Consider the following 57,671-nt stretch of genomic DNA (forward strand, 5'->3'; position numbering starts at 1 on the left):
TTATTCCGGCATAGCTCAGTTGGTAGAGCACCTGACTGTTAATCAGGTTGTCGACGGTTCGAGCCCGCCTGCCGGAGCTATGTCTGAGTGCTAACAACAATTGCCGTTAGCACTTTTAATTTATCGTCATTTTGCCGGCTTAGCTCAGCTGGTAGAGCATCGGTATCGTAAACCGAGGGTCACAGGTTCAAGTCCTGCAGCCGGCATAAATTTTTTATTCATTCTTAATGATGATTAAATCTTTGGCATAGCAAATAACGGGTGAATAGAATCTAATGGTGTGCTTGAATATGCACATACATACATGAAGACACAAGAATTTATTTCTTGTGTCTTTTTTTATATTGCAAGTTTTATGTTAAACTTGGATCAGTGTTACATTTCATAACATAGGTTATTGACGCTTATATCAATAACGAATAGAATGGTGTCATATCAAGGAGATATGCGTATGAGTGAAAAAGTACTGAGGAAATCTTTAGCGGTTCTGCCAATGGGAACGGTTATGAAGCTTACTTCCTTATCATCCAGACAAATAAGGTATTACGATGATCATGGTCTTGTTCATTCTAAACGAACATCAGGAAACCGACGTTTGTATTCATTAGATAATGTGGACCAAATTCTTGAGATTCACAACTATCTTATTGAAGGAATGACAATTGCTCAGGTTAAAAGAGTATTTGAGAAACAACGTCGTCGAAAACTTTTACATAGTGGTGATAAATCACTTAGTGATGAAGATGTCCGCGAATACTTGAAAGACGATATTTTAAAAGCTGGACGCTTGTATGATGATTCTGATTTAAAGCAACAGGGTAAGTATTTAAAATAAGGAGACTACTTATGGTACATGATTATACAAAAGACGACATTCGCCAAATGGTAAAAGATGAAGACGTCCGATTTATTCGACTAATGTTTACTGACTTGATGGGCAGCATCAAAAATGTTGAGGTACCCGTTAACCAACTAAACAAGGTTTTAGATGGTAAGATTATGTTTGATGGATCTTCAATTGATGGTTTCGTACGCATTGAGGAAAGTGATATGTACCTGATCCCTGATCTTTCAACGTGGATGGTCTTCCCATGGGGTGACGAACACGGTAAGGTTGCTCGTCTGACATGTAGCGTTCATACATCAGATGGCGAGGTGTTCGTTGGTGATCCAAGAAATAATTTAATGCGTGTTCTGGATGAAATGAAAGAAATGGGCTTTTCTAACTTTAACATTGGCCCAGAACCTGAATTCTTCTTGTTCAAAATGGACGATAAGGGTAATCCAACCACTGAATTGAATGATCACGGAAGTTACTTTGATTTGGCACCAATGGATTTGGCAGCCAATATTCGTCGTGATATGGTTCTTGAATTAGAAAATATGGGCTTTCGAGTTGAGGCTTCTCACCATGAAGTAGCATCTGGACAACATGAAATTGATTTTCAGTACGACAACGCCGTGGTTACGGCAGATCATATTCAAACCTTTAAGTTAGTTGTAAAAACAGTTGCTAGAAAGTACGGATTATACGCCACTTTCATGCCAAAGCCACTGAATGGTATCAATGGATCTGGGATGCACATCAACATGTCATTGTTTGATAAAGATGGTGACAACGTCTTTTATGATAAAGATGGTGACCTGGAATTATCACAAACGGCATACTACTTCTTAGGTGGACTTTTGAAGCACGCTAAAGCATTAACTGCTGTATGTAACCCAATCGTTAACTCCTACAAGCGACTAGTTCCTGGCTTTGAAGCACCGGTCTATGTGGCATGGTCGGCATCTAACCGTTCACCATTAGTTAGAGTTCCAGCTAGTCGTGGTCTTAGCACCCGCCTTGAACTACGAAGTGTTGATCCTTCAGCTAACCCATACTTAGCAATTGCATCAATTCTTGAAGCTGGTTTAGATGGTATTAAAAACAAAATCGAACCAGGTGAACCAATTGACCGTAATATCTATCATATGGATGGCAAGGAACGAAAATTAGATCATATTGAAAACTTACCTTCCACCCTTCATAATGCGCTTAAAGCATATGAAGCTGATCCACTTATGAAGAAAGCCATGGGACCTCACATGTATCAAAATTACTTGGATGCAAAGAACATGGAATGGAATGCTTACAGACAAAACGTTTCTCAATGGGAACGCGACAGATACCTAGATATGCTATAAAAAAACACCAACAGAGCGTTGGTGTGATTAAGGAAATTACTTTTTAAGCAGTTTAACAATTTCAGCTAGATATTGATCAGTAAGGCTCGGTTCTTGAGCCTTCTTTTCTTGCTTTTTTTGATTTTTATTAGTTAATTTGTTGATAAATTTGACCAATAAAAAGACGATGAAAGCAATCAGCAGGAAATTGATGACTGAGTTTAGAAATAAGCCATATTTTATCTTTGCTTTTCCAACGGTGATGGCAAGTGATGAGAGATCGATTTTTCCTAAAAACAGTCCAATAAACGGGTTGAAAATGTTATTAACCAATGAAGTCACGATCGAAGTGAATGCAGACCCGATGATAATTCCAACGGCCATGTCAACCACATTCCCTCGTGATATAAATTCTTTAAATTCCTTGAACAATGTATTATTCACTTCCTTTTCCTTGATAATCACTATTCTAACAAATTTTTTGTCGAGATATGATTGTAAATGAAAATCAAGAATGGTATTATTTCTGATAATTGTTAAAAGATTGACAGGAGGAGATTTTATGAACGGACAAGGCGAGAAGAGTCTCGACCATGCGTTCTTTGGGCAGCCAAAAGGGTTGCAAACACTGTTCTTCACTGAAATGTGGGAACGATTCAGTTACTACGGGATGCGTGCAATTCTTTTATACTACATGTATTTCTCAGTCGCCAAGGGTGGATTAGGATTTTCTCCAACCACAGCAGCTTCAGTTATGGCAATTTACGGTTCACTGGTATTTCTAACTTCAGTGTTAGGTGGTTATTTAAGTGACCGAGTTTGGGGGAGTCGAAAGACCGTTCTGTATGGTGGAATTTTAATTATGTTTGGGCACGTGGTACTTTCATTACCATTTGGTGCCGGAGCGTTGTTTATTTCCATTGTCTTAATCACTGTTGGTACTGGACTGTTGAAGCCAAATGTTTCAGAAATGGTTGGTGCCTTATATGGTGAAAATGATCCAAGACGTGATACTGGATTTACCATTTTTGTTTTTGGGATTAACTTAGGTTCGTTCATCGCACCAATCTTAGTTGGGACCGTCGGAATGGACTTTAATTTCCATGCTGGATTCTCACTAGCTGCGATCGGAATGTTCTTTGCTTTAATTTACTACTACTTTAGTGGTAAAAAGACTTTGAGTATCGATGGTCTCTATCCAAGTGATCCCTTAGAACCAGATGATTTGAATCGTTTAGTTCTTGAAATTATTGGTGGCTTAGCTGTATTTGCCGTTATTATCGCGGGGATGTGGTACTTTAAAGTTTTGAGTATTGATAACTTTGTTTTGTTATTGAGTATCATCGCAATTTTAACCCCAATTATTTACTTCGTTGTTATTTTGAGAAGTAAGAAGGTTACTAAGACAGAACATTCACGGGTTCTTGCCTATATTCCATTATTTATCGCTGCTGCGGTATTCTGGGCCATTGAGGAACAAGGATCCGTTGTTTTGGCTTTGTTTGCTGAAAATCAAACTAACAATAACCTTGGATTTTTGCACATTAATGCTACTTGGTATCAGTCACTTAACCCATTGTTCATTATGCTGTACACACCACTGTTCGCATTCTTATGGACATATCTGGCTAAAAGAAAAGAAGAGCCCAGCTCCCCAGTTAAGTTTACGTGGGGAATGTTTTTCGCTGGATTTTCGTACTTATTTATGATGATTCCAATTTTCCTATTTGGTTCATCAGCTAAAGTTAGCCCATTATGGCTAATTGGTAGTTGGGCCATTGTTGAAATTGCCGAAATGTTGATTTCACCAATTGGGCTTTCCGTTACCACCAAACTTGCTCCGAAAGCATTTGAATCACAGATGATGAGTATGTGGTTCTTAGCGGATGCTGCTGGTCAGGCGGTTAACTCACAAATCGTTAAGTTCTACACCCCGGGACACGAAATCGCGTACTTTGGAATCGTTGGACTTGTAGCCATCTTGTTTGGAATTGTCTTATTATTGATGATCAAACCAGTGAAAAAACTGATGGATGGAGTAAATTAAAATCACTATAATGAAAGGCGCTGTAAAGTTAGCGCCTTTTATTTTTTGAAAAAAAGTATTGACTAACATCATGATCCCGTGTAATATAATAAACGTTGATTCGTTACTACGAATTACTCATTTATTATGGAGGGGTAGCGAAGTCTGGCTAAACGCGGCGGACTGTAAATCCGCTCCTTCGGGTTCGGTGGTTCGAATCCACTCCCCTCCATTGATTCTTGGGCTATAGCCAAGTGGTAAGGCAACAGGTTTTGATCCTGTGATGCGCTGGTTCGAACCCAGCTAGCCCAATACTAATTATTGGTGTAAAATCGACTAACAAATGTTAGTCGATTTTTTTATGCCAAGGTAGGAGTAATTATGACAGTACCTGTTTATATTAAAATTCATGATGATATTAAGAGTAAGATCGAAGACGGAAGCTGGAAAGTGGGAACCCGGATTCCATCTGAAAGAAAACTATCCGAACAGTACGGAGTAAGTCGGATGACGTTCAGGCAAGCTGTTCAAGCGCTCGTTGAGGATGGAATATTAAAACGGATTGCCGGCTCAGGAACGTACGTTACTAACCAAAAGGTTCAAGAAAAGATGTCCGGAGTAACCAGCTTTACTAACATTATGCTGGCTCAAGGAAAAAAGCCATCCACCAAAACCTTGTCATATAAGATTGTTGAGCCCACCTTTAAGGAAGCCTCCGTCTTGGGGCTGAGTCAGGATGATCGGGTTTTGCGGATGAATCGGATTCGCTATGGGGACGACATTCCAATTTGCTATGAAGTGGCAGCTGTTAATGCATCGATGGTCGAAGGGTTAAGTGAAGAAGACGTTTCTAGCTCCCTGTATCGTTCTTTAGAGGACAAGAAGGGACTTCGTCCAAGAAGCGCGAAGCAATTTATTTCGGCGATTTTAGCGACTGATCGGATTGCTGATTTACTGGATATTGAGGTTAAGGCACCCATTCTTAAGCTAAAACAGATATCTTATCTTCAAAATCAGCAACCATTTGAGTTTGTTCAGGCTCAGTACGCTGCTGAGCGATTTGAGTTTTACCTAAATAAATAAAAAAGAGCCCTACTAACGAGGGCTCGTAAAGTTGGATGAGATCACTTCTCATCCTTTTTTTGTTTTCTAACTAAATTTAAAAATTCAGGAATGGCTAGCATTCGTTTAAAACGGGTGGGTTCTTTAAAAAGGCGATAGAGCCATTCGATGTGATGATTAATCCAGAACTTAGGAGCTCTCTTGACGTGTCCAGCTAAAACGTCAAAGCTGCCTCCAACCCCAATCCACAGCCCGTTATTTTTATTGCGATATTTTGCGATAAATTCTTCTTGCATAGGGAAACCGGTCGCAACAAAAATCATGTCAATGTCGTTGTTTTCAATGTTGTTAATGATGGGAGTATCGTTTTTAAAATAACCGTCCTGCATCCCCACAATTTTTAAATGTGGATAGTTAACGGTTAAGACTTTTCGTAAATCAAATACGACATCGGGTTTGGCTCCCAGAAAATAAGCTGACTTGTTATTTTGGTTTCCCCAAGTTAACAGTGCTTTAAAAATGTCATAACCGGTGATTCGTTCTGGCATTGGGTCATTTAGCATTTTGGCACCCTTGATAATGCCAATCCCATCTGGCACGACGTAAGTGGCGTCTTTTAAAACTTTTTGGTAGTGAGGATGACGATCAGCATAAACGACGATTTCTGGATTGGCGGTTACCACAAACGTGTTTTGGTGGTCGTCTATTTGGGATTCAATCACCTGCATAAATTCGGTGAAAGTCGTGTTAACAAAGGGGATGGAAGCGATGTCGGTGGTCGGAAATTTGTGCGTCATTTGTTAGCCTTCTTTTTGGTTATTATGTGATATAATGTGCAACGAGTAACAACAATAGTTTAGCCTGAAAGGGCTAGAGGAGATTAAAGATGTCAACATTACAAAGTCCTGATAATTTAACTTTACACACTGACTATTATGAAATCAATATGATGGCAACTTATTTTGAAAAACATATGCAAAATCGTCATGCTGTATTTGAAGTTTTTTTTAGAGACATGCCCTTTGGAAATGGATATGCCGTCTTTGCAGGATTAAAACACATTATTGAATATATCAACAACCTTCACTTCACTGATGAGGACATTAAGTATTTAAAGTCAATTAGCGATTATTCCGATGAATTTTTAGATTATCTTCGTAACTTCAAGTTTACTGGAACAATTCGTTCTGCTGTTGAGGGTGATTTAGTTTATAACAACGAGCCCATTGTTCAAGTTGAAGGAACGATTGCGGAATGTCAATTAGTTGAGACCGCTATTTTGAACATGGTGAACTATCAGACTTTAATCGCTACTAAAGCGGCTCGAATTCGAATGGTGGCTGGAAATAATCCTTTAATGGAGTTTGGTAGTCGTCGAGCCCAAGAAGTTGATGCAGCACTGTGGGGAACCAGAGCGGCATACATTGGTGGGTTTAACGTGACTTCCAATGTGTTAGCCGGTAAGGAATTTGGTATTCCTGTCAGCGGAACGATGGCGCACTCTTTGATTGAATCATTTGGGAATGACTATGATGCATTTATGGCATACGCCCAAACCCATAAGAACTGTACTTTTCTGTTAGACACCTTTGATACCATTAAAAGTGGGGTCCCAAATGCAATTCGAGTTGCAAAAGAAATGGGCGACAAGATTAACTTTCAAGGTGTCAGAATTGATTCCGGTGATATGGCGTACTTATCAAAAAGAGTTAGAGAAATGCTGGATGAAGCTGGCTTTAAGGATGTTCAAATTGTGGCTTCCAACGACCTTGATGAATACACCATTAGTAGTTTGAAGATGCAAAATGCCAAAATCGACTCTTGGGGAGTTGGGACCAAGCTAATTACGGCTTTTGACCAACCCGCACTTGGTGCGGTTTACAAGTTGGTCTCGGTTGAAGATGAACAGGGTCACATGGTCGATACCATTAAACTTTCAAATAACGCCGAAAAGGTTTCCACTCCGGGTAAGAAGCAAGTTTGGCGGATTACTGAAAAAGACGACGGTAAGTCTGAGGGAGATTACATCACACTTGATGGTGAAGATCCACGTGAACAGTCTTCCGTGTACATGTTCCATCCGCATTTCACTTACATTAACAAGACTATTACCAATTTTAATGCTCAACCGCTCTTACAGGATATCTTTAAAGATGGAAAGCAGGTATATCAAATGCCGACGTTAGAGGCTACTAAACAGCATGCGACCGATTCTTTGAAAGCACTCTGGCCAGAGTACAAGCGTCAGTTAAATCCACAAGATTACCCAGTTGATCTTTCTAAGAAATTATGGGACCACAAGATGAGTTTGATTAATGAAATTCATAATGGGGTTGAGCAAAAATTAGAGTAGGTGATAGTAATGGATGAGAAACAAAAACGACTGCAAAAACAGATTATTAGTGCTTTAAGGGTTCAACCAAAGATTGATTCTGAAACAGAAATTAGACGTAGTGTTGATTTTATTAAGGATTACGTTAAAAAGAATTCGTTTATTAAATCAGTAGTACTGGGAATTTCTGGTGGTCAAGATTCCACTTTGACGGGAAAATTAGCATCGATGGCAATGAATGAATTAAGGGAAGAAACGGGCGATACTGAATATCAGTTTATTGCGGTTCGTCTTCCTTATGGTGAACAAGCTGATGAATCGGACGCCATGGAAGCCATTGATTTTATGGATGCTGATCGGGTTGAACGCGTCAATATCAAGGATTCAGTCGATGCGATGGTAAAAGCGGTTGAAGCTAACGGTGATTCTGTCTCTGATTTTAATAAGGGCAACATCAAAGCTCGGACGCGGATGATTGCGCAGTTTACCATCGCTGGTGCCAACCAGGGAATTGTACTTGGCACTGATCATGCCGCCGAGGCGGTGACTGGTTTTTATACTAAATTTGGTGACGGTGCTTCTGATATTGTTCCAATTTGGCGACTGGATAAACGACAAGGTCGTGCGCTTCTTGAGTACCTTGACGCACCTAAAAACCTTTACGAGAAAACCCCAACGGCGGATCTTGAAGATGATCGTCCAGCTCTTCCAGATGAAAAAGCACTTGGGGTTAGTTATAAAAATATTGATGACTTTTTAGAAGACCAGGACATTAGTTCTAGTGCAGCTGATGTGATTGAAAATTGGTATTTGAAAACTCAACATAAGCGACACCTTCCCATTAATGTTTATGATACGTTTTGGAAATAAATTTGATTACAATAACTCCGTTAATTATTTAATGGAGTTTTTATTTGAAAGATTATGGTGAAAAAATGGAAAAAACTTTAATTGATCAAACTGCAAAAGCGTTACCACACATTTCGAAACGACAAATTCAACAAACCTTAGAAATGCTTGAGGATGGTAATACCGTTCCGTTTATTGCACGATACCGCAAAGAGAGAACCGGTAATTTGGATGAGGTTTCTATTCGGGAACTTGAGGATACTTACCAGCGTCTAGCAAAGCTGAGCCACCGAAAGGAAGAAGTGGTAAAAAAGATTGACGAAGAAGGCCAATTAACCAAGCAGTTAAAACAAGACATCTTAAATGCTGACAGTATTCAGATTGTGGAAGACTTGTATCTGCCATATAAGCAAAAACGAAAAACAAAGGCGATGGTTGCAAGGGAACGGGGATTAGAGCCACTTGCAACTGCAATTTTAAAGTTTCAAAATGAGCCATTAAAACAACTGGCAAAATCCTTTATAGATGAGGATCACGACGTTAGTTCCGTTGATGACGCTTTAGATGGAGCCCGTGAAATCATTACGGATGCCATTGGAAACAACGCTAAGTTTCGGGAATGGATTCGAAACTATACCTTAAAAAACGCTATGCTGGCGGCAAAGGTTAAGCCTAAGGGAAAGGTCAATGACGAAGGTGGCGTTTATGGTGATTACTACGATTTTAGTGAGCAAGCCAAAACGGTTCCGAGTTATCGGGTTTTAGCAATCAATCGTGGTGAAAAAGCAAAGGTATTGACCGTGAAACTAGATGTTGATGTTAATGCCATTATGCATTACATTGATTTTCATGTGGTTAGTAATCATAATGGTCCCGCAGTTGACTTTGTTAAAGACGCTTCAAAAGATGCTTATAAGCGCTTCATCGGTCCTGCCATCGAACGTGAAATTCGTTCCACTATGACTGAAGCCGCAGAAAATCATGCCATTGAAGTGTTTGGAAGAAATCTGTATCACCTGTTAATGCAGGCGCCAATCAAGGGTAAGGTGGTTCTTGGTTTTGACCCAGCGTACCGAACGGGATGCAAACTAGCGGTCATTGATGCAAACGGTAAATTCTTGGCAAAGGAAATTATTAAAGCCACTAAACCAGCGACAGAAGCACAGCAAGCGCGAGCTAAAGAACAATTGATTGACCTGATTAAGAAGTATCACGTTCAAATGATTGCGATTGGTAACGGAACCGCGTCACGCGAATCGGAACAATTTGTAGCTGATGCAATTAAATCCATTGATTATCCGGTTCACTACGTAATTGTTAGTGAAGCTGGAGCATCGGTATATTCTGCTAGTAACAATGCGCGAAAAGAGTTTCCTAACCTTCACGTTGAGGAACGTTCAGCCATTAGTATTGGAAGACGACTACAGGATCCACTTTCTGAGTTGATTAAGATTGACCCCAAAGCGGTTGGGGTTGGTCAGTACCAGCATGATGTCTCTGAAAGTAACCTTGATGCACAGTTGGATCGGGTGATTGAGACCGCCGTTAACCAAGTCGGGGTCAACTTGAACACCGCTAGTCCAAATCTACTTGAACACATCTCGGGATTAACTAAATCCACTTCACAAAATATTGTTGAATATCGAGATGAAAACGGTGCTTTTTCTAACCGTAATCAATTAAAAAAAGTTAAACGATTAGGACCAAAGGCTTTTGAACAATCAGTTGGATTTTTACGTATCATTAATGGCAAGAATCCATTGGACAATACTGATATTCACCCAGAAAGTTATCGGCAAGCTAAACAAATCTTGTCAGCATTGAGACTTACAATTGATAATTTTAGTTCTGATGAAGGTCGAAAAAAACTTGAAAAAGCAAATGAAGTTGATTTATCACAATCACTATCAATTGATCAGCAGTTGGTCAAAGATATTTTAGCTAGTTTGAAAAATCCCGGACGTGACCAACGTGATACGATGGCGAAGCCGTTGCTTAAATCGGACGTCATGAAGATTGAAAACTTGAAATCGGGAATGAAATTACAGGGAACCGTTCGCAATGTTACGGATTTTGGTGCGTTTGTCGACATTGGGGTAAAACAGGATGGTCTCGTTCATATTTCAAAAATGAGTGATCGGTTTATATCGGATCCAGCAAAGCTTGTTTCTGTTGGTGACATTGTCGACGTGTGGGTGTTAAGTGTTGATTTAGATCGAAAACGAATTAAACTTTCCATGGTTGGTCCAGAATAGGAGCGAACTTATTTGCATGACGATGAATTACAGAAACTGGTCGAACAAATTTCATTGGAGTCATTTGGGAAACCATTTAAGCACCGCGCATATTTTAATGGTCGATTGAAAACCACGGGTGGTCGGTACCACCTTAAAGATCATGATATTGATATTAATCAAACGATGGCGAAGGGGATCTCTAGAGAAGAACTTGTGGGAATCATTAAACACGAACTCGTTCATTATCATCTTCATTTAGCAGGGTATTCCGCTAATCATCGTTCAAAAGAATTTAAGCAGTTATTAAGAGCTGTGGGTGGTAGTCGTTATGCTCCCATTTTAAAAGCACAATCAGCTTATTATTACCTTTATGAGTGTACTAAGTGTGGCCAATTATATCGGCGAAAGCGACGGGTTAATATCTCACGTTTTGTATGTAGTAAGTGTCGTGGTAAGCTAAAACTAGTTAAGAAGGAGTGAAGTATCATGGAAAAAATTATTGTTAGGGTCCCAGCAACTTCTGGTAATGTTGGTAATGGCTATAATTCGGTTGGGCTCGCTCTTCACATGTATTACACGGTGATCGTTGAAGAAGAAACTGAGAAGTGGCGGGTCAATCATGCGTTTGGCGATTCAGTTCCTCACGATGACAAAAATTTGGTGGTTCAAACGATTTTAAAGGTTAACCCTAAAATCATGCCCCATCAACTAACGGTAATGTCAGATGTTCCACTGGAAAAGGGGCTTGGGTCTAGTACCACGGCGATTGCTGCGGGAATTAAAATTGCTAACAAGCTTGAAAATATGAACTTATCAGTTAATGACCAAATTAACATTGGTAGTCGAATGGAAGGACATCCTGACAACATTGCCTCAGCCATTCTGGGAGATATAACAATTTCTCACTATGAGGATGGAAAGACTGACGTTGTCAAAGCTCATATGCCCGATGAAATGCAAGCCTTGGTTTTCATTCGAAATGAGAAAATTACCCAACAGAGGGGAATGGAACGTTTCCCAAAGGAAATTACGTTTGGTCAAGAGGTACAGACTAGTAGCGCTTCGAACGTTTTTGTCGCTGCATTAATGCAAAATGATTGGAATAAAGCGGCCCGAATGATTGAAGCTGATAGTCTGGTTCGCACTGGACAGGGTAATGATTTTAAAGACTTCAAAGTAATTAAACAGACTGCTCATGAACTAGGAATCTACGGAACTTACATTAGTGGAGTGGGTTCATCGATTGTCACGCTAGGAGATTATGACCAACTCACCAAGTTACAACAGAAGATTGAAAGTAACGATCAATTGGATGGAGTATGTAAGTTAGTTGACCTTGATAGGGATGGTGCCACGATTCGTGGTGAAGAATAATTAAAAAATTCATTGCGCTATCTCGTTAAATTTGCTATGATGTTTATTGTAGCAATGCGGCCATGGCGGAATTGGCAGACGCGCAAGATTAAGGATCTTGTCGGGATTTATCCCGGTGGAAGTTCGAGTCTTCTTGGCCGCATCATTTAATTCAAGAACACCATATCATTTTAAGATATGGTGTTCTTTTTAATTCTAAGTCTCTTTTGTTGACATTAAGTTGTGCACGATTAATCTAAGAAGTGAACGATTAATTAACAAGGATGGTGTGATAATTATGTCAGATAAATTAACAACCGAAGCTGGTCAACCGTGGGCTAACAACGAACATTCTCAAACAGCTGGTGTTCGTGGTCCTGTTTTGATGCAGGATTATCAATTACTAGAAAAGTTAGCTCATTTTAATCGTGAGAGGATTCCAGAGCGAGTCGTTCATGCTAAAGGTGCTGGTGCCAAGGGCGTTTTTAAACTTACACATGACATGAGTAAGTACACTAAAGCTGATTTATTCAATGGTGTGGGCAAAGAAACCCCAATGACCATTAGAATCTCGCAGGTTGCGGGTGAAGCTGGTTATCCTGACACCGTTCGTGATGTTCGTGGATTTGCGTTGAAATTCTACACGCAAGAGGGCAATTACGACATTGTTGGTAATAATACTCCGGTGTTCTTTGTTAACGATCCGCTTAAGTTTCCTGACTTTATTCATTCCCAGAAGCGTGATCCTAAGACTCATTTACGTTCACAAGAGATGCAGTGGGATTTCTGGTCTCATTCACCAGAATCAGTTCACCAGGTCACCTACCTGATGGGTGATCGTGGTAATCCGGCTAGTTATCGAACAATGAATGGTTATGGAAGTCACACGTATAAGTGGGTTAATAAAGAAGGAATTCCATTTTGGGTTAAGTATCACTTCATTAGCCAACAAGGGGTTAAGAACATGACTAATGAACAAGCTTCAAAAGCAGCAACTGAAGATACCGATTATTTAATTCATGATTTATACGATGCAATTGAACAAAAGAACTATCCAACATGGAAAGTTTACGTTCAGATTATCCCTTATCAAGCGGGAATTGATTACAAACCAGATATTTTTGATGTAACCAAGGTGGTTTCTCATAAGGATTACCCACTACAAGAAGTTGGGGAATTTACCTTAAACCAAAATCCAACTAACTATTTTGACGATGTGGAAGAATTAGCCTTCTCACCCGCTAACCTAGTTCCTGGGATTGAAGCAAGTCCCGATAAGTTACTTCAAGGACGGTTGTTTGCGTATAAGGATGCGGAAAGATATCGTCTAGGCGCTAATTATGAACAATTAAAGGTCAACCGTCCATTAGACAAGGTTGAAAATTACGAACGTGATGGTCAAATGGCACAAGGACAAGACGGATCGGTCAACTATGAACCAAACGGTAAGGGTGGTCCAGTTGAAGATTTGAGTGCTTCAATCAGTCCCGATAAAGTGGAAGGTGAAACCGGAGCTTTTAAACCCTATGATACTGACTACTATAGTGCCGCCGGAAAGTTGTATCATGTAATGAAACCAGAGGAACGTGATCGCCTGATTAATACGATCAAAGAAACGCTTGGTTCCGTTGATAATCATGAGATCCAAATCCTAGAAACCAGACAATTTTATAAGGCTGACCCAGAGTATGGGACTCGAGTAGCAAAGGCTCTTGGTCTTGATTTAAATGAAATTAGATAAAAGATCCCATAAATAAAAATAGACTTGCAAGATAGGTTATTAGCCCTATTCTTACAAGTCTATTTTAATATGCTGGAGTCATTGAGTTTGTATCGGTACTCCCTGATGAATCATTGGTAGCAGTATTGTAGTTGGATGGATCACCGTTACTAGGGGAATTGGTTTCTTGTTGTTTAGGTGTTAAACCCTTAGCTTGGGGTAAATTCAGGGTGGTTCGAATATGGTTTGAGACGTTCATCAATTCGTCTGGTTGGGCGACTTGATAACTGATTCCGTTAATCATTGCTTCATTCCCCTGAAGGGTCTCAGACTTGATGTGATGAGTGGCTGGACCATACTTAGATCTAATGGCAATCATGTCATTAAAGGATAAATCGGTTTTGAGGTTTCCATTTAATGATTCAAGAATTTGTTGGTACCTGGGAATGGAAGAAATTCCCATTCCTTTCATCACTAATTTTTCTAAGACTTGTCGTTGTCGCTGTTGGCGACCGTAGTCACCTTTCGGATCATCATCCCTCATTCGGGAATAATCAAGGGCTTGATCACCATCTAGATGGGTCATTTTGCCCTTAACTACATTGGCATTCCCATACTTAAACGTCAATGGTGGTTTTACTTCAACACCCCCAACGGAATCAACCATCTGTTTTAAGCCACCCATGTTAACGATCGCAAAGTAGTCGATGGGAACGTTTAAGAGATGCTGGACAGTTGAAATGGCAGTCTTTGGACCACCGATGGTGTAAGCAGCGTTGATTTTTTCGTATGGCTGTGAGTCACCGTCGACCACGACCTTGGTATCGCGGGGGATACTGGTTAAGTAAGTGGTCTGCTTTTGCGGGTTAACGGTAGCAACGATAATGGTGTCGGTGCGGCCAACGTCGTGTCTACCAAGGGCGCCCGTGTCGGTTCCCATTAGTAAGATTGAAAACGGTTTTCGTTTCTTTAGAAGATTTGAGACGTTTCTTGATTTTCCAATTCCATCGTCTTGAAACGTTCCTCCAAAGGAATGACGAGCCTGGGTGTAAGCACGGAAACCAAAAGCAAGGGCAATGATGACAATCAATAAGATGATACCCATAAAAGTCCAGGCAACTGGATGGTGCGGCTCGTTATCATAGTCAACGGCTGGCTCTGACTTTGGTTCGGAAAAATGTGGATTACCAGCTCGCCGGCTATATTCGCGATTGTCGTCATTATTATTATCGTAGTTTGACATTATTATTCCCCGCTTATTTATTAATACTGCCCCAAATTATATAGCAGTTATGGCAGCTAACGCTAGTTATTTCTCAACTTTTTAGTAGATTTTAATATAACCGTATTATTCTTATTGGGGCAATTTCTAGTGGTGTAAAATCGTGTGGTACAATAACTTAAGTAAAACTTACAAGAATAGGATGATCAAATGGGTATTTTTTTTAAGAGTATATCAGGGATATTAATTGTACTGATCATGATCGTGCTCGGTTTTGTTTTGGCTAAACGGCACTGGTTTAATGATGATTCAACTAACTTAATTGTTAAACTGGTTATTGACGTAGCCTTGCCGTGTTACATGATCTATACGATTGGTCGCGATTTTACGACCGACACGTTACTTTCAACGTTGCCAGACTTAAGATTTCCGGTCATTAGTATGTTAATCATGTTTGGGATTTCGGTGGCAATTGCTCGGGTGATTCGAATTAAAAAGTATCATCGGGGGGTGTTTGAATCGATGTTTTTAAATTCAAACACCGTCTTTGTCGGATTGCCGGTTAATATGGCTCTGTTTGGGGCCAAAAGTTTACCGTACGTGTTAGTTTACTACATGGCTAATACGACCTTTTTTTGGACCATTGGTGTTTACTTAATCCAACGTGATGGGGACGCTAATTCCAAGTTTGACTGGAAAAAGACCGTGAGTAAAATTTTGTCACCACCATTGCTGGGATTTATCTTTGGGGTGATTTTAGTTTTACTGCGAATTAAAATTCCCAACTTTTTAATGAGTGATTTCCAATATATTGGTGGGTTAACCATCCCACTTTCAATGATGTTCATTGGAATTTCGATAGCAAATATCAACTTTGACAAATTTGACTTTAGTTCTTCTAATTGGGGAATTTTACTGGGTCGATTCGTGATTTCACCAATTTTGATGGCCCTGTTGGTTATTCCAACTGGGATGCCAGTTTTGATGAAACAAGTCTTCATTATGCAGGCTGCCATGCCGGTTATGACTAACGCACCAGTGGTAGCCAGAAAGTATGGTGCGGATGCAGATTATGCTTCACTGATGGTCGCTGAAACCACGATCATCAGTTTAATTGTTTTGCCCATTTTAATGGTGATTGTGCAACAAATCCGTTAAGACGAGTCAATTGAAAAATAGACAAGTAAAGAATGGGAGTAGTAGCTTAAAGTGAAAAAATCAGTGATTTATGTGTTAATTTCGACGTTAATGTTTAGTTCGATGGAGATTGCCCTAAAGGTGGCTGGAAGTGAGTTTAATCCAATTCAGTTGAATTTACTTCGTTTCTTCATTGGTGGGATTGTCTTGTTACCCTTTGCGTGGTATGAATTACATAAACGACGACGCAAAATCAACTTAAAGGATTGGAAGACGTTTGCGTTTACCGGTTTTGCGTGCGTGGTAATTAGTATGACGCTGTACCAGTTAGCGATTGTGTATGATAAGCCAGCTATTGTGGCCGTCCTGTTTAGTTGTAATCCGGTCTTTGCCGTAATCTTTGCATATTTCATTTTGCATGAGCGAATTGGACGGGCCAACTTAATCTCATTAATCATTTCGGTCATTGGCTTAATTGTGATTGTTAATCCATTTAACTTAACTAATCCAGTTGGAATTATTTTGTCACTCTTATCGGCTGTTACTTTCGGCTTTTACAGTATTTTGTCGCAGTATTGCTCGGTCAAAAGAGAATTAGATGGAGTGACCATCACTTGTTTCACTTTTATTGCTGGTTCTTTGGAGTTATTTGTTTTATCATTGATTACCAATATCCCGTTTGTTTCAAGTGGGATGAAATCGGTGGGATGGTTGAGTCAATTTGCGTCCATTCCGATCTTAAGGGACGTTAATTTACAAAATTTCTGGATTTTATTCTTTATCGGAGTCTGTGTAACCGGCGGCGGTTTTGCGTTTTATTTTTTAGCAATGCAAGAATCAGGGGTCTCAATTGCGTCCCTGGTATTCTTTATTAAGCCTGGTTTAGCTCCAGTCTTAGCAATGATTTTTGTGGGCGAAAAAATTAATCTGCCTACCATTATAGGAATTGTGATTATCCTGATTGGTTCGGTGGTTACGTTTATAGGTGAGCGTTATAAAGAGACCGATTCAACCATGTTAGACGATCAGACGATTGAAGAAGGTAAATAAATTTAGTTTATTGAGGCGGTTGTATGAGTAAGTTAGTAATTATGAGACATGGCGAAAGTGTCGCAAATCACACTAATACCTTTACTGGATGGAGTGATGTTCCACTGACTAAGAAGGGCGTAGAAGAGGCAATTAAGGCCGGCAAACGCTTAGGTCAGACCGGGATTCAGTTCGGTGATGTTCATACATCAGTCTTAAAACGGGCGATTGTCACCGCTGACATTGTTTTGGACGTGATCAATCAGGATTTTATTCCTGAACATAAGACGTGGCGCTTAAATGAGCGACACTATGGTGCTCTTAGGGGTCAAAATAAAGAGGAAGTTAGAAAGCAGGTCGGAGACGAACAGTTTATGAAGTGGCGCAGGAGTTTTTACGCTGTTCCCCCTAAATTAGATCAGGTGTCCCCGATTCGAAAATATCGGCGCTTAGGTGTAATTGAGCCACCAGCTGAAAGCCTTAAAATGGCTTATGACCGGATGATTCCGTACTGGCAGGATTCGATTGCCCCCAAATTGCTGGATGGTAAAAATCAACTGATAGTTGCTCACGGAAGCACACTGCGAGCTTTAATTAAATATTTAGAAAATATCAGTGATAAAGGAATTGATGGCGTGGAAGTTAAAAACGGGAAGCCGATCATTTATACCTTTGACCCAGATTTAGATATTTTAGATAAGACCTACCTTAAATAACAAAAGGACGAAAACTCAATCAAAGTTTTCGTCCTTTTGTTATTTAGATTTTGATGATAGTTGCGTAGTTATTTTTGGGTCGGTTAAATCATTAGCGAGCTTCAATTGTTTCCGGTCCGTCGGGATGTTCTACGATAATGGTATTTACGATGTTCAAGAACAGCCCATGTTCCACAATTCCTGTCATACTATCAAGTTTTTTGCCCAGTTGAACGGGAGTCGTGATTTCAGGTAAGCCTAAGTCAATAATGTAGTCACCAGAATCGGTGGTTAATTTCCCTCCATTCGTGCTTTGACGAAATTTCGGATGAAGTCCCATCCGATTAAGCCGACGATAGAGTTGGCCACTGCCATAAGGGATTACTTCAAGCGGAAGTGGAAAATTAAGTTTTTTAACCATCTTACTTTCGTCAACAATCCACATGTTGCGATCAGAATTAATGGCAACGATTTTTTCCATTAGGTGAGCGGCTCCACCGCCTTTAATTCCCTGAAAATTTTTGTCAATTTGATCGGCCCCATCAATGGTTAAATCAATGTGATCGACTTCGTCAACATCCTTAGTAGTGATGCCTAAGCTTTCCGCGTGACGCTTAGTTTTACTGGAGGTTGGCACACCGATAATATTTAGATGTTCATTTTTGATGCGCTCTCCCAGTGCGTCTACCATGTACTTGATGGTGGTACCAGACCCAAGACCTAAGACCATCCCATCCTTAACGTGCTTAACAGCTTCTTTTCCAACGTGTTTCTTTAATTCTCGCTGATCTGCTGAATTCATTTGATTGTTCCCCTTCAAATTAAGTCGTTACTTTTAGTAACTTGACCACTATTATTAATTTTCAATGGTCTTTATGATTTTGTCAAGCAATGTCAAAATTTAAGAAATACTGGTAAAATAATAGTAGGAATTTTTGAGAATAAAGGGGTATTAGAAGATGCAAAGAGGCTTTGAGATTGTTTCAAAATATCAGAAGGACGGCTTGACTTTGCCAAAACGAGCAACTGAAAAGGCTGCCGGATATGACTTTGCCAGTGCCGTTGACATGGTTATTCCGTCAATCTGGAAAACTGGTTTAATTCGGTCATTTGGTATCATTAAGGCTAGAAGAAAGTTAGATCAACAAGACATCATGGATTCAGAGAATGCTTTAAAGCCCTTTTTGGTTCCAACGGGAATTAAGGCTTACATGCAGCCAAATGAAGTGTTGATATTCGCGAATCGCTCAAGTAATCCTTTGAAACGAAACTTAGTAATTCCGAATGGGATCGGTGTTATTGACGCTGATTATTACAATAATGAAAGTAATGAGGGTGAAATTTTTGTCCAGATTCTAAACTTTGGAATCGTCGACCGTAAGATTAAAAAAGGTGATCGAATTGGACAAGGAATCTTTATGCCTTATTTACTTGCGGATCAAGATGAGGGACCAAAGCTGACTCGAAATGGGGGATTTGGTTCTTCTGGCAAATAGTTAGGAAATGATTTAATGGCTAAAGCAAAAACGCAATATGTTTGTTCCAACTGTGGATATATATCACCACGATATCTAGGTCGTTGTCCTAACTGTGGTGAATGGAACACGATGGTTGAACAAACGGTCCAAAAAAATGATACCAAAAAGGCGAACGTGAGTCGGGTTTCACTGAGCGGGACTAAGTCGCAACCCCAGCTAATTAGACAAGTTAGCGCTGAAAGTGCTCCGAGGATTCAGGTTGATTCAAATGAACTGAATCGGGTGCTTGGCGGAGGAGTGGTCCCTGGTTCACTGGTTCTAATTGGTGGTGATCCGGGGATTGGTAAGTCAACGTTACTTCTCCAAGTCTCCGGTCAATTAGCAGCCTCAGGACAAAAGGTACTGTACGTCTCAGGAGAAGAGAGTGCCGATCAAATTAAGATGAGAGCGGATCGCCTCAATGTTTCTGAAAAGGGAAACTTATACCTTTATCCAGAAACGGATATGACTTCAATCAGGAAGGCAATTGAAGAAGTGAATCCGGACACCGTTATCATTGACTCCGTTCAAACCATGCAAGAAGATGAGATCCCGTCTGCGATTGGGTCCGTTACGCAGGTTCGAGGCGTTACCTCGGATTTAATGAACATCGCAAAAACCAACGGTATCACCATTTTCTTGGTGGGACACGTTACTAAGGGTGGTACGCTTGCCGGCCCAAAGACTTTAGAGCACATGGTTGACACCGTTCTTTATTTTGAAGGGGACAAACATCATTCTTATCGATTACTACGCGCCGTTAAAAATCGATTTGGATCTACGAATGAGCTCGGAATTTTTCAAATGGATGAAGATGGGCTAAAAGAAGTCAAGAATCCATCTGAGATTTTTTTAGAGGAACGTTTGAAGAACGCTACCGGATCAGCAATTGTGGTAGCAATGGAAGGAACCCGTCCAATTTTGGTTGAACTTCAAGCCTTAATTGTTCCCTCGGTTTTTGGGAATGCGCAAAGAACTGCGTCTGGATTGGATCGAAATCGTGTTTCACTGATTATGGCGGTTCTTGAGAAACGGGCTGGATTGATGTTACAAAACCAGGATGCTTATTTAAAAGCTGCTGGTGGGGTCAAACTTAATGAACCGGCCATTGATTTGGCAATGGCAATTAGCATTGCGTCAAGTTATGAGAATATTGGAACCGATCCAAAAGAGTGTTACATTGGCGAACTTGGTTTGACTGGTGAGATTAGAAGGGTCAATCGAATTGAGCAACGCGTTATTGAGGCCCAGAAACTAGGCTTTAAGCGCGTATTGGTTCCTAAATATAATCTAAAGGGATGGACTCCACCTAAAAATATTCAGGTCATAGGAGTTTCAACCATTACCGAAGCTCTCAAAACAGCATTAAAAAAGTAAAATATTTTCATTTCAATTGGTCTAGTTCATAATGAACTGAAGGGTTAATTATGATGTTAATATTGAACAATTATTAGGAGGTTGGACATGTTAAAAGTTTATAATTCACTTACAAATGAAAAAGAAAAATTTGAACCAATCACACCCGGTGTGGTTAACATGTATGTCTGTGGTCCAACTGTTTATAACTATATTCACATTGGCAATGCGCGAAGTGTAGTGGCATTTGATACCATTCGCCGTTATCTTGAATATTGTGGTTATAAGGTGAATTATGTGTCTAATTTTACCGATGTTGATGATAAAATGATTAACGAAGCCAAAAAAGAGGGAACCACGGTTTCCAAATTAGCCGATAAATACATTGAGGCTTTTATGGAAGATACGAAAGCGTTAAACGTGCAACCTGCAACCGTGAATCCGCGTGCCACGGATAATATTAAGGACATTATTACCTTTGTTTCTGACTTAATTAAAAAGGGATATGCTTATAACGTTGACGGGACGGTTTACTATCGGGCTCGTAAGTTTAAATCTTATGGTTTACTAGGACACGAAAACATCGATGACCTTGAGAGTGGTGCAAGTGAGCACGTTTCAAGTGAAGAATTAGCCCAAAAAGAAGACCCGATTGATTTTGCACTTTGGAAAAAAGCTAAACCAGACGAAGTTTCCTGGGATTCTCCGTGGGGAAAAGGCCGTCCCGGTTGGCACATTGAGTGCTCGGTAATGTCAACTAAGTACCTTGGTAATACCTTTGACATTCACGGTGGTGGGATTGATTTAGAGTTCCCTCATCATGAAAATGAACGGGCACAAAGCGAGGCCAAAACGGGTCAAAAGTTTGTTAATTACTGGCTTCACAATGGTTTTGTGACCGTCGGTGATGAAGACGAGAAGATGAGCAAATCTAAAGGGAACTTTGTTACGGTTCATGATTTGCTTAAGAAAGATAATCCTCAAGCCCTGCGTTTTCTCATTTCGACCACTCAGTATCGCCGTCCAATTCGTTTTAGCCAGCAGGGAGTTGATGAAGCTGCCACCAATCTGCAAAAAATACAGACGGCTTACGATAATTTGAACTATCGGTTAAAAGACGCTGATCCTTATAACGATCCGAAATTAGACCAAGAGATTCGTCAAATTCAGGCTGATTTTCAGGATGCCATGGATGATGACTTTAACGTTCAAAATGGGATTGCCAAGGTCTATGAGCTGGCTAAGCTTGGAAACGTTTATGCGGAACGACCAGTGGTTTTTAAGGATTCGATTAAGTTACTTATGAAACGGTTAGAACAGTTGTCTGCTATCTTTGGGATTAAACTACAAAGTAGTGAGTTAAATGACGATAAGGTTAAAGACTTAATTAAGCAAAGAAACGATGCGCGAGCTAACAAGCAGTTTGCTAGAAGTGATGAAATTCGGGATGAATTAAAAAATAAGGGTATTATTTTAGAAGACACACCACAGGGGACCCGATTCAGAAGGGAAAATTAGTTTAATGAGTGAAGCGGACGATAATATTCAATATCGACAGTTAAATGGTATTGTACTAGCTTATTTAGGTGATGCGGTTTATGAGGTATACGTGAGACGGCATTTGATTGACGAGGGCATCGCTAGGCCAAATCAATTGCAGCATTTTGCTACTAAATATGTGTCAGCCAAGGCTCAGGCCGGATTGATTGCTTTGATGAATCAGGATGCAATCTTAAGTGATGAAGAAGAGTACTTTTTTAAACGGGGACGTAACGCCAAGAGCTATACTCACGCCAAGAATACGAGTGTTGTTACTTATCGGATTTCCACTGGCTTTGAAGCCCTCTTTGGTTTCCTGTCCCTTAGTGGCCAAGATAAAAGACTCGATGAACTGGCGCAGTGGTGCATTGATCAAGTTGATTCTGGGAGGGTTGAGTATGAGAGATAACGAAGATTTTATTATTGGGAGACACCCGGCAGTCTCAGCACTGCGCAATGAAAATCAAGAAATTAACAAGGTGTTTTTACAAAATGGAGTCAGTCAAGAAGATGACACCATTAAGGCGGTTATTCGTTTGGCCAAGGGTCGTCATTTAGTAATTTCTAAGGTGCCAAAGCAAAAGTTAGACTTGATGTCAGACCACCAGAATCATCAGGGAGTCATGTTATCAATTGCATCCTTTAATTATGCATCGATTGATGATTTATTTAAAAATGCTGAATCAAAGGGTGAACCACCATACTTCATTGTTCTGGATAACATTGCCGATCCTCATAACTTAGGGTCAATTATTAGAACCGCAGATGCTGCTGGCGTTCATGGGGTGATCATTCCCAAGCGTCGGGCTGTTGGGTTAACGTCAACGGTAGCGAAAACATCTGCGGGGGCGATTGAACGTGTTCCGGTCGCTAGAGTAACTAACTTGGTCAACACCGTTAAAGAATTAAAAGAACGTGGGTTGTGGGTCTTTGGTACTGATATGAAAGGAACTGATTATCGGCGCTGGGATGCTAAGGGTCCAAGTGCTCTTATCGTTGGCAGTGAAGGCAAGGGGATTTCTCCTTTACTTAAAAAACAGGTTGATGAAACACTTACCATTCCAATGGTGGGGGGTATTCAGAGCTTGAATGCGTCGGTTGCTGCCGGATTAGTTATGTATCAAGGCTTTAACTCGCGCCACCCTTTATAATGAAATGACTGAACTAAAGAACAATGCGCTAGCATCGTTCTTTTTTATTGGGCTTGTTTAATATCGTAAATTCGATATTAAAAATTGGTTAGCAGATAATATCACATATCGAACGTTTGTTCGCTTGTTTGAGCTCAACTCGTTTCGATACGATACTAAGTGTTAATTAATTGATTAAGAGGAGGGCCAATTGATGAATAAAGAAGAGAAACGGGCTAAAGAATTAAAAATGGTTGAGGATGCAAAAAAGAACGATGTCGGTTTCATCAAATTGTTTAAAAAATATGCGCCAATTTATCTAAAGTTGTGGAACGATTTCTACTTATCAGGTATGGAACTCTCAGATTGGAAACAGGAAGCGGCCATTGTGCTTAGTCGAACAATTATTAGGTATGATGCCAGTCGTAAGGTTACCTTTGGCAGTTACTATAAAGTTAACTTAAAAAACCGCTTATATGATATTTTAAGAAAAAAGCGAGCTCAAAAGCGCGTGCCCGATTCTAAAAAAGCTTCTCTTAGTGCGTATTTTCAATTTTATTCTGATACCATTGCCGATATTCATGCTGCCAGTCCAGAACGAGTTCTTTCAATGTATGAGAACTTACAAGGCTTGATGAAAAGGAGTTCGGTAGTTGAGAGAATGGTGATTATTCGTTCGCTTGAGAATTATTCGTTTGAAAAAATGGCCCAGGTTTCTGATATGAATGTTGTGAAGTTGAAAAATGCGATCGCACGTTGTCGGCAGAAGTACTATAGATTTAATAAAATTGACTAACGTTGAAATTGATGATACGATTAGTTAGTTATTAAGGAGGTGCAGCTTATGGCACAGAAAAAGGTAGCATTAGCTTGTTCTGTATGTGGTTCAAGAAACTACACCATTTCCAGCAATCCGAATCGCGTCAAACGATTGGAAGTAAAAAAATTTTGTAAGCATTGTGGAAAATATACGTTGCACCGAGAAACTCGTTAAGAGGGGAATTTTACATGAAACGATTATGGAACTTTTTTAAGAGTGTTATTGCAGAGATGAAGGTAGTTGTTTGGCCGAACGCTAAGCAAACGAGAACCGATACTTCAATCGTTATCTGGACTACCATCTTTTTTGCAATCTTTCTTGGTGTGATTGATTGGGCAATTCAAACCATTTTGAAGTTACTAGCCTAAACTAGATTAGTGTGATAATTTCTGTTATAGTTAACTTGATGATAAGAACTTCGTTTACGCGAGGTTTTTTTATTTTGCTTTAAGTTAAAGGAGATAATCATTGTGGTAGAGACTGCAGAAAAGCAATGGTATGTATTACATACGTACTCTGGCTATGAAAATAAAGTTAAAATGAATCTTGAATCTAGAAAAGAATCCATGGGAATGGAAGACTATATTTTTGACATCGTTGTTCCAGAAACTGAAGAACACGAAGTTAAAAACGGTAAAGAAAAAGTGGTTATGAACAAGACTTTTCCAGGATACGTATTGGTTCAAATGGTAATGACTGATAGAGCCTGGTATGTCGTTCGAAATACCCCTGGAGTGACCGGATTTATTGGTTCTCACGGTCAAGGTTCAAAGCCCAACCCATTGTTACCCGAAGAGGTTGAAAACGTTATGTCAACGATTGGGGTAAAGAAGCGAGTTAAACCATTGGATAGCCGGGTTGGTGATACGGTTACCATCGTTGAGGGAGCCTTTAAGGGACTTTCTGGCAAGATCACTGAGATTGACAACACTAAGGGTAAACTCAAGGTTAATATTGACATGTTTGGTAGAGAGACAAGTACTGAACTGGAATTTGACCAAGTTAAACCCCTAGAAGCTGATTCTCAGTAAAATACTCATTGTCACGTTTCCATAAACGTGGTATATTTAACTAGTATGCGTATTGCATAAATTAACGTGGGAGAAGAAATTTTGATCTTCATTTACCACACACGGACTTAAGGAGGTATGTCTCGTGGCTAAAAAAGTAGCTAATGTAGTTAAACTACAAATACCTGCGGGTAAAGCAACACCCGCTCCTCCAGTTGGACCTGCTTTAGGTCAAGCTGGAATTAATATTATGGGATTCACTAAGGAATTTAATGCACGTACTGCTGATCAAGCAGGGATGCTGATTCCAGTTGTGATTACTGTTTACGAAGATCGTTCATTCGACTTTGTAACCAAGACCCCTCCAGCCGCTGTCCTATTAAAGAAAGCCGCTGGTGTTGAACACGGTTCCGGTGAACCTAACACTAACAAGGTCGCAAAAGTTACCAAAGACCAAGTTAAGCAAATTGCCGAAACTAAAATGCAAGATCTAAACGCAGCTGATGTAGAAGCAGCTATGCGCATGGTTGAAGGTACGGCACGTAGTATGGGATTCACTGTTGAAGGTTAATTTCACTATGCCCGTACAGTACAATGTCGAAAGATAATGTGCTAGTGGGAGGAAATTCCGTTATAACCACAATTGCAAGGAGGATGACACAATGGCTCGTAAGAGAGGTAAGAAGTACGAAGATGCTTCAAAGCAAATTGACAAGAGTAAAAAGTACTCTGCTCAAGATGCTGTAGAATTAGTTCAAAAATTAGACTCAGTCAACTTTGATGACACTATCAGAGTTGTTTACAAATTAAACGTTGATACCAAACAAGCTGACCAACAATTACGTGGTGCCGTAGTTTTACCTAATGGTACTGGTAAAGATCAAACAGTTGTAGTATTTGCCAAGGGTGAAAAGGCTCAAGATGCTAAGAACGCAGGTGCCGATTTTGTCGGTGATGACGACTTAGCTCAAAAAATTCAAGACGGATGGCTCGACTTTGATGTCGCAATTGCTACTCCTGACATGATGGCTCAAGTTGGTCGTTTAGGTCGTGTTCTTGGACCTAAGGGATTAATGCCAAACCCTAAGACTGGAACTGTTACCATGGATGTTTCAAAAGCGGTTTCTGATGCTAAGGCCGGTAAGGTTACTTACAGAACTGATCGTGATGGAAATGTCGCAGTTTCAATCGGTAAAGATTCATTTGACGCAGACAAGTTGGCCGAAAACCTTAACACCATCAACGATGTGATTGTTAAGAATCGTCCAGCATCTGTTCGTGGAACTTACATTAGTAACATTTCAGTTTCATCAACAATGGGACCTGGTGTCTCAGTTGATCCTGAATCATTTTAGTTACTAACTAATTAAATAATCCCTAATTGACTAATTTTTATCATTATGATAGATTATTAGTTGAATATGATTCGCCTAAGACTCAGGTGGTTTTTGACCTTAATGATGCCTGCCGAGGAGTAATACACTCTTTCTCTATGTTTTGGCGAACATAGGGATTTTTTATTAAGTCCCAAAATACATTGGGAGGTGAAATAATATGCCAAAAAAAGAAGTTATTGATACTAAAGCCAAAAAGGTTGATGAAGTTGCTGACCAATTTCAAAAAGCTGTATCAGCAATTGTTGTTGATTACCGAGGTTTAAGTGTTGCTCAAGATACTGATTTACGTAAACAATTGCGTGATAATGATGTCTCAATGAGTGTTATTAAAAATAAAATTTTAGAGCGTGCTGCTGATAAAGCAGACGTTAAGGATTTGAAAGATACTTTTGTTGGACCTACTGCTATTGCATTTTCTGATGAAGACCCAGTTGCTCCAGCCAAGATTTTGAAGAACTTCGCTGATGATAATCCTGAACTTGAAATCAAGGGTGGAATTATCGAAGGGAAGATCGCTTCACTTGATGAAATCAATGAATTTGCTGCTCTACCAAGCCGTGAAGAATTGCTTTCAACTCTTGCTAACATCTTGAAAGATCCTATCCGTAAGGTTGCTTATGCTGTTAATGCCGTTGTTGATAAAGATGACAATGGTGACGATAGTGATGCAGCTTAATAAAAATAGATTAAATGTCCTAATAGGAGGAAATTAAAATGGCTTTTGATAAAGATAATATTATTGCTCAATTAAAAGAAGCTTCAATCACTGATTTAAACGACTTGGTTAAGTCAATCGAAGATGAATTTGATGTTTCTGCTGCTGCTCCAGTTGCAGCTGCAGGTGCTGCTGGTGGTGAAGGTGCTGCTAAGGATTCATACGACGTTGAACTTACTGAAGCAGGTCAAGAAAAGATTAAGGTTATCAAGGCAGTTAGAGATATCACTGGTCTTGGTTTGAAAGACGCTAAGGACTTAGTTGATGGCGCTCCTAAAGCTATTAAAGAAGGCGCTTCAGAATCAGATGCTAACGACATCAAGGACAAGCTTGAAGCCGTTGGTGCTACTGTAACTCTTAAGTAGTCGATGACTAAAAAGAACGTGCAAAAGCACGTTTTTTTTTGCCTTAATATTGTTTAAATAAAGTTGTTTTATGTCATAAAAATTGAGAGAATGAAGTTAGCCGATTTTTTGGGGGTTAACAATTGAAAAAAGCATTTAATAAAGTTATGGATTTCTATAACAAATATTCTGCCTGGATTAAGGGGATTTTTGTCACCTTGGTCCTTGTGTTTGTTGTTTACGAGGCGACCCACGTGCTTTCTGAGATTAATGGAAAGGAAATGCGAGCGAGCCTTGCGTCACAGTCACCAACAACGTTAATTATTTTAACGATCTTAGGATTTGTGGCTGTGTTACCAATGTTAATATATGATTTTACTATTACGGAGTTTCTTCCTGGCAAGTTTAAACCGTCCTACATCGTCAAGAGCGGGTGGATTGTTAACACATTTACCAATATTGCTGGGTTTGGTGGCTTTCTTGGGGCCAGTTTGAGAGCGATGTTTTACAGTAAAAATGCTAGTAAGAAGCAGGTATTATATGCCATTTCTAAGATTGCCTTGTTCTTACTGGCAGGACTTTCTACCTATTGTTTGGTTTCGTTAGTTTTGATCTTTGGATTTGGCATTGGATCTCAGTATGCCAAGGATTGGATTTGGTTAGTAGGTGGGGGAGTTTATTTTCCAGTGATTTTCCTATTTACTAGATTCAGTAATTCTGAGTTCTTTAGTGATTTAACCCTAAAACGTGAGTTTCAACTGATCCTCGGTTCCTGCCTCGAATGGGGGAGCTGTGCCATGTTGTTTTTAATTATTGGATACTTCATGAAGATTAATGTTAATCTTTGGGACGTTTTTCCCATTTTTATTATTGCCAACGTAATTGGGGTGGTCTCAATGTTGCCAGGTGGTCTTGGGTCATTTGATACGATGATGATTGGTAGCCTGAGTTTGCTTGGGGTGTCACCGACAATTGCTGCCGTGTGGGTGCTGTTGTACCGAATTTTCTACTATTTTCTCCCGTTTTTCGTGGGGGCCTTTCTCTTTTTCCACGAAATGGGAGCACGAATTAACAATTTTCTGGATGATATTCCGAAAACGATTGTTCATAGGTCGGCCCAGCTGATCATTACGATTTTTATGTACTTTTCGGGAATCATGATGATTTTGTATGCGACTATTCCTAATTTGGCTCTTGTTAATCCACTCTATTTATCACTGGCGCCATACACGCTGTTCTTTTTAGGACAGTTGTCGAACGTGATTATTGGGATTTTACTAATTGGATTAGCACGTGGGGTAGGATCAAGAGTCCACAAAGCTTTCTGGCCGACCGTTATCATTTTGTTGTTTGCCATTGCTAACACCCTGTGGAAAGAGGACTTTCCACTAAAATTAACGTTACTGTTAGGATTTATCATTATTTGTTTGTGGTTATCAAGAAAGGGCATGTATCGGCAAAAACTCACGTACTCGTGGGGAAATGCAATTTTTGACGGCATCATTTTTATTGGAACTTTCTTAATGTATTCCATCATCGGAATCTACATGAGTAATCATAACTTGTCTAGTAGACACGCTCCCATCAAAATGATGAATGTGTATCTTTTACCATCTGAACAGGTCTGGTTAACCGGATTTGTGGGCATTATCATTGCCTTTATTATCCTGTTTATGTTGTACAAGTACTTAACATACGCTCGCATCCCATGGTTGAATCAACCCTTTGATGAAGTTAGAATTCGCAATGTTATTCGCAAATTTGGTGGAAACGAAGTTAGTCACTTAGTCTTTTTGCGTGATAAAAAGGTTTACTTCTACGCTGAAGATAGTGAAGACGAAGTCATTTTCATGTATAAGCAGAAGGCGAATAAGTTAATTGTGATGGGTGAACCAATTGGAAATCAGGATAAATTAGATCCAGCGATTGACCAGTTCATGAGTGATGCTGACAAAGCTGATTTCTCCCTGGTGTTTTACGAAGTTGGAGAATCACTAACAATGTTACTTCACGAAAAGGGCTTTGACTTTATTAAGGCTGGAGAAGAGGGTCACGTTGATTTGACTGACTTTTCGCTCACCGGTAAGCGGCATCGAGGTGAACGGGCATTAATGCACAAGTTCGATCGGGAAGGCTATCGTTTTGAGGTTTTAGATCCACCATTTTCTAAAGAACAGATGGGTGAATTTAAACGAATTTCTGATGAGTGGCTCAATGGACGTGATGAAAAGGGCTTCTCTCTGGGCTTCTTTGATCCATATTACTTAAACCAGGCTCCAATTGCGGTCATTCGCGATAAAAATGATGCGATTGTAGCTTTTGCTAACATCATGCCAACGGGTGATCGAGTGATGACTTCGGTTGACTTAATGCGGTCGGGAAATGATGCTCCGTCTGGAATTATGGATGGAATCTTCATTCATCTCTTCAGGTATTCAAAGGATGAGGGTTACAAGTGGTTTAACTTAGGAATGGCACCCCTAGCTAATGTGGGTGAATCAAAATTTAGTTTTATTAACGAAAAAATTGCTCACTTAATTTATCAGTATGGTGATGCGTTCTATAGCTTTCAAGGATTGCGGTCTTATAAGCAGAAATACGTCGATAACTGGGTGTCTAAGTACTTCGTATACCGTAAGGATAATTCATTGGTATTCACGATGCTACAGCTCTTATCGGTGGTTAGTGAACGTCCCACGATTGAAAATGTTGAAGAAAATATGCCATAAAAAAGAGGTTTCAGAATTAATTCTGAAACCTCTTTTTAGTTGAACAATTATTTTGGGTTCTTTTTATTACCAATATCGTAGTCGGAATCGCTCATTGCTTCAACGTTACCAAGTCGATAACCGTTACCGACTTGGGAGAAGAAGTCATGATTGACCGTAGCGGTGGAGATTCCGTTCATAACGATTGGGTTAACGTCTGCTTCAGTATCAGGGAACATTGGATCTTGTCCTAGATTCATGAGGGCCTTATTGGCGTTATATCTAATGAAAGTTAAAACATCTTCAGACCATCCCACTTGGTCGTAAAGCAAATGGGTGTACTTTTCCTCATTTTGATAAAGGTCGTACAAGAAGTTATACATCCAATCCTTTAAATCATTTTGTTCATTTTCACCTAATTGGTTGAACTGAACTTGGAATTTATAGCCAATGTATGTTCCGTGGACCGATTCGTCACGAATAATTAATTTAATGATTTCAGCAACGTTTGGAAGCTCGTTATGACCGAGGTACCAGATGGGAGTATAGAATCCAGAGTAGAAAAGAAAAGTTTCAAGGAACACACTAGAAATTTTCTTTTTTAATGGATGACCATCGTCATGGTATAACGAATAGATCTTTTTCGTTTTGTTTTGGAGGAATTCTTCTGTATCACTCCAATGAAAGATTTCATCAATTTCATCAGGGGTGTTTAAAGTTGAAAAAATGGATGAATAGCTTTTGGCGTGAACGGATTCCATAAACTGAATGTTATTTAAAACCGCAATTTCATGTTGGGTAACAGCATCATTTCTAAGGGCGGCCATTCCGTCTTGAGACTGTAAGGTATCCAGTAAAGTTAAGCCACCAAAAACGTGACCAACAATCCATTTATGATCATCGTCAAGCGAACGCCAATCCTTTAAATCATTTGACAAAGGAATTCTGGTATCAAGCCAGAACTGTTCGGTTAGTTTTTCCCAGGTGGCTTTATCAATCTCGTCGCCAATGGAATTCCAATTAATGGCCTTGTAGTTTCCCTGTAACTTTCCGGTTAAAACTTTATTAATGTCCATAAATTCCCTCCTAAAGATTAAATTACACAGCTTTCACACTCGTTAGCACCAACTTCAGTGTTGTCATCGGTAAATGTCCGAACATAGTAGAGCGATTTAATTCCCTTTTTGTAGGCGTAATTGCGAAGGATCGTTAAATCTCTGGTGGACATTTTGTTACTTCGACTGTCTTTCCATTCGTATAGCCCTTCAGGAATGGTTGAGCGCATGAAGAGAGTCAAACTCATTCCCTGATCGACGTGTTTTTGAGCGGCGGCGTAAACGTCAATCACCTTTCGCATGTCCGTGTCGTAAGCTGATTCGTAGTAAGGAATGGTGTCATTAGAAAGGTAGGGGGCCGGATAGTAAATTGTTCCGATTTTGGACTCTTGTCTGGCTTCAATTTTTTGAACAATCGGGTGCAGACTAGCGGTAGCATCACCGATGTAAGCGGTGGAACCGTTTGGAGCAACTGCCATTCGGTTTTGATGGTACAAACCATATTCCATGATTGACTTCTTTAAATCTTCCCAATCTTTTTCAGTTGGAATAAAGACGCCATCAAACAATGACTTGACTTTTTTGGAAGTTGGCGCCCAACTTTTATTTACGTATTGATCAAAATAAGAACCGTCAGCGTACTTACTCTTGTCGAAGTTATGAAAGACCTTACCGCGATCCTTGGCCATTTGATTTGAGGCCTTTAAGGTCCAGTAATTTAATAACATGAAATAGGTGCTGGTAAATTCAATGGATTCTTTTGAACCATAATACATATGATTTTTAGCAAAATAAGAGTGAAGACCCATAGCTCCTAAACCAATTGAGTGACTTAATTCATTGCCACGTCTGACTGATGGAACAACGTTAATTGATGAATGATCGGTCACAAAAGTTAGAGCTTTGACCATGGCTTCGACTGATTTACCGAAGTCGGGAGAAGCCATCAAATTGACAACGTTCGTTGACCCTAAATTACAAGAAACATCGGTTCCAAGCTGTTCGTAATTTTGTTCATCATCAACAATTGATGGGGTTTGGACTTGCATAATTTCAGTACATAAGTTACTCATGACGATTTTTCCATCAACTGGATTATCGCGATTGGCGGTGTCGATATTGATAATGTATGGGTAGCCGGACTCTTGTTGTAACTTACCAATTTCTGTTTCTAGTTCACGTGCCCTGATCTTCTTTTTGCGAATATTCTTGTTGTTGACCATGTTGTCGTATTCTTTAGTGATATCGACGTAAGAAAAGGGAACGCCATACTCACGTTCAACGTCGTACGGACTAAATAAGTACATATCTTCATTGTTTTTAGCTAGTTCATAGAATTTATCTGGGACAACTACACCCAGGGAAAGAGTGTTAACCCGAATTTTTTCGTCGGCATTTTCCTTTTTAACCCCTAAGAACTCGATGATGTCGGGATGGAAGACACTTAAATAAACAACCCCAGCACCGTTTCTTTGGCCTAATTGATTAGAATAGGTAAAACTATCCTCTAGTAACTTCATTACTGGAAGAACGCCGCTAGCTGCTCCTTGAATGTGTTTAATAGGGTCGCCGGCCGCTCTAAGGTTAGAAAGGTTGATCCCAACTCCACCACCAATTTTGGATAATTGAAGGGCCGAATTAATGGTACGACCGATGGTATTCATGTTATCGGTGGTTTGAAGTAGAAAACACGAAATCAACTCCCCCCGACGTTTCTTTCCAGCATTTAAAAAAGTTGGAGTAGCTGGTTGAAAGCGTTGATGAATTAATTCATCAGCAAGATCCATGGCAAGCTTTTGATCGCCATCAGCAAGAAACAAGGCGTTCATTGCGGTTCTGTCTATGTAGCTTTCTAAGTACATGGAATTGTCATCAGTTTTCATGGCGTATTGAGCATAAAACTTGTATGCAGCCATAAATGATTTGAAGTGAAAATCTTGTTTTTCCAAATACTTGTATAATTTTTCAATGAATGAAAAAGGATATTTATTTACAAAATCCTCTTCAATGTAATTATGCTTAATTAGATAATCAAAACGATCTTTTAAAGAATCAAACTTAACGGTATTTGGATTAACGTTTTCTTTGAAAAAGGCTTTTAAAGCTTCCTGATCTTTTTCCAATTGGATTCTGCCATCGACAGGGATATTAATTTCATTATTTAGTTCGTAATACGTAACATCGTGCAAATCTTTTAAAGACATATTGGATTACTCTCCCTTAATCGTGTCGTACGAAATATCTGAAACGTTGGTTTTGTATTATACTATAAATATGAAAAATTTAACCAACTAGTTTCTTTAATTGGTCAGGTTGAAACCCACTAAATGCTTCAAGTGCTTGACTCTCAACAACTGGAACAGCTTGAAAGCCTTCACCCTTCAGGTAAGCGACGTATTCCGGATTTTCGGATGTGTTTTTTTCAACGAAGTCAACGTTGTGTTCGCTAAGGAAACGTTTTGTCATCTTGCATTGGATACAATTGTTCTTGGTAAATACAGTAATTTTTTTCATTTTGTTTCATCTCCTTGATATCTTTCACTTGATGAGTTTACTCTCAAAAAGTGAAATTTTCAACAGAAAAAAACACCATATATAGTGAAATTGATAGGAATTAGACGCTATATATAGTGTTTATGGTTTAAATATTATTTTTTTAGGATGTGATTAATTTTGAACGACTTTTATTATACCGCAAATCCTGATGTTAAACATGAGGAAAAGCATTGGAACTTTTCTTTACTTAAAACCACGCTAAGTTTTGTGACAGACAACGGTGTGTTTTCTAAAAATACCGTGGATTATGGTTCGCGGGTTTTGATTAATAATGTCGATGTTAATGAAATGCCTCAGGGAGCAATCTTAGACATGGGATGTGGTTACGGCCCGATTGGTCTGTTTTTGGCCAAGACAAATCCAGAACGGCATTTTACTATGGTAGACGTCAATAATTTAGCGTTAAAACTGGCTAAACAGAATGCGGATCTCAATCAGATTGATAACGTAGATATCTTTGTTTCTGATGGGTATCAGAATATTTCCCAAAAGTATGCGGGCATTGTAACTAATCCCCCCGTTCGTGCCGGAAAAAAAGTTGTCGATGAAATGATTACGGGTTCTTATGACCACCTGGTTAATGATGGAACGTTGACGGTGGTTTTACAAAAGAAGCAGGGAGCACCCTCGGCTAAAAAATTAATGAATAAGGTTTTTGGTAACGTACAAATCGTTAAACGTGATAAGGGATATTACATTTTAAAGAGTAGAAAGGAAGTCATAAATGAATGAAAATGATGCGTATTTTATGGACCAAGCTTTAAATGAAGCTAACCATGCTTACGTCATTGGTGAAGTACCGATTGGAGCATTAATCGTTAAGGACGGTCAAATTGTTGGGAAGGGACATAATCTGCGTGAACACACGGAGATTGGAACCGAGCATGCTGAAATCATTGCGATTGAAGAAGCGTGTATCAATTTAAAGAGTTGGCGTTTAAATGATTGTGAGATGTACGTGACGGTTGAGCCTTGTTTAATGTGTGCTGGTGCGATTATTAATACCAGGATTAAAAGATTAGTATATGGAGCAAAAAATGAGAAAGCAGGAGCCGTTGAAAGTCTTTATCATACCCTGAATGATTCAAGACAAAACCATCAGGTTCAAGTTACAAGTGGATTGAAAGCCACCCAATCTGGTAATATGATGAAGAAATTCTTTAAAGATAAACGCAAATCACGGTAATATTCCTAGACATTTGTGGATTTTTCGGTTATGATAATTAATGCCGTAAGGCCCTGAAGCAAGGGCAGACTTACGAACCGTGTCAGGTCCGGAAGGAAGCAGCACTAAGTATCTTTTGCCTTGTGCTTCTCGTTTTTAGAAATTAAACTCCTAGTCGTTTGACTGGGAGATTTTTTTTGGACAAATTGTCGTTTAAAGTTATTAGCATTTCGTCAATTTTCAAGATATAATAATTAATGGTATCAATTTTCAGTGAAAGGAAGCATTTCATGAGTTATCAAGCACTATATCGGACCTGGCGTCCACAAAGATTTGATGAAATTGTCGGGCAGCCGGTTATTACTCAGACTTTAAAAAACGCATTGATAACTAACCAGATTAGTCATGCGTATTTATTTACAGGTCCCCGTGGAACGGGAAAAACTTCCGCCGCTAAAATTTTGGCTAAAGCGGTTAACTGTCCTAATTTAAAGGATGGAGAACCCTGTAATGAGTGTGAAACGTGCTTAGCAATTAATAAGGGTGCGTTTAATGATGTCATTGAAATTGATGCTGCTTCTAATAATGGGGTCGAAGAGATCAGAAATATTCGCGATAAGGCGAAGTATTCCCCAACGGAAGGTAAATATAAAGTTTATATCATTGATGAAGTGCATATGTTGTCGACGGGGGCCTTTAATGCCTTGCTTAAAACACTAGAAGAGCCGCCGGAGCACGTCATTTTCATATTGGCTACCACTGAACCCCAAAAGATTCCTGCTACCATCATTTCACGAACACAACGTTTTGATTTCAAGCGAATCAAGGCTAGTGATATCCTGCAACGAATGGAATACATCCTTTCAAAAAAGGGCATTGAGTACGATGACAAGGCGCTAAAGGTAATCGCTAAAAGTGCTGAGGGTGGAATGCGTGATGCACTTAGTATCCTTGACCAAGCTCTTTCCTACAGTAATGATAAGGTGACATATGAAAGTGCCTTGTCAGTCACTGGCAGTGTCACCAGGGATCGAATTCAGTCGTACTTTGAGGCCGTTTTTAATTCAGACGTTTCGACGGGTTTAAAAATGGTTCAAGAAATTCTTGATGACGGCAAAGATGCTAATCAGTTTATTGAGGACTTAATTGATTATTGTCAGAATATTTTGTTATATCATCAGGATCCAGAAATGGTCCAAAAGAGCGAACTTGGACTTTTAGGCGACAATTTTAAGGCGATTGCTGATAAGGTGGATAGTAATTTAATATATCATTACGTTGAAATTATGAGTGACGTTCAAAATCAAATGCGTTATTCTTCTCATCCCGATGTTTATTTGGATATTTTAACGGTTAAACTGGCAAATCAAAAAGAAAGTGACCCAGATAACGAATCAAAAAGCGATGATAAGGATACGAAAGTTTTAAAAAAGCAACTGTCTGAGCTGCAAAATCAAGTTAGTGAGTTAAAGTCGGAACTGGGCAATGGGTCAACGTCAACTGATGATGATAAGCAACCTAAATCAACTAAATCTAAGCCAATCGCTGATTCCTCTCATTATGATTCCACCAAACAGGTCCGAGTTAATTTGACGAAAGTTTACGATATCCTAGAAAAGGCCACTAGAAAAGATCTGACTACTTATCAGGATATCTGGCAGGAATTACTTCAGTCGTTGTCGGTCACGCAACGAGCCGTGATGCATGTCTCAAACCCAGTTGCTGCGAGTGATAAGGGAGTTGTTGTTGCCTTTGATTATGGCTTTTTGTATCAGAAGGCTGGAACCGATGGTGATTTGATGGATGCACTTCAAAATGGCCTTGATCGTATTTTAGGATTTGTTCCAACGGTTGTGTTTGTACCAAATGATGAATGGCCACAACTTAGAAGTGACTACCTTAAAAATCACCGGTCTCATAATGAAAAAATTCAGTCAACCCCCAAGTCAGAAAAAGCGACTTCTAATACGAACGAAGCTTACGAAAAGCAAGAACAAACTGAAACGACCAAAGATAAAGATAACAATGATTCGGTTAATACTGCCAAGCAGATGTTTGGTGATGATATAATTGATGTTAAAGATGATTAATTAAAAGGAGAATAATTATGAACGGAATGAACATGGGAAAGATGATGCAAAAAGCTCGTAAGATGCAACAACAAATGCAAAATGAACAAGAAGAAATTGAGAAGAGTGAATTCACTGGAAAAGCTCCAGAAGATATAGTGACCGTTACCTTTACTGGTGATCGCAAGATGAAGGATATGAACGTCAAACCAGAGGCCATTGATCCAGATGATCCAGACATGCTCTCAGATCTAGTGATCAGTGCGGTTAACGATGCACTTTCACAGATTGAAAAGACCACTCAAGATAAGATGGGGAAGTATACCAAGGGAATGAATATTCCAGGTATGTAGAAGAAGGGATTTAAATGCAATACCCAGAACCAATTGCTAAGCTAATCGATAGTTACATGCATTTGCCAGGAATTGGCAGAAAGACCGCTACTAGATTGGCGTTTTATACGGTTGATATGAATAAAACCGATGTAAAAAACTTTGCGGATGCCTTAACTTCAACTAAGAATGATTTGCGTTTTTGTTCAATTTGCGGCAATATCACCGAGACCGATCCCTGTGAGATCTGTACCGATGAAAGTCGTGATCAAAGTAAGATTATGGTAGTGGAACAGTCTAAAGATGTGATGACGATGGAAAAAATGAAGGATTATAATGGTCTTTATCACGTTTTACACGGAGTGCTTTCCCCAATTGAGGGGAAGGGTCCTGAAGACATCAATATCAGCTCTTTAATCAAACGACTGCAAAAAAACGAAGAAGTTAAAGAAGTCATCATTGCTACTAATGCCACTCCCGAGGGAGAAGCAACGGCAATGTATTTGGCAAAGTTAATTAAGCCAGCAGGCATTAAAGTTACCAGATTGTCTCATGGACTGTCAGTCGGAAGTGACATCGAATATGCAGATGAGATGACCCTTTCAAAGGCAGTTTCTGGACGCACCGAAATGTGAGGGATGAACGATGTTTTCGTTATTTAGATATAGTTCTATGAAGCAAAATTATGATGACCAATTGCTTGATACCATCAATTTTTTAAAAAATGATTGGGATCAGGCCGTGCAAACTGAACAAGCCGTTTCCGAAACGGACAGTCACTTATTTGCACAAACGATGCTTACAAAGCAAAAATACATGTTTATGTATCGGCAAGCACGAAAACGAAACATTAAAAATGATCGGATTCAACCGTCAGTATATGAAAACTAAACGTAAGCCAGCTAGATCCTAGCTGGCTTTTTAAATAGACAATAAATATAACTTAAAGTACAATGAAAATAGCAAAAATGCTGGGACTGAATCTAATATGACTGGACAATTTATTACATTTGAAGGCACTGATGGTGCTGGAAAAACCACCGTTTTAAATCAGGTGGTTGATAAAATTAAACCAATGCTTAAAGACCAATTGCTAACTACTCGTGAACCAGGTGGGAACCAAGTCTCCGAGCAAATTCGGCAGATAATTTTGAATAAAAACGAGTCAGATATGGATGACCGTTGTGAGGCGCTTTTGTTTGCGGCGGCCAGAAGAGAGCATTTAGTTAAAACTATTTTGCCAGCTTTAAAGTCCGGTCAATTAGTTTTGTGCGACCGCTATCTTGACAGTTCAATTGCGTATCAAGGAGCGGGCCGAGAACTTGGTGAAAGCGCCGTTTTATCAATGAATCAGTTTGCTACTGAGGGTTTAATGCCTGATACCACCATTTATTTTGACGTCCCAGTCGACGTTGGATTAGACCGCATTGCTGAACATCGGAGTGGGGAAGTTAATCGTTTGGATCTTCAAGAACACGATTTTTACGTTCGGGTTCATGAAGCTTATGATGAAATTGCCAAACAGAACCCCAAGCGGGTTATTAAGGTTGATGCTACTAAGCCAATTGAACAAGTAGTAGATCAGGTCATTTCCGTGTTGTATAAGAGAGCAGCTAGATATTTTAACGAAAGTAAATAGGAGGATCAGTTATGAAGTTAATTATTGCAATTGTCCAAGATAAGGATGCAGCCAAATTACAATCTGAATTCATCAAACATAAGATCCAAGCAACCCAATTATCCACTAAAGGTGGATTCTTGAAGGCTAAAAACGTCACTTATTTGATTGGAGCTAAAGATGATAAGGTCGACGAGATTTTGGATATCATTAAAACAACCTGTGAAACTAGAAAACAATACATGACACCACCGGTTAGTTTAGCTGGAAGCATTAGTGAGACGTCTTATCCGGTTGAAGTTCAGGTTGGAGGAGCAACGGTTATGATTTTGCCAATGGAATCATTAAATCGCTTCTAGTTAGTTAATATAATGGTAGAAGAAACTTTAGCTCAGACCATAATTAAACAGGCTACCCAAAAACAAGCTACTTTAACACAACACTTTATGGGCGTTATTTCGGCTCAAGATCTCAGTCACTCGTATCTTTTTTCGGGTTCGGATGGTTTGGGAAAATTAGCGGTTGCAAAGACGATTGCAATGCGTTTGTTTTGTAATAACGTTCAAAATGGCATGCCATGTGGCATCTGTAATGAGTGTGTCCGGATCGCAGAAGACGAACATCCTGATGTGGTGATGATCAAACCCGATGGCAGAAGTATCAAAGTTGATTCAATTCGACATTTAAAACATGAATTTTCTAAAAGTGCGGTTGAAGGAAACAAGAAGGTTTTCATTATTGACGGGGCCGATACGATGACTACTAGTGCTGCTAATAGTCTTTTGAAGTTTATTGAAGAGCCAAATGGGCAAGTTAATTCCTTTTTACTTACCAATGACTATCGAAAGATATTACCAACCATCATATCTAGAACGCAGTTAGTAGAATTTCCAAAAATTAACGAAGATAACTTGATTAAGTACGTAACTGATAGAGGGTTATCGAAAACGTCTAGTAATCTTATTTTAGAATTAACTGAGGACTTATCTTCAATTGATAAAATGCTTGAAGACGGTTGGTTTAACAAGGTTAAAGAGATAGTTGAGCACTGGTTTAATGAATTAGTTAATGATGATTATCGCGCTTTTACGAGCGTTCAAATTAGCTTTATGCCTAATATAACGGGTCGGTTTGAACAACAGATGACTTTAAAAATGATTTATCAAATTTTTAAGGATGTCTTTGATGTCAAGTTTAGGGAATTAAAGCCTGATAGTTTAGGGTTTGGTGATCAGTATTCCCTTTTGAAACAGATGGCTAACCAGTTATCAGATGATCAATTAATTGAAATCATCACAACGTTCTTGAACAGTGCCAAAAAACAAGATCTAAACGTTAGCTTCCAAAATATTTTGGAGGTTATTACCCTGAAATGTTTAGCAGTCATTGAAGGAGGAGCAAAAGTCGATTGAAAGAATCAGATGTTAACGAAGAATTTAATAATTTGGAATCACAATCGGAATTAATGAGTGAAAAAATTGGTGATCTTCGGGATGAAATTGATAAAGTCATCGAGGAAAATTCAGAACTGAAGATTGAAAATGAACATCTTCGAGAGTTAATTTCGGGAAAAGATGGGAAAAACAAAAAGAAGCAGCAACTTTCGATGTCCAAGAAAAACTTGGAAAAATTGTATAACGAAGGATTTCATGTTTGCACACAGTTTTATGGAAAACGGCGTAATAGTAATAGTAGTTGTATGTTTTGTACCGATATCATTTACGGAGAAAGGTAATTCCATTGGATTTATCAGTTCAAAAAAGTTTTGCAGATCATAACAAGGGCAGTTTATATCTGGTTCCTACACCAATTGGTAATCTTGATGATATGACGATTAGAGCCATCAATATTTTAAAAGATGTTGATTTGATTGCTGCTGAAGATACGAGGAATACCCAGAAACTTTTAAATCATTTTGATATTACGACCAAACAAATTAGTTTTCATGAGCATAATACTGAACAACGAGCACCTGAATTAGTTGAAAAATTAATCAATGGGATTTCAATTGCACAAGTCAGTGATGCAGGGATGCCTTCAATTAGTGATCCTGGACGTGAGTTAGTAAAGCAATGCATTGAACATGATATTTCCGTGATAAGCATTCCGGGACCAAACGCTGGCCTTACTAGTTTAATTGCTTCAGGACTTAAACCTCAACCGTTTTTGTTTTATGGATTTTTAAAACGGAAACCCAAAGAGCAGGTTGATGAACTAAAGATTTTAGCACAAGAATATCCGACCTTGATTTTTTATGAAGCTCCTCATCGACTTAAAAAGACGCTCTTAAACATGCAAAAGGTTTTTGGCAATCGGCAGGCAGTGCTTGCAAGAGAGCTCACTAAAAAGTTTGAAGAATACGTTCGTGGTGGTCTTGACGATTTAGTGGAATGGTCCAAACAAAATGAGATTAGAGGAGAGTTTGTCATTCTAGTTTCTGGGAATCCAGACGGGTTTAAACTTCATGAAGAGAAGCAAAATGAAGCTCAATTATCGGTTTACGAGCAGGTTGATCAATTAATTAGTAACGGTGAAAAGCCCAATGGCGCGATTAAGCAAGTCGCTAAGCAAAATGGGTTAGTCCGTCAGGATGTTTATAATCAATACCACCACATAGAATAAGATAAGAGGAATTAAGATGACTGGAGATATTTTTTCTGAAGACCATGTAGTTGAGTACTATGAAACCAATTTACTGGGTAACATTACTCTTTCAATGTTAATTGACGTGATCATTATGATTTCACAGGACCAAGCAAAAGCACTCGGTGTAAGTACCAGACATGTGATTGAACATGGCGTAACTTGGGTTGTTGTTCAAACCGACATGGATATTACGCGTCTTCCTAAAGTTCATGAAAAAATTCAGGTTCAAACGAGGGGAACTTCATACACTAAGTACTTTGCGTACCGTGAATTCTGGGTTAGAGACGTTAACGGGAATGAATTAGTTCATGTTGGCAGTTTGTGGGTCATGATGGACATTAAATCCAGAAAAATGGTTCGATTAGAGGAAGATATGATTACTCCCTATCACTGTGATCGAGTAAGAAGGATTCAACGGTTAAGAAAGATTCCTCAAATTCATGATGAACAAAATCTTATGAAGACTGAGTATCACGTTCGTTTTACTGACATTGATTGGAATTTTCATGTCAATAATGCCAAATACATTGGATGGATGGTTGATGATTTATCCTATGATTTTTTGGCAACTCACGTTCCAAAGCAAGTAAGTATTAAGTATGAAGATGAAGTTACATATGGTGATCCGGTCGTAAGTCGAAGCAAACTCATTAAGACCGGTGATCAAATTCAATCGATCCACGATATTTCGGTCAACGATGATACTAAATCGATTGCCGAAATTAAATGGAAGAAGCTGAATAAAGAAGGAAGTAAATAACATGCACGTTTTAGCAGTTGATACCTCTAATCAACCATTAACTGTGGCAGTTTTAAAAGACGAACAGGTGCTAGCAACAACCACGATGACAACGCATAGAAAACATGCTGAATACTTAATGCCGGTGGTTGAAAAGTTGGTTAAGTATGCCAATTTAACTCCACAAGATCTGGATCGGGTAGTCGTAAGTAATGGTCCTGGTTCATACACTGGGATTAGAATTGCCACCACGGTTGGAAAAGTTTTGGCCGATACATTGAATATTGATTTGGTTGGCATTTCAAGTCTCATGGCGCTTGTTTTAAACGTGCAAAAACACGACCAGTTGGTAGTGCCATTATTTGATGGTAGAAACGATAATTTGTTTACTGGTCTGTACCGTACTTCCGATCGTGGTCCCGAGTCGGTAATTAAAGATCAACACGTTAATTTTTATAAGTGGATGACCGAACTGGACAAGTTTGATGAGCCCATCGTATTCGTTGGAAGTGATGTTGCTCATTTTTCCGAGCGCTTAAAACAACATTTCGGGAAAGATTTTAAATATATGACTGGAATTGATAACCTGCCACAGGCAGCTAAAATTGGTATCTATGGGGAAAAGCAAGAACCAGTTGCTGATGTTAACAATTTTAATCCCAATTATCTTCGTTTAACCAAAGCACAAGCAGACTGGCAAAAGTTAAACCCGGGGAGGGAAAACGAGTCTTATGTTGAAGAAAATTGAGGCATGGTTAAAAAAGAACGTTAAAAAAAAGGAAGAAGCCAAAATTCAGCGTGGACTTCAGATTAAAAATCACATTGTTGATGTGAATGGAGTCGATTACTATTTTGGCAAGGGTTCTATTACTGACATCCCTGACATTGTGAATGTTGAAGAAGAGGTTTACGACAAAAAGGCAGCTTGGGATCGAGAACGTTTCCTAAATGATCTAAAAAAGCACAAAAACAGTTTATACTTGGTAATTAGGAAAGCCGACGAATTGATTGCTTTTGTCGGTTGTTCGATTTCTCGTGATAGTAAGAATTGTCACGTTGAAAATATTGCGGTGTTACCCAAATTCCAAAATCGCGGATTGGGATATTTTTTGCTTACCATGATTATCAGAAGAGCCCGACTGATGAGACTTAAAAGTGTTTCAATCGAAATTCGATTAGGAAATATTAAAGCTCAAGATTTGAATCGGGATCTTGGGTTTGTTCAGGTTGGAATTGATCCAGATTACTATAATGATGGTGAAGATGCTGTGGTAATGAAACTGGATTTATCCAAGCAAAAAGTGGCACCAAATAATTTTGGAAGATAATTAGAGACGGGTGAGTATTAATGCAAGATAATAGTGTGATCTTGGCGTTTGAGAGTAGTTGTGATGAAACAAGTGTTGCTGTTATCAAGGATGGTAAAGAAATTTTATCAAACGTTGTTGCAACTCAGATTAAAAGTCATCAGCGATTTGGTGGTGTGGTACCAGAAGTGGCTAGTCGTCATCATATTGAAGAGATTACCATTTGTATAAATGATGCTTTGAAACGTGCAAACGTCACATACGATGATTTAACGGCAGTAGCTGTGACCTATGGCCCAGGATTGGTTGGTGCACTTTTGATTGGAGTCACCGCTGCCAAAGTGGTAGCTTGGGCTCATCATCTACCCCTTATTCCAATTAATCACATTGCAGGACATATTTATGCTACTAACTTTATTAAGCCAATTGAGTTTCCAGCAATGGCACTTGTGGTATCTGGTGGTCATACGGAGCTTGTTTTTATGCCTGAAGAAGGTAGGTTTGAGATCATCGGTGAGACTAGAGACGATGCCGCGGGTGAAGCGTTTGACAAAATTGGGAGAGTTTTAGGAATTAATTATCCAGCTGGTCCAACCGTTGACAAAATGGCTCAAAAGGGAAAGGATACTTTTAATTTTCCACGCGCGATGGAATCAGATGGTAATTATGATTTTAGTTTTAGCGGACTTAAAAGTGCTTTTATCAATACCGTTCACCATGCCGATCAGATTGGAAAGACTCTAAATAAGAACGATTTAGCTGCTAGTTTTGAAGCTGCCGTAGTGGACGTTTTGGCAAAAAAATCACAAAGTGCGCTTGAAAATTATCCTGTAAAAGAGTTTATTTTAGCTGGCGGAGTTGCCGCGAATAAGGGCATTAGAAATCGACTAGATGCGATTGCCAGTAAGGAAAATGTGGAATTTGTCAAGGCTCCGCTTAAGTTGTGTGGAGATAATGCAGCCATGATAGGAGCTGCTGCAGCGGCAATGCAGCACCATCAGAAAAAAGGAAAAGCTTCACTAAATGCTGATCCAGGATTAGAATTTGAGTGGGCTGAAAATGAAAAATAAATCGTTAACAACAAATTATTAAATTAATTTATCCTGCCCTGTGGGGCTTTTCAGCTGATTTCATTTTTATATTATTTCACAAACAATTTCTTTATGTTAGAATTAATTTTGTGACTTATTAATCTCGACAATAATAATAGGAGATTTGAAAATGGCTGAAACAAAAATTCCACGTGCAACCGCGAAACGATTGCCGCTTTACTATCGTTATTTAAATATTTTACATGACGGTGGAAAGAAACGAATATCATCAAATGAATTGGCCGACGCAATTCAAGTGGATTCTGCTACAATTCGTCGTGACTTTTCATATTTTGGTGCCCTTGGTAAGCGAGGTTATGGATATGACGTAGACAGTTTACTAGAATTTTTCAAGAAGATCTTGAACCAAGATCAATTAACCAATGTAGCATTGATTGGTGTTGGTAACTTGGGTCATGCCCTTTTGAATTTTAACTTCCACATGGATAGTAATATTAGAATTTCCGCTGCTTTTGACGTTAATCCTAAAAATGTTAATACCATTCAAGGTGGGGTTCCAATTTACCCAATGGATCAATTGGTAAAACAGCTTAAAGATCAACAAATCAGTGTTGTGATTCTCACAGTTCCTGGTAAAGTTGCTCAACAAGTTGCTGATCAAGTTGCCAAAGCGGGTGTAAAAGGAATTTTAAACTTCACATCAGTCCGATTATCGGTTCCAAAGGAAATTAGAGTTCATAATGTTGATTTGACTAATGAACTACAAACATTGATCTATTTTATTGATCATTATGATAAAGATTAAGCATCCAATTTTGGATGCTTTTTTATTTTTATCGGGCAAAGTTCTTGCATTAGTTGTGAAAAAATAATATATTAAGAATGTAAGTTAGCACTTGATAAGTGCAAGTGCTAAAATTTAATAAAGATATTTATTGGAGGGATTAACGTGTTAGAACCATTAGGAGATCGCGTAATTGTCGAAGTGCAAGAACCAGAAGAAAAAAACGTCGGTGGAATTGTTTTAGCAAATAACGCTAAAGAAAAACCACAGATGGGTAAAGTTGTCGCTGTAGGCGAGGGTCGAGTTCTTGATAACGGACAAAAAGTTGCCCCTTCTGTTAAAGAAGACGACATGGTCATGTTTGATAAGTATGCAGGTACAAAGGTTGAATATGATGGTACTCCATACCTTGTAATGCACGAAAAAGATTTGCTTGCAATCGTTAAATAATAAAAAATAAATTAATTAATATGAGGTGATAATAATGGCTAAAGAAATTAAGTTTTCTGAAAATGCTAGAAATTCGATGTTAAATGGTGTTGACAAATTAGCTGACACTGTAAAAACAACTATGGGTCCAAAGGGACGTAACGTTGTTCTAGAAGAAAAAGCTGGAGATCCAACAATCACAAATGATGGTGTTACCATTGCTAAAGCAATTGACCTTCCAGATCACTTTGAAAATATGGGTGCTAAGTTAGTATCTGAAGTTGCTTCTAAAACCAATGACGTTGCCGGTGATGGTACTACTACTGCTACTGTTCTTGCCCAAGCAATCGTTAAAGAGGGTATGAAGAACGTTACCGCTGGTGCTAATCCCGTTGGAGTTCGTCAAGGAATCGAAAAGGCTACTAGAACAGCTGTTGACAGTCTTCACAAGATGAGTCACCAAGTAACTAGCAAGGAAGATATCGCTCAAATTGCTTCAATCTCATCAGCTAACGAAAAGGTTGGTAATTTGATTGCCGACGCAATGGAAAAAGTTGGTAATGATGGTGTTATTACGATTGAAGAATCACGTGGTGTTGACACTAGTTTAGACGTTGTTGAAGGTATGGAATTTGATCGTGGATACATGTCACAATACATGGTTACCGACCAAGAAAAAATGGAAGCTAACCTAGATAATCCCTACATTTTAATTACTGACAAGAAAATCACTAATATCCAAGACATTTTGCCATTACTTCAATCAGTCGTACAACAAGGTCGTTCACTCTTGATCATTGCTGATGATATTGGTGGAGAAGCTCTTCCAACCTTAGTTTTGAACAAGATGCGTGGAACCTTTAATGTTGTAGCTGTTAAGGCTCCCGGCTTTGGTGATCGTCGTAAAGAACAACTCCAAGACATCGCTACTTTGACTGGTGGTACTGTAATTACTTCTGATCTTGGATTAGATCTAAAAGACACTACCATTGATCAATTAGGTCAAGCTAATAAGGTTAACGTTACTAAAGACAGCACAACTATCGTTGAAGGTAAGGGTAGCAAAGAAGCTATCGACAAACGAATTGATGAAATCAAACAACAAATTGATGCCACTGATTCTGACTTTGACCGTGATAAGTTGAAGGAACGTTTAGCTAAGTTGGCTGGTGGAGTTGCTGTTATCAAAGTTGGTGCAGCCACTGAAACTGAACTTAAAGAACGTAAGTACCGAATTGAAGATGCTTTGAATGCTACTAGAGCCGCTGTTGAGGAAGGATTTGTTCCCGGTGGTGGTACAGCCTTTATCAACATCTTGAATGACGTTGATAAAATCCCCGCTGAAGGTGATGAAGCAACTGGAGTTAACATTGTTGTTAAAGCCCTAGAAGCACCAGTAAGACAAATTGCTGAAAATGCTGGGATTGACGGTTCAGTTATTGTTGATCATTTGAAAGACGAAAAACCAGGCATTGGTTACAATGCATTGACTGGCAAGTACGAAGACATGATCAAAGCTGGTGTCGTTGACCCAACTAAGGTAAGCCGTTCAGCACTTCAAAACGCTGCATCTGTTTCAGCTCTTCTATTAACTACTGAAGCCGTTGTTGCCGAACAACCAAAAAATGATAATGATCAACCAGCTGCTCCACAACAACCTGGAATGGGTGGAATGATGTAATTTAAGTTTTAACCAAAAAGAGTCCGAATGGACTCTTTTTTATTTCCAATTATGATGAATTATCTAGTTTAATGTAGTACAATTGCATTTGACTTTAAAATTACAGTTTTACTAGGTTAAATATGACATATTAAAGGAGTATGGATTAAATGTGGCGGTATTTAAAAAGATTAATTATTGGACGTCCGCTTAAGACAACGGAAGGCTCTGGTCAATCTCTCACTAAGTTCAAAGGTTTAGCATTGCTGTCATCTGATGCCTTATCATCAGTTGCTTATGGTACTGAACAGATTACTGCCGTTTTGATTACCTTATCGACCGCGGCATTAATGTATCAAATGTGGGTCGCACTGCTAGTGTTGGTTCTGTTAGCCGCAATCACATTATCTTATCGACAGATTATTTATGCTTATCCATCTGGTGGAGGTGCCTACGTTGTTGCCCGAACCAATTGGGGTGACACTGCTGGTTTAGTTGCCGGTGGGTCCCTATTAGTTGATTATATGTTAACGGTTGCCGTTTCAACGACTTCTGGGACTGAAGCGATTACTTCTGCCATCCCTGCGCTATATAATTATCAGGTTCCGATTGCAATCTTAATTGTAATATTTATCATGATTTTGAATCTTCGTGGAATGCATGATTCAGCTTCATTCCTGGTTATTCCAGTGTACCTATTTATTGTGATGATTATCATTTTAATCATTGTTGGTGCTTATAATATTTTAACTAATAAAATTACTTATCATGCGTATGCTCCACTGAATACCTCAGTTAAAGGAATGACCTTGGTATTATTCTTTAAGGCATTCTCATCTGGTTCAGCATCGTTAACTGGAGTTGAAGCCATTAGTAATGCGGTTCCAAACTTTAAACAACCAAAACGAAAGAACGCTGCCAATACATTAGGTATCATGGCCATTATTTTAGGAATCTTCTTTGCTGGGATTACCTTTCTAAGTTACTACATGGGAGTTATTCCTAACGCTAAGGATACCGTCTTATCACAGATTGGTACCAATGTCTTTGGTCACGGAATCATGTACTACTTACTTCAGCTTGCAACTGCCTTGATTTTAGCTGTTGCTGCTAACACTGGTTTCTCTGCCTTTCCAATTTTGGCCTACAACATGGCTAAGGATAAATATTTGCCACATGCCTACCTGGATAAGGGTGACCGACTAGGTTATTCAAATGGAATTATTTCGTTAGCTTTAGGGGCGATTGTTTTAATTGTCCTCTTTAAGGGTAAAACCAATCTCTTAATTCCACTTTATGCTGTTGGTGTGTTTGTTCCATTTACGTTGTCTCAATCTGGAATGATTGTTCACTGGTTCAGAAATAAAGATGGCTTGTGGCCGGTGAAGGCTGTCATTAATTTTATTGGAGCGTTCATCTCAGTGATGTTAGTCTTCTTCCTGTTTGCGCTTCATTTTGCAAACGTTTGGCCATACCTCATTATCATGCCGTTGCTCCTTTTGATGTTTTACAAAATTCATCTTCACTATCAACGAATTGCTGAGCAGCTGCGTATTTCAACTGATCCTAATTATGAGAATCATACCTATGCTGGTTCAACGGTAATCGTGTTAGTGGGAAATGTTACCCAAGTTACTAGACAAGCAATTAACTATGGGAGATCGATTGGTGACAACGTTATTGCCATGCACGTTTCGTTTGCCGATAATCCGCAAAAAGAAGAGAAAATTTCAACGAAGTTTAAAGAAGAGTATCCAGACATTCGATTTGTCGATATTCATACCTCGTATCGTTCGGTTGTCGATCCGGTGCTTCGTTTCTGTGACGTTATTGCTAAACAGGATGAGGATCGTAATTATACTACGACGGTTCTGGTTCCTCAATTTGTACCAAGACACTACTGGCAACAAGTCCTTCATAACCAGACCGCTGTTCGATTAAGAAGTGCCTTGAATTCACGTCAGGACATCATTGTGTCGACGTATAACTATCATTTAAGTGAATAATAGAACAAAAAGCTAGGCTATGTTTAACATCGCCTAGCTTTTTTGATTTGACTTTAAAGGTTCACAATATGAGCAAATAGTGGGACGATGATATCAACGACCACCGAAATAATGACCACCGCAATCGCAGCCATGGAACCCTGAACTTCACCAAGTTCAAGAGCTTTAGCTGATCCAAGGGTGTGTCCTGCCGTTCCAAGACCCAATCCAATTCCGATAGGGTTCTTCAATCTGAATATTTTAATGATCCAGTCGCCAAGTGCGTAAATAATAACAGCGTTTAAGATACATGCCATGGCGGTAATTGCTGGCACACCGTTAATGCCTTGAGCGATTGGCATTGCAACTGCGGTAGTGGCAGCCTGCGGAAGCATGGAAGCAATTTCCGACTTGTTTAATCCAATTAACTTGGAGACAAAGTACATGATGATTACCGAAATGGTTAAACCGATTATTAGTGATAACAAAATTTCAAACCAGTACTTTTTCACGATGTCGTTTCGCTTGAAGAGTGGGACTGCGAAAGCAATCGTGGTAGGGAAGAGGAACCAAAAAATAATATCACCACCTGGCTTATACAAGTTGGTGTAAATCCAGGTAATGTTAATCCCCGTTGCTTTGCTCATTAACCAGAGAACAAAGATCCCGAGCACCATCCCAACAAATAATGGTTGAAAAAGAAAAAAGCCGTTAAATTTTTTAAATAGAAATGATCCAATCAGATAGACCACCAATGATAGAGCAATTCCAAACATTGGATTGCCTAAAAATTTTAATAGTTCCGTTTGCATATTTGGTTACTCCTTATCGATGTCTTGTTTTTTGCCAAAAATTTTATTGCGGGCCCATATCAAAAAAGTAGCAACTAAAGCCACCGACACCAACATGACGACTGTCGAAATAATGATCATAATCACTAGTTTGACGCCAGAATGTTTCATAATGTCGAGGGAGGCCGCTAATTGAATTCCAGAAGGGACAAAAAGGAATCCTAGGATTCCAATAAAAAATGATCCGACCTTTTCAACTTGTTCTGGTTTAATCACTTTAAAGGTCAATAACAAATATAATATCACTAATCCAATTACTGGGGTTGGAACTGGAAAGTTGGCGGGAAAGAGTGCTGAGATTAGACTTGAGACGAATAAAATGACCCCAAAGATACCGAGTTGAGTTAACAATGGAGCATCTTTTTGGGGCTTTTCTTCTTTATTTTGCATGTTTGGCTCCTTTCAAAAGTATGTGATTGATTTAGCTATTTCTATATTTAATATAATATATGAAATGAACTAAAAAACAAACCAAAATTTTAATTGTTATCATTAGATTTAATTATCATTAAATTAAATAAAGGGAAGCTTGTGTTTGTTATTTTCCGTTTGTATAATTGAATATAAACTTAATCGTGGAAGGCCATACTTAATTGAAATTTGAAATATTCGTCTATTTGTTTGCAACGATGATAATGTCGGCGGTTTTAACCCCTTTTATCAGAATTTTAGCATTCAAAATTGGCGCCATTGATAAACCGAATAAAAGACGTGTAAATAAAATTCCAATGCCAACGTTGGGTGGTCTGGCAATTTTTATTGCTTATACCATTACGACTTGCGTTTTTTTGCGAAACCAAATTCCATCTAGTAAGTTGTGGGGAATTCTGGGCGGAGAAATTATTATCATTATGACGGGGGTCATTGATGATATTTTTGAATTGAAGCCACGACAAAAGGTGATTGGGATCTCACTAGCAGCACTATGGGTGTACATTTTTGCGGGCATTCAGATGAGCTCCATTACGCTCCCATTCTTTGGTGATGTTAGTCTGGGATGGTTAAGTCTACCAATTACCTGGATATGGATTCTCGGGATTACGAACTCAATTAATTTAATCGATGGACTGGATGGACTAGCGACGGGGATTGCCATTATTGCTCTGACTACGATGGGAATCATCGGCTTATTCTTTTTAAACGTCGGTAACGTTTACGTGTCAATCATGATTTTTACTTTTGCCGCTTCCTGTTTGGGCTTTTTACCGTATAATTTTTTCCCAGCTCGAATCTACCTAGGGGATACGGGATCCTTATTAATTGGCTTTATGATCTCGGTCTTTTCTTTACAAGGTCTTAAAAACGCCACCTTCATATCGGTCATTATTCCCGTTGTGATTTTGGGAGTCCCAATCTCGGACACCGCTTATGCAATTTTACGGCGGATTTTGAACAAACAGCCCATCTCTCACGCTGATAAGCACCATTTACATCATCGGTTGATGCAGATTGGTTTGACCCACCGACAAACAGTTTTGGTGATTTACGGAATTGCGTTAATTTTCGCTTTCATCTCTTTACTCTATCCATTGTCCAGTTTCTGGGGATCAGTGTTGTTGACGGTTGCCACTTTGATTGGGATTGAGCTTTTTGTGGAAGCCATTGGATTAGTCGGAAAGAACCGGCAACCCTTGCTTAATTTGATTAAACGCGTTGTGACTGGAACAACCAGTAAGGCTAATCACGAAAACGAAATCACTAAAACCAAGGCAAAGCATAAAACCAAATCAAACAAAAAAGAGTAGTTCATTGAAGGTGAACTACTCTTTTTAGACTAAACTGGACTCTCAAAATAAGCTTCCTTACCAATCTTGAATTGAACGTCTCCTGCAAGCAAATTGTTGATTTTTGTTTTGAAGTCATCAATCACATGATTTGAAATGGCGGTGCTTACCCGAACACTGGTGTCATATTCAACGTTAGTAATTGGTAGATTATTTTGTTTAAGAAAATATTGGAGTTTATCATTTAACTTATAGGATACTGAAATAGTAAGTGCAGTTTTAAGCGTCATTTTACTAATTCCAACCCTTTCAATCACATCCGATGCCGAGTTACTATATGCTCGAATTAGGCCACCAGCACCTAGTTTGATGCCACCAAAGTACCTTGTTACTACGATTACTGTGTCGTGAAGCTCCATGTTTTTAATGGCATCCAGGATTGGAATACCGGCAGTCCCACTGGGTTCGCCGTTGTCACTTTCTCGCTGGACATCATCATTTGGGCCAATGACATAGGCAAAACAATTGTGGTTAGCCTTTTTATTTTGGTTTTTGATACTGGCGATGAATGCTTGAGCACTCGCTTCGTCCGTGACACGAGATACAGAAGCAATAAACTTTGATTTTTTGATAATAATTTCATTTTGACCAGCTTGTTTAATGGTTAAAAAAGAATTTTGCATTAAATTATTCCTGTTCTTCGTATTTAAAAATGGAGGCGGATAGTTAATGATCAAAGATCAAAAAGAACTAATGGGAAGACTTACGCCAAGCACTTTGATTGATCCGATGCTTTTAAGTGATCCACTTCTTAATTTTGAATTAGCGGTAACGGTTAATCAAACTACTATTCATTGTAACCGATGTGGATTCAATTGTGAAAAATCAAAATGTGAACTTCCCAATCATATTTTTTACTGCCCCAATTGCATCGAAATGGGGCGAATTGATTCTTCGATGAAACTGGTTAGTGTCCTAGAAACAAATCGTGTTGTGGTTCCAAGTAATGTTTTGACTTGGGATGGGACGCTAACTGTAAATCAAAAAGACTGTGCGTTAAGGATGATTGAATCAGTAAAACATCACCGTGATCATCTACTGTGGGCGGTTACTGGAGCGGGTAAGACCGAGATGCTTTTTCCGGTATTAACATGGGCAATTAAACGTAAATTTCGAATTGCCATTGCTTCTCCCAGAGTGGACGTGTGTTCGGAACTTTATCCGCGTCTTAAAGCGGCTTTTTCTAACCTTGATATGGTTTTATTGCATGGTAAAAGTAAAGACAAGTACCATTATTGTCAACTGACTGTCTGTACGACCCACCAACTCATGCGTTTCTTTCATGCTTTTGATTTGTTGATTATTGATGAAGTTGATGCGTTTCCATTCATTAATAACGTTAACCTGGAATTTTCCGTAAAGCATGCTTTAAAGACTACGGGTCAAAGAATCATGTTAAGTGCCACTCCAAGTAAACGACTGAAAACCCAAATCACGCATGGAAATGGAGATATGAGTTATTTGCCGATCAGGTTTCATGGTCATTTGTTGCCCGTGATTAAAGTTCACTTGTCAAGAAAGTGGCGGATGCAATTATCAAAGGGAAGGTTACCCCATCAATTAATTAAAATGTGTCAGCGTAACGTTGCAATTGGAAGAAGATTTTTATTGTTTGTTCCTAAGATTAAAGATTTACCGGTGGTTGATCGGATTTTAAGCAAACAAATCCGTGGTTCAAAGGTATGGGAATGTGTTTATTCGGCGGACAAGAAACGAATGGAAAAGGTTCAAGCCATGCGTGACCAGCAAGTGTTATTTTTAGTGACTACGACCATCTTAGAACGAGGAGTGACTTTTCCGGATATTGATGTAATGGTACTGGGGGCCGACGATAAGGTCTTTTCTACGTCGTCATTAGTTCAGATGGCAGGAAGAGTGGGCCGAAAAAAGACCAGACCGACCGGTAACGTTGATTTTTTTTTGGGAAGTTTTTCAAGACGAATTACTAGCGCCCAAAATGAGATTAAGGCTATGAATCGCAGAGGGATGAAATTAAAAAGTCATGAATAAATGTTTATGGTGTAATCAAATTATTAGAAGTGATGTGAGCATTTCCTTTATTTTAAGTTTTCGTTCCTTTGTCCCGCCAATTATGTGTGATGAATGTCAAAAACTTTTTTGTCCCATTGATTTAAAAACGGCGTGTCCAGATTGTGGCAAGCAGCAAGCAAAATTAGAGTTGTGTGATGATTGTAAGATTTGGGAAGATCAATCTGGTCCCAAATTAATTAACCACGCGTTGTTTCCATACGATGAAATGAGTGATTACATGGCTCGGTACAAGTTTCAGGGTGATTATCGGTTAAGACGACTATTTCAGAGCCAGTTTCAGTCTTTTATATTTGACCATAACGATGATGGCATGATTGTCCCCATCCCGATTAGCAAGAAAACGTTTGAGGTGCGAAAGTTTAATCAGGTTGAGGGCTGGTTAACTGGTATAAAATATCAAAAGGTCTTAGGAGCGGTGTCAAAAAAGGGCTTACCCCAGTCTAAAAAAGATAAATTTGATAGGATGCATTTAAAACAACCATTTTACGTTGAGCCGGAGTGGTCAACTAACAATCTACGTGGGAGAAAGGTTTGTTTGATTGATGATGTGTATACGACTGGAACCACCCTGCACTTAGCAGCTAAACTGTTATATTCGTATGGGGTTAAGAAAGTCTCAAGTATTACCCTTGCACGTTAGTATTGATTGTTATTTAATCGATTAGAATTTATAATAGTTATAAGAGATTCGTTTGAAGACAATGATACTAAGCATAGGAGAGATTAAAATGCTTGAAACTAAATTAAGAGGTGATGATGTTGAAATCACCAGTGATCTTCGTGATTACATTAATCATCACGTCAAAACAATTGATAAACGTTTTGATGTAAACGTGAAAGGGACTGCCCATGTTGATCTTATGAACTATTCTAACGAACGAATCAAAGCTGAAATCACTATTATCCTACCGAACTTCTTACTGCGAGGTGAGGGCAACTCTGATGATATTCACAAAAGCATTGATATCGCGATTCACGATATCCAGCAACAGATCGATAAATATGGCTCAAAGGTAAATGAAGAATTAACTGAGCATAAGTTATCCCACGTTTTTAATGATCCCGATAAACGATTAGCCGAATCTAAGATCGTTAGGAAAAAGCGGATTCCTTTACAGAAGATGACTTCGGAAGATGCCATTATTCAGATGAATTTGATTGGGCATGATTTTTTTGTCTATGTTGATGTTACCGATGGCACCACTGACATTGTTTATCGAAGACATGATGGGGACTATGGGTTAATTAAAACCGATCGTTAGAAAAAACAGAAATATGATATTTCTGTTTTTTTGTGATGAATTTTTAATTGATTTGATAAAATGTTAGAATAAGAAAATAGACTGAGAATTCGAGAAACAAAAACGGTTTAGACACTAGAGGAGAAATCAATCAATGGCAACAAACCTTTTAAAGAAATGGGTTGAAAGCGACAAAAGCGAACTGAAACGATTAGGAAAGCTCGCCGATAAGGTCAGCTCATACTCAGAACAATATCGAAAATTAAGTGATAAAGAATTACAAGCTAAAACTCCAGAATTTCAAAAGCGTTATCAAAATGGTGAAAGCCTAGATGACATGTTACCTGAGGCTTTTGCGGTTGCCCGTGAAGGTGCCAGACGAGTGCTCGGACTAAATCCATTTCGAGTCCAGATTATGGGTGGAATTGTCCTTCATGAGGGTAATATTGCTGAGATGAAGACTGGTGAAGGGAAAACGTTAACGGCTACAATGCCCGTCTACCTGAATGCTTTATCAGGAAAAGGTGTTCATGTCGTTACGGTTAATGAATACCTATCACAACGTGATGCCACTCAAATGGGCCAGTTATACAATTGGCTGGGCTTAACGGTCGGGGTGAACTCGGCTGATAAGAATCCGGAAGAAAAACGAGCTGCCTATGATAGCGACATCACTTATTCAACTAATAGTGAGATTGGATTTGATTATTTAAGGGATAACATGGTGGTTTATAAAGAAGATCGGGTTCAACGCCCACTTAATTTTGCCATCGTCGACGAAGTTGATTCGATCTTAATCGATGAAGCCAGAACCCCATTGATCATTTCTGGTGAAGCTCGTGGGTCAAACAAGCTTTACATGCAGGCAGATAAATTTGCTAAGACACTAAATCCTAAAACGGATTTTAAAGTTGATTTAGAGACTAAAACGGTCTCTTTGAAGGATGTTGGAATTGAAAAAGCTGAAAAGTACTTCAATTTAAATAACCTTTACGATACGGAAAACACTGCTTTAACCCACCATTTGGATCAGGCTTTACGTGCCAATTACGTGATGGAAAAGGATAAAGATTACGTTGTCTCAAAAGACGAGGTTTTAATCGTTGATTCCTTTACCGGAAGAATCATGGAAGGTCGTCGTTTTTCAGATGGGCTTCACCAAGCACTTGAGGCTAAAGAGGGTGTTACCATCCAAGAAGAAAGCAAGACGATGGCTAACATCACCTATCAAAACCTATTTAGACAGTACAGTAAATTAGCTGGAATGACTGGTACCGCTAAGACAGAACAGGATGAGTTTCGAGAAATTTACAACATGGATGTCATTGCGGTTCCAACCAATAAACCGGTTGTTAGAATTGATGAGCCAGATGTTTTGTATCCAAGTTTGGAATCAAAATTTGACGCCGTTATTGCCAAAATTAAAGATTTACACAAACGGGGACAACCAATCCTGATTGGTACGGTTGCGGTTGAAACTTCTGAATATCTTTCAGAGCGACTTGATGAAGAAAAAATTCCTCACGTAGTTTTGAATGCGAAAAATCATGCCAAAGAAGCTGACATTGTTGCTAACGCCGGTCAAAAAGGAGCTGTTACCATTGCAACCAACATGGCCGGTCGTGGAACTGATATTAAGCTCGGACCTGGAGTGGTCAAATTAGGTGGATTAGCGGTTATCGGGACCGAACGACACGAGTCACGAAGAATTGATAATCAATTACGTGGACGTTCTGGAAGACAGGGTGATCCTGGTTATTCCCAATTCTATCTTTCACTTGAAGATGATTTGATGCGTCGATTTGGGTCTGATAAGGTTAAAAGCATTCTCGATTCGATGAAAGTTGAGGGCGATGATGCGGTTATCCGGAGTCACATGATCACGAAGCAGGTCGAATCGGCTCAAAAACGAGTTGAAGGTAATAACTATGATTCACGTAAAAACGTGTTAAAGTACGATGATGTGATGCGTCAACAACGTG

At 39.1% G+C, this 57,671-nt stretch carries 61 protein-coding genes, 5 tRNA genes, 1 other RNA gene and 1 other annotated feature (1 of these 68 running past the window's edge); of the genes, 57 read left to right on the forward strand and 10 right to left on the reverse strand.

Features of this window, described 5'->3' with window-relative positions:
* Positions 1-4: 4 nt before the first annotated feature.
* From AC6UD4_RS06660 to glnA, 4 genes are all read left to right on the forward strand, one after another.
* A tRNA-Asn gene (locus tag AC6UD4_RS06660) sits at positions 5-77 on the forward strand.
* A 56-nt stretch (positions 78-133) separates the two neighbouring features.
* Positions 134-206, forward strand: a tRNA-Thr gene (locus AC6UD4_RS06665).
* Between the two features lie 245 nt (positions 207-451).
* Positions 452-835, forward strand: a complete 384-nt coding sequence (locus AC6UD4_RS06670; protein WP_500694500.1) for a MerR family transcriptional regulator — start codon at positions 452-454, stop codon at positions 833-835.
* A gap of 11 nt (positions 836-846) precedes the next feature.
* Positions 847-2,187, forward strand: coding sequence for a type I glutamate--ammonia ligase (glnA, locus tag AC6UD4_RS06675; RefSeq protein WP_500694499.1), 1,341 nt, complete (start codon positions 847-849; stop codon positions 2,185-2,187).
* Positions 2,188-2,223: 36 nt separating this feature from the next.
* On the opposite strand, the gene mscL is transcribed toward glnA, so the two are convergent.
* Positions 2,224-2,598 (reverse strand): large-conductance mechanosensitive channel protein MscL, encoded by a 375-nt coding sequence (gene mscL, locus AC6UD4_RS06680; protein WP_500694498.1) that lies wholly within the window; start codon positions 2,596-2,598, stop codon positions 2,224-2,226.
* Positions 2,599-2,728: 130 nt separating this feature from the next.
* Here mscL and AC6UD4_RS06685 point away from each other — a divergent pair, with 130 nt between their 5' ends.
* From AC6UD4_RS06685 to AC6UD4_RS06700, 4 genes are all read left to right on the forward strand, one after another.
* Entirely contained in the window at positions 2,729-4,213 is a 1,485-nt protein-coding gene (locus tag AC6UD4_RS06685) for a peptide MFS transporter (protein ID WP_500694497.1), read from the forward strand.
* 128 nt (positions 4,214-4,341) lie between these two features.
* Positions 4,342-4,424 (forward strand) — tRNA-Tyr (locus tag AC6UD4_RS06690).
* Between the two features lie 8 nt (positions 4,425-4,432).
* A tRNA-Gln gene (locus AC6UD4_RS06695) sits at positions 4,433-4,504 on the forward strand.
* A 69-nt stretch (positions 4,505-4,573) separates the two neighbouring features.
* The gene (locus AC6UD4_RS06700; RefSeq protein ID WP_500694496.1) at positions 4,574-5,275 is read left to right on the forward strand and encodes a GntR family transcriptional regulator; all 702 of its coding nucleotides are present in this window, start codon (positions 4,574-4,576) and stop codon (positions 5,273-5,275) included.
* 41 nt (positions 5,276-5,316) lie between these two features.
* Here the strand turns inward: AC6UD4_RS06700 and AC6UD4_RS06705 are convergent, their stop codons facing one another.
* Positions 5,317-6,051 carry a WecB/TagA/CpsF family glycosyltransferase gene (locus tag AC6UD4_RS06705; RefSeq protein WP_500694495.1) on the reverse strand — a complete coding sequence of 245 codons (735 nt, stop codon included), beginning with the start codon at positions 6,049-6,051 and terminating at the stop codon, positions 5,317-5,319.
* 89 nt (positions 6,052-6,140) lie between these two features.
* On the opposite strand from AC6UD4_RS06705, the gene AC6UD4_RS06710 reads away from it, so the two are divergent.
* The 7 genes from AC6UD4_RS06710 to AC6UD4_RS06740 all read left to right on the forward strand — a co-directional run bounded on the left by AC6UD4_RS06710 (position 6,141) and on the right by AC6UD4_RS06740 (position 13,766).
* Positions 6,141-7,607: a nicotinate phosphoribosyltransferase gene (locus AC6UD4_RS06710; protein WP_500694494.1), complete on the forward strand. Its 1,467-nt coding sequence runs from the start codon at positions 6,141-6,143 to the stop codon at positions 7,605-7,607.
* A 9-nt stretch (positions 7,608-7,616) separates the two neighbouring features.
* Positions 7,617-8,456, forward strand: a complete 840-nt coding sequence (gene nadE, locus AC6UD4_RS06715) for an NAD(+) synthase (RefSeq protein ID WP_500694493.1) — start codon at positions 7,617-7,619, stop codon at positions 8,454-8,456.
* A gap of 65 nt (positions 8,457-8,521) precedes the next feature.
* Positions 8,522-10,690: a Tex family protein gene (locus AC6UD4_RS06720; protein ID WP_500694502.1), complete on the forward strand. Its 2,169-nt coding sequence runs from the start codon at positions 8,522-8,524 to the stop codon at positions 10,688-10,690.
* Positions 10,691-10,702: 12 nt separating this feature from the next.
* Positions 10,703-11,152: a SprT family protein gene (locus AC6UD4_RS06725; RefSeq protein ID WP_500694492.1), complete on the forward strand. Its 450-nt coding sequence runs from the start codon at positions 10,703-10,705 to the stop codon at positions 11,150-11,152.
* 6 nt (positions 11,153-11,158) lie between these two features.
* On the forward strand, positions 11,159-12,046 hold the full coding sequence (gene thrB, locus AC6UD4_RS06730) for a homoserine kinase (protein WP_500694491.1): 888 nt from the start codon (positions 11,159-11,161) through the stop codon (positions 12,044-12,046).
* 56 nt (positions 12,047-12,102) lie between these two features.
* Positions 12,103-12,188: transfer RNA gene (locus AC6UD4_RS06735), tRNA-Leu, on the forward strand.
* Between the two features lie 135 nt (positions 12,189-12,323).
* Positions 12,324-13,766, forward strand: a complete 1,443-nt coding sequence (locus AC6UD4_RS06740; RefSeq protein ID WP_500694490.1) for a catalase — start codon at positions 12,324-12,326, stop codon at positions 13,764-13,766.
* A gap of 64 nt (positions 13,767-13,830) precedes the next feature.
* Here AC6UD4_RS06740 and AC6UD4_RS06745 read toward each other — a convergent pair whose 3' ends face one another.
* Positions 13,831-14,988 (reverse strand): LCP family protein, encoded by a 1,158-nt coding sequence (locus tag AC6UD4_RS06745; RefSeq protein ID WP_500694489.1) that lies wholly within the window; start codon positions 14,986-14,988, stop codon positions 13,831-13,833.
* A gap of 189 nt (positions 14,989-15,177) precedes the next feature.
* Here AC6UD4_RS06745 and AC6UD4_RS06750 point away from each other — a divergent pair, with 189 nt between their 5' ends.
* Genes AC6UD4_RS06750 through AC6UD4_RS06760 form a run of 3 tightly spaced genes read left to right on the forward strand, consistent with a single transcriptional unit; the run spans position 15,178 to position 17,849 of the window.
* A complete protein-coding gene (locus AC6UD4_RS06750; RefSeq protein WP_500694488.1) occupies positions 15,178-16,125 on the forward strand; it encodes an AEC family transporter in 948 nt (315 codons plus the stop codon).
* Positions 16,126-16,176: 51 nt separating this feature from the next.
* A complete protein-coding gene (locus AC6UD4_RS06755) occupies positions 16,177-17,154 on the forward strand; it encodes a DMT family transporter (protein ID WP_500694487.1) in 978 nt (325 codons plus the stop codon).
* Positions 17,155-17,177: 23 nt separating this feature from the next.
* On the forward strand, positions 17,178-17,849 hold the full coding sequence (locus tag AC6UD4_RS06760) for a 2,3-bisphosphoglycerate-dependent phosphoglycerate mutase (RefSeq protein ID WP_500694486.1): 672 nt from the start codon (positions 17,178-17,180) through the stop codon (positions 17,847-17,849).
* A gap of 91 nt (positions 17,850-17,940) precedes the next feature.
* Here AC6UD4_RS06760 and rpiA read toward each other — a convergent pair whose 3' ends face one another.
* Positions 17,941-18,630, reverse strand: coding sequence for a ribose-5-phosphate isomerase RpiA (gene rpiA / locus AC6UD4_RS06765; RefSeq protein ID WP_500694485.1), 690 nt, complete (start codon positions 18,628-18,630; stop codon positions 17,941-17,943).
* Between the two features lie 157 nt (positions 18,631-18,787).
* On the opposite strand from rpiA, the gene AC6UD4_RS06770 reads away from it, so the two are divergent.
* The 14 genes from AC6UD4_RS06770 (at position 18,788) to mprF (ending at position 30,385) form a co-directional block, all read left to right on the forward strand.
* Entirely contained in the window at positions 18,788-19,324 is a 537-nt protein-coding gene (locus AC6UD4_RS06770; RefSeq protein ID WP_500694484.1) for a dCTP deaminase/dUTPase family protein, read from the forward strand.
* Between the two features lie 15 nt (positions 19,325-19,339).
* Entirely contained in the window at positions 19,340-20,722 is a 1,383-nt protein-coding gene (gene radA, locus AC6UD4_RS06775) for a DNA repair protein RadA (RefSeq protein ID WP_500694483.1), read from the forward strand.
* Positions 20,723-20,809: 87 nt separating this feature from the next.
* On the forward strand, positions 20,810-22,219 hold the full coding sequence (gene cysS / locus AC6UD4_RS06780) for a cysteine--tRNA ligase (protein WP_500694482.1): 1,410 nt from the start codon (positions 20,810-20,812) through the stop codon (positions 22,217-22,219).
* Between the two features lie 4 nt (positions 22,220-22,223).
* Positions 22,224-22,649, forward strand: coding sequence for a Mini-ribonuclease 3 (locus AC6UD4_RS06785; protein ID WP_500694481.1), 426 nt, complete (start codon positions 22,224-22,226; stop codon positions 22,647-22,649).
* Positions 22,639-23,391 (forward strand): 23S rRNA (guanosine(2251)-2'-O)-methyltransferase RlmB, encoded by a 753-nt coding sequence (gene rlmB / locus AC6UD4_RS06790; protein WP_500694480.1) that lies wholly within the window; start codon positions 22,639-22,641, stop codon positions 23,389-23,391. The genes AC6UD4_RS06785 and rlmB overlap by 11 nt, the downstream gene beginning before the upstream one ends.
* Before the next feature lie 193 nt (positions 23,392-23,584).
* Complete coding sequence (locus AC6UD4_RS06795) at positions 23,585-24,166, forward strand: sigma-70 family RNA polymerase sigma factor (protein ID WP_500694479.1); 582 nt, start codon at positions 23,585-23,587, stop codon at positions 24,164-24,166.
* 48 nt (positions 24,167-24,214) lie between these two features.
* A complete protein-coding gene (gene rpmG, locus AC6UD4_RS06800; RefSeq protein WP_500694478.1) occupies positions 24,215-24,364 on the forward strand; it encodes a 50S ribosomal protein L33 in 150 nt (49 codons plus the stop codon).
* Positions 24,365-24,378: 14 nt separating this feature from the next.
* On the forward strand, positions 24,379-24,558 hold the full coding sequence (secE, locus tag AC6UD4_RS06805; protein WP_500694477.1) for a preprotein translocase subunit SecE: 180 nt from the start codon (positions 24,379-24,381) through the stop codon (positions 24,556-24,558).
* A gap of 102 nt (positions 24,559-24,660) precedes the next feature.
* Entirely contained in the window at positions 24,661-25,221 is a 561-nt protein-coding gene (gene nusG / locus AC6UD4_RS06810; RefSeq protein WP_500694476.1) for a transcription termination/antitermination protein NusG, read from the forward strand.
* 124 nt (positions 25,222-25,345) lie between these two features.
* Positions 25,346-25,771: a 50S ribosomal protein L11 gene (gene rplK / locus AC6UD4_RS06815; protein WP_010021774.1), complete on the forward strand. Its 426-nt coding sequence runs from the start codon at positions 25,346-25,348 to the stop codon at positions 25,769-25,771.
* Positions 25,772-25,862: 91 nt separating this feature from the next.
* Positions 25,863-26,555 carry a 50S ribosomal protein L1 gene (rplA, locus tag AC6UD4_RS06820; protein ID WP_500694475.1) on the forward strand — a complete coding sequence of 231 codons (693 nt, stop codon included), beginning with the start codon at positions 25,863-25,865 and terminating at the stop codon, positions 26,553-26,555.
* A 56-nt stretch (positions 26,556-26,611) separates the two neighbouring features.
* Positions 26,612-26,728 (forward strand) — a sequence feature (ribosomal protein L10 leader region).
* Between the two features lie 26 nt (positions 26,729-26,754).
* Complete coding sequence (gene rplJ / locus AC6UD4_RS06825; RefSeq protein ID WP_500694474.1) at positions 26,755-27,273, forward strand: 50S ribosomal protein L10; 519 nt, start codon at positions 26,755-26,757, stop codon at positions 27,271-27,273.
* A gap of 38 nt (positions 27,274-27,311) precedes the next feature.
* Positions 27,312-27,677: a 50S ribosomal protein L7/L12 gene (rplL, locus tag AC6UD4_RS06830; protein ID WP_500694473.1), complete on the forward strand. Its 366-nt coding sequence runs from the start codon at positions 27,312-27,314 to the stop codon at positions 27,675-27,677.
* A gap of 122 nt (positions 27,678-27,799) precedes the next feature.
* Positions 27,800-30,385, forward strand: a complete 2,586-nt coding sequence (gene mprF / locus AC6UD4_RS06835) for a bifunctional lysylphosphatidylglycerol flippase/synthetase MprF (RefSeq protein WP_500694472.1) — start codon at positions 27,800-27,802, stop codon at positions 30,383-30,385.
* 47 nt (positions 30,386-30,432) lie between these two features.
* On the opposite strand, the gene nrdF is transcribed toward mprF, so the two are convergent.
* The 3 genes from nrdF to nrdH all read right to left on the reverse strand — a co-directional run bounded on the left by nrdF (position 30,433) and on the right by nrdH (position 33,933).
* Entirely contained in the window at positions 30,433-31,440 is a 1,008-nt protein-coding gene (gene nrdF / locus AC6UD4_RS06840) for a class 1b ribonucleoside-diphosphate reductase subunit beta (RefSeq protein WP_500694471.1), read from the reverse strand.
* 17 nt (positions 31,441-31,457) lie between these two features.
* Entirely contained in the window at positions 31,458-33,623 is a 2,166-nt protein-coding gene (nrdE, locus tag AC6UD4_RS06845; protein WP_500694470.1) for a class 1b ribonucleoside-diphosphate reductase subunit alpha, read from the reverse strand.
* A 79-nt stretch (positions 33,624-33,702) separates the two neighbouring features.
* Complete coding sequence (gene nrdH / locus AC6UD4_RS06850; protein WP_500694469.1) at positions 33,703-33,933, reverse strand: glutaredoxin-like protein NrdH; 231 nt, start codon at positions 33,931-33,933, stop codon at positions 33,703-33,705.
* A gap of 159 nt (positions 33,934-34,092) precedes the next feature.
* Between nrdH and AC6UD4_RS06855 the strand changes: the two genes are divergently transcribed.
* From AC6UD4_RS06855 to kimA, 20 genes are all read left to right on the forward strand, one after another.
* The gene (locus AC6UD4_RS06855; RefSeq protein ID WP_500694468.1) at positions 34,093-34,707 is read left to right on the forward strand and encodes a class I SAM-dependent methyltransferase; all 615 of its coding nucleotides are present in this window, start codon (positions 34,093-34,095) and stop codon (positions 34,705-34,707) included.
* Positions 34,700-35,161: a tRNA adenosine(34) deaminase TadA gene (gene tadA, locus AC6UD4_RS06860; protein WP_500694467.1), complete on the forward strand. Its 462-nt coding sequence runs from the start codon at positions 34,700-34,702 to the stop codon at positions 35,159-35,161. Before AC6UD4_RS06855 ends, tadA begins: the two co-directional genes overlap by 8 nt.
* 50 nt (positions 35,162-35,211) lie before the next feature.
* An RNA gene (ffs, locus tag AC6UD4_RS06865) (signal recognition particle sRNA small type) lies at positions 35,212-35,298 on the forward strand.
* A gap of 132 nt (positions 35,299-35,430) precedes the next feature.
* Positions 35,431-37,230, forward strand: coding sequence for a DNA polymerase III subunit gamma/tau (gene dnaX / locus AC6UD4_RS06870; RefSeq protein ID WP_500694466.1), 1,800 nt, complete (start codon positions 35,431-35,433; stop codon positions 37,228-37,230).
* Positions 37,231-37,244: 14 nt separating this feature from the next.
* On the forward strand, positions 37,245-37,562 hold the full coding sequence (locus tag AC6UD4_RS06875; protein WP_500694501.1) for a YbaB/EbfC family nucleoid-associated protein: 318 nt from the start codon (positions 37,245-37,247) through the stop codon (positions 37,560-37,562).
* 14 nt (positions 37,563-37,576) lie between these two features.
* Positions 37,577-38,176 (forward strand): recombination mediator RecR, encoded by a 600-nt coding sequence (gene recR / locus AC6UD4_RS06880; RefSeq protein ID WP_500694465.1) that lies wholly within the window; start codon positions 37,577-37,579, stop codon positions 38,174-38,176.
* Between the two features lie 10 nt (positions 38,177-38,186).
* Positions 38,187-38,432 carry a YaaL family protein gene (locus AC6UD4_RS06885; protein ID WP_500696139.1) on the forward strand — a complete coding sequence of 82 codons (246 nt, stop codon included), beginning with the start codon at positions 38,187-38,189 and terminating at the stop codon, positions 38,430-38,432.
* A gap of 97 nt (positions 38,433-38,529) precedes the next feature.
* Positions 38,530-39,180, forward strand: a complete 651-nt coding sequence (gene tmk / locus AC6UD4_RS06890) for a dTMP kinase (RefSeq protein ID WP_500694463.1) — start codon at positions 38,530-38,532, stop codon at positions 39,178-39,180.
* Between the two features lie 11 nt (positions 39,181-39,191).
* Positions 39,192-39,518, forward strand: coding sequence for a cyclic di-AMP receptor DarA (darA, locus tag AC6UD4_RS06895; protein ID WP_500694462.1), 327 nt, complete (start codon positions 39,192-39,194; stop codon positions 39,516-39,518).
* Between the two features lie 12 nt (positions 39,519-39,530).
* Positions 39,531-40,571 carry a DNA polymerase III subunit delta' gene (gene holB / locus AC6UD4_RS06900; protein ID WP_500694461.1) on the forward strand — a complete coding sequence of 347 codons (1,041 nt, stop codon included), beginning with the start codon at positions 39,531-39,533 and terminating at the stop codon, positions 40,569-40,571.
* Positions 40,568-40,894: a DNA replication initiation control protein YabA gene (locus AC6UD4_RS06905; protein ID WP_500694460.1), complete on the forward strand. Its 327-nt coding sequence runs from the start codon at positions 40,568-40,570 to the stop codon at positions 40,892-40,894. The genes holB and AC6UD4_RS06905 overlap by 4 nt, the downstream gene beginning before the upstream one ends.
* 5 nt (positions 40,895-40,899) lie before the next feature.
* Positions 40,900-41,781, forward strand: a complete 882-nt coding sequence (gene rsmI / locus AC6UD4_RS06910; protein WP_500694459.1) for a 16S rRNA (cytidine(1402)-2'-O)-methyltransferase — start codon at positions 40,900-40,902, stop codon at positions 41,779-41,781.
* A 16-nt stretch (positions 41,782-41,797) separates the two neighbouring features.
* Positions 41,798-42,565, forward strand: a complete 768-nt coding sequence (locus tag AC6UD4_RS06915; RefSeq protein ID WP_500694458.1) for an acyl-[acyl-carrier-protein] thioesterase — start codon at positions 41,798-41,800, stop codon at positions 42,563-42,565.
* Position 42,566: 1 nt separating this feature from the next.
* Positions 42,567-43,292, forward strand: coding sequence for a tRNA (adenosine(37)-N6)-threonylcarbamoyltransferase complex dimerization subunit type 1 TsaB (gene tsaB, locus AC6UD4_RS06920; RefSeq protein ID WP_500694457.1), 726 nt, complete (start codon positions 42,567-42,569; stop codon positions 43,290-43,292).
* Entirely contained in the window at positions 43,276-43,872 is a 597-nt protein-coding gene (rimI, locus tag AC6UD4_RS06925) for a ribosomal protein S18-alanine N-acetyltransferase (protein WP_500694456.1), read from the forward strand. Before tsaB ends, rimI begins: the two co-directional genes overlap by 17 nt.
* A gap of 20 nt (positions 43,873-43,892) precedes the next feature.
* On the forward strand, positions 43,893-44,921 hold the full coding sequence (gene tsaD, locus AC6UD4_RS06930) for a tRNA (adenosine(37)-N6)-threonylcarbamoyltransferase complex transferase subunit TsaD (protein WP_500694455.1): 1,029 nt from the start codon (positions 43,893-43,895) through the stop codon (positions 44,919-44,921).
* 151 nt (positions 44,922-45,072) lie between these two features.
* Entirely contained in the window at positions 45,073-45,708 is a 636-nt protein-coding gene (locus tag AC6UD4_RS06935; RefSeq protein WP_010021811.1) for a redox-sensing transcriptional repressor Rex, read from the forward strand.
* Between the two features lie 144 nt (positions 45,709-45,852).
* Positions 45,853-46,137, forward strand: coding sequence for a co-chaperone GroES (groES, locus tag AC6UD4_RS06940; RefSeq protein ID WP_500694454.1), 285 nt, complete (start codon positions 45,853-45,855; stop codon positions 46,135-46,137).
* 34 nt (positions 46,138-46,171) lie between these two features.
* Positions 46,172-47,797, forward strand: coding sequence for a chaperonin GroEL (groL, locus tag AC6UD4_RS06945; protein ID WP_500694453.1), 1,626 nt, complete (start codon positions 46,172-46,174; stop codon positions 47,795-47,797).
* A gap of 149 nt (positions 47,798-47,946) precedes the next feature.
* Positions 47,947-49,782 carry a potassium transporter KimA gene (gene kimA, locus AC6UD4_RS06950; protein ID WP_500694452.1) on the forward strand — a complete coding sequence of 612 codons (1,836 nt, stop codon included), beginning with the start codon at positions 47,947-47,949 and terminating at the stop codon, positions 49,780-49,782.
* A gap of 53 nt (positions 49,783-49,835) precedes the next feature.
* Here the strand turns inward: kimA and lrgB are convergent, their stop codons facing one another.
* Both lrgB and AC6UD4_RS06960 read right to left on the reverse strand, forming a co-directional pair.
* Positions 49,836-50,573: an antiholin-like protein LrgB gene (lrgB, locus tag AC6UD4_RS06955; RefSeq protein ID WP_500694451.1), complete on the reverse strand. Its 738-nt coding sequence runs from the start codon at positions 50,571-50,573 to the stop codon at positions 49,836-49,838.
* A 6-nt stretch (positions 50,574-50,579) separates the two neighbouring features.
* Positions 50,580-51,002 carry a CidA/LrgA family protein gene (locus AC6UD4_RS06960; protein WP_500694450.1) on the reverse strand — a complete coding sequence of 141 codons (423 nt, stop codon included), beginning with the start codon at positions 51,000-51,002 and terminating at the stop codon, positions 50,580-50,582.
* 203 nt (positions 51,003-51,205) lie between these two features.
* On the opposite strand from AC6UD4_RS06960, the gene AC6UD4_RS06965 reads away from it, so the two are divergent.
* Positions 51,206-52,357, forward strand: a complete 1,152-nt coding sequence (locus AC6UD4_RS06965; RefSeq protein ID WP_500694449.1) for a glycosyltransferase family 4 protein — start codon at positions 51,206-51,208, stop codon at positions 52,355-52,357.
* A 29-nt stretch (positions 52,358-52,386) separates the two neighbouring features.
* Here the strand turns inward: AC6UD4_RS06965 and AC6UD4_RS06970 are convergent, their stop codons facing one another.
* Positions 52,387-53,019, reverse strand: coding sequence for a YigZ family protein (locus AC6UD4_RS06970; RefSeq protein WP_500694448.1), 633 nt, complete (start codon positions 53,017-53,019; stop codon positions 52,387-52,389).
* A gap of 46 nt (positions 53,020-53,065) precedes the next feature.
* On the opposite strand from AC6UD4_RS06970, the gene AC6UD4_RS06975 reads away from it, so the two are divergent.
* From AC6UD4_RS06975 to secA, 4 genes are all read left to right on the forward strand, one after another.
* Positions 53,066-54,406: an ATP-dependent helicase ComFA gene (locus AC6UD4_RS06975; protein ID WP_500694447.1), complete on the forward strand. Its 1,341-nt coding sequence runs from the start codon at positions 53,066-53,068 to the stop codon at positions 54,404-54,406.
* Complete coding sequence (locus AC6UD4_RS06980) at positions 54,399-55,088, forward strand: ComF family protein (protein ID WP_500694446.1); 690 nt, start codon at positions 54,399-54,401, stop codon at positions 55,086-55,088. The genes AC6UD4_RS06975 and AC6UD4_RS06980 overlap by 8 nt, the downstream gene beginning before the upstream one ends.
* A gap of 88 nt (positions 55,089-55,176) precedes the next feature.
* A complete protein-coding gene (gene hpf, locus AC6UD4_RS06985) occupies positions 55,177-55,710 on the forward strand; it encodes a ribosome hibernation-promoting factor, HPF/YfiA family (RefSeq protein WP_500694445.1) in 534 nt (177 codons plus the stop codon).
* 133 nt (positions 55,711-55,843) lie between these two features.
* Positions 55,844-57,671 carry the 5' portion of a preprotein translocase subunit SecA gene (gene secA, locus AC6UD4_RS06990; protein WP_500694444.1) on the forward strand. Its footprint extends 539 nt past the window's final position, so 1,828 of the gene's 2,367 nt are visible here — the first part of the coding sequence; its start codon is at positions 55,844-55,846; its stop codon lies off the right edge, out of view.

The organism is Fructilactobacillus sp. X3R5C2 (genome assembly GCF_059901175.1).

What these genes read in the sequence shown, in the direction of transcription:
- AC6UD4_RS06670 (WP_500694500.1), top strand. Translation starts at nt 452, where the DNA reads ATGAGTGAAAAAGTACTGAGGAAATCTTTAGCGGTTCTGCCAATGGGA.
- glnA (WP_500694499.1), top strand. Translation starts at nt 847, where the DNA reads ATGGTACATGATTATACAAAAGACGACATTCGCCAAATGGTAAAAGAT.
- AC6UD4_RS06685 (WP_500694497.1), top strand. Translation starts at nt 2,729, where the DNA reads ATGAACGGACAAGGCGAGAAGAGTCTCGACCATGCGTTCTTTGGGCAG.
- AC6UD4_RS06700 (WP_500694496.1), top strand. Translation starts at nt 4,574, where the DNA reads ATGACAGTACCTGTTTATATTAAAATTCATGATGATATTAAGAGTAAG.
- AC6UD4_RS06705 (WP_500694495.1), bottom strand. Translation starts at nt 6,051, where the DNA reads ATGACGCACAAATTTCCGACCACCGACATCGCTTCCATCCCCTTTGTT.
- AC6UD4_RS06710 (WP_500694494.1), top strand. Translation starts at nt 6,141, where the DNA reads ATGTCAACATTACAAAGTCCTGATAATTTAACTTTACACACTGACTAT.
- nadE (WP_500694493.1), top strand. Translation starts at nt 7,617, where the DNA reads ATGGATGAGAAACAAAAACGACTGCAAAAACAGATTATTAGTGCTTTA.
- AC6UD4_RS06720 (WP_500694502.1), top strand. Translation starts at nt 8,522, where the DNA reads ATGGAAAAAACTTTAATTGATCAAACTGCAAAAGCGTTACCACACATT.
- thrB (WP_500694491.1), top strand. Translation starts at nt 11,159, where the DNA reads ATGGAAAAAATTATTGTTAGGGTCCCAGCAACTTCTGGTAATGTTGGT.
- AC6UD4_RS06740 (WP_500694490.1), top strand. Translation starts at nt 12,324, where the DNA reads ATGTCAGATAAATTAACAACCGAAGCTGGTCAACCGTGGGCTAACAAC.
- AC6UD4_RS06745 (WP_500694489.1), bottom strand. Translation starts at nt 14,988, where the DNA reads ATGTCAAACTACGATAATAATAATGACGACAATCGCGAATATAGCCGG.
- AC6UD4_RS06750 (WP_500694488.1), top strand. Translation starts at nt 15,178, where the DNA reads ATGGGTATTTTTTTTAAGAGTATATCAGGGATATTAATTGTACTGATC.
- AC6UD4_RS06760 (WP_500694486.1), top strand. Translation starts at nt 17,178, where the DNA reads ATGAGTAAGTTAGTAATTATGAGACATGGCGAAAGTGTCGCAAATCAC.
- rpiA (WP_500694485.1), bottom strand. Translation starts at nt 18,630, where the DNA reads ATGAATTCAGCAGATCAGCGAGAATTAAAGAAACACGTTGGAAAAGAA.
- AC6UD4_RS06770 (WP_500694484.1), top strand. Translation starts at nt 18,788, where the DNA reads ATGCAAAGAGGCTTTGAGATTGTTTCAAAATATCAGAAGGACGGCTTG.
- radA (WP_500694483.1), top strand. Translation starts at nt 19,340, where the DNA reads ATGGCTAAAGCAAAAACGCAATATGTTTGTTCCAACTGTGGATATATA.
- cysS (WP_500694482.1), top strand. Translation starts at nt 20,810, where the DNA reads ATGTTAAAAGTTTATAATTCACTTACAAATGAAAAAGAAAAATTTGAA.
- AC6UD4_RS06785 (WP_500694481.1), top strand. Translation starts at nt 22,224, where the DNA reads ATGAGTGAAGCGGACGATAATATTCAATATCGACAGTTAAATGGTATT.
- rlmB (WP_500694480.1), top strand. Translation starts at nt 22,639, where the DNA reads ATGAGAGATAACGAAGATTTTATTATTGGGAGACACCCGGCAGTCTCA.
- AC6UD4_RS06795 (WP_500694479.1), top strand. Translation starts at nt 23,585, where the DNA reads ATGAATAAAGAAGAGAAACGGGCTAAAGAATTAAAAATGGTTGAGGAT.
- rpmG (WP_500694478.1), top strand. Translation starts at nt 24,215, where the DNA reads ATGGCACAGAAAAAGGTAGCATTAGCTTGTTCTGTATGTGGTTCAAGA.
- secE (WP_500694477.1), top strand. Translation starts at nt 24,379, where the DNA reads ATGAAACGATTATGGAACTTTTTTAAGAGTGTTATTGCAGAGATGAAG.
- rplA (WP_500694475.1), top strand. Translation starts at nt 25,863, where the DNA reads ATGGCTCGTAAGAGAGGTAAGAAGTACGAAGATGCTTCAAAGCAAATT.
- rplJ (WP_500694474.1), top strand. Translation starts at nt 26,755, where the DNA reads ATGCCAAAAAAAGAAGTTATTGATACTAAAGCCAAAAAGGTTGATGAA.
- rplL (WP_500694473.1), top strand. Translation starts at nt 27,312, where the DNA reads ATGGCTTTTGATAAAGATAATATTATTGCTCAATTAAAAGAAGCTTCA.
- nrdF (WP_500694471.1), bottom strand. Translation starts at nt 31,440, where the DNA reads ATGGACATTAATAAAGTTTTAACCGGAAAGTTACAGGGAAACTACAAG.
- nrdE (WP_500694470.1), bottom strand. Translation starts at nt 33,623, where the DNA reads ATGTCTTTAAAAGATTTGCACGATGTTACGTATTACGAACTAAATAAT.
- nrdH (WP_500694469.1), bottom strand. Translation starts at nt 33,933, where the DNA reads ATGAAAAAAATTACTGTATTTACCAAGAACAATTGTATCCAATGCAAG.
- tadA (WP_500694467.1), top strand. Translation starts at nt 34,700, where the DNA reads ATGAATGAAAATGATGCGTATTTTATGGACCAAGCTTTAAATGAAGCT.
- dnaX (WP_500694466.1), top strand. Translation starts at nt 35,431, where the DNA reads ATGAGTTATCAAGCACTATATCGGACCTGGCGTCCACAAAGATTTGAT.
- recR (WP_500694465.1), top strand. Translation starts at nt 37,577, where the DNA reads ATGCAATACCCAGAACCAATTGCTAAGCTAATCGATAGTTACATGCAT.
- AC6UD4_RS06885 (WP_500696139.1), top strand. Translation starts at nt 38,187, where the DNA reads ATGTTTTCGTTATTTAGATATAGTTCTATGAAGCAAAATTATGATGAC.
- tmk (WP_500694463.1), top strand. Translation starts at nt 38,530, where the DNA reads ATGACTGGACAATTTATTACATTTGAAGGCACTGATGGTGCTGGAAAA.
- darA (WP_500694462.1), top strand. Translation starts at nt 39,192, where the DNA reads ATGAAGTTAATTATTGCAATTGTCCAAGATAAGGATGCAGCCAAATTA.
- holB (WP_500694461.1), top strand. Translation starts at nt 39,531, where the DNA reads ATGGTAGAAGAAACTTTAGCTCAGACCATAATTAAACAGGCTACCCAA.
- AC6UD4_RS06915 (WP_500694458.1), top strand. Translation starts at nt 41,798, where the DNA reads ATGACTGGAGATATTTTTTCTGAAGACCATGTAGTTGAGTACTATGAA.
- tsaB (WP_500694457.1), top strand. Translation starts at nt 42,567, where the DNA reads ATGCACGTTTTAGCAGTTGATACCTCTAATCAACCATTAACTGTGGCA.
- rimI (WP_500694456.1), top strand. Translation starts at nt 43,276, where the DNA reads ATGTTGAAGAAAATTGAGGCATGGTTAAAAAAGAACGTTAAAAAAAAG.
- tsaD (WP_500694455.1), top strand. Translation starts at nt 43,893, where the DNA reads ATGCAAGATAATAGTGTGATCTTGGCGTTTGAGAGTAGTTGTGATGAA.
- AC6UD4_RS06935 (WP_010021811.1), top strand. Translation starts at nt 45,073, where the DNA reads ATGGCTGAAACAAAAATTCCACGTGCAACCGCGAAACGATTGCCGCTT.
- groL (WP_500694453.1), top strand. Translation starts at nt 46,172, where the DNA reads ATGGCTAAAGAAATTAAGTTTTCTGAAAATGCTAGAAATTCGATGTTA.
- kimA (WP_500694452.1), top strand. Translation starts at nt 47,947, where the DNA reads ATGTGGCGGTATTTAAAAAGATTAATTATTGGACGTCCGCTTAAGACA.
- lrgB (WP_500694451.1), bottom strand. Translation starts at nt 50,573, where the DNA reads ATGCAAACGGAACTATTAAAATTTTTAGGCAATCCAATGTTTGGAATT.
- AC6UD4_RS06960 (WP_500694450.1), bottom strand. Translation starts at nt 51,002, where the DNA reads ATGCAAAATAAAGAAGAAAAGCCCCAAAAAGATGCTCCATTGTTAACT.
- AC6UD4_RS06970 (WP_500694448.1), bottom strand. Translation starts at nt 53,019, where the DNA reads ATGCAAAATTCTTTTTTAACCATTAAACAAGCTGGTCAAAATGAAATT.
- AC6UD4_RS06975 (WP_500694447.1), top strand. Translation starts at nt 53,066, where the DNA reads ATGATCAAAGATCAAAAAGAACTAATGGGAAGACTTACGCCAAGCACT.
- AC6UD4_RS06980 (WP_500694446.1), top strand. Translation starts at nt 54,399, where the DNA reads ATGAATAAATGTTTATGGTGTAATCAAATTATTAGAAGTGATGTGAGC.
- hpf (WP_500694445.1), top strand. Translation starts at nt 55,177, where the DNA reads ATGCTTGAAACTAAATTAAGAGGTGATGATGTTGAAATCACCAGTGAT.